Origin of the sequence: Gardnerella sp. DNF01151 (genome assembly GCF_049244235.1) — a bacterium.
GTDB lineage: Bacteria > Actinomycetota > Actinomycetes > Actinomycetales > Bifidobacteriaceae > Bifidobacterium > Bifidobacterium swidsinskii.
Genome location: NZ_CP058389.1, coordinates 288,356 through 346,026 on the forward strand (window position 1 = coordinate 288,356; position 57,671 = coordinate 346,026).

The 57,671-nt window shown below is 44.4% G+C and carries 56 protein-coding genes, 4 tRNA genes and 1 pseudogene (1 of these 61 cut by a window edge); 58 read left to right on the plus strand and 3 right to left on the minus strand.

What is annotated here, in order from left to right; all coding sequences use genetic code 11:
• Window positions 1-304: 304 nt before the first annotated feature.
• From HXT37_RS01250 to HXT37_RS01340, 19 genes are all read left to right on the plus strand, one after another.
• Window positions 305-3,085, plus strand: a complete 2,781-nt coding sequence (locus HXT37_RS01250; RefSeq protein ID WP_116773829.1) for a polyribonucleotide nucleotidyltransferase — start codon at window positions 305-307, stop codon at window positions 3,083-3,085.
• A 246-nt stretch (window positions 3,086-3,331) separates the two neighbouring features.
• Window positions 3,332-4,195 carry an aldo/keto reductase gene (locus HXT37_RS01255; protein ID WP_076002605.1) on the plus strand — a complete coding sequence of 288 codons (864 nt, stop codon included), beginning with the start codon at window positions 3,332-3,334 and terminating at the stop codon, window positions 4,193-4,195.
• A 14-nt stretch (window positions 4,196-4,209) separates the two neighbouring features.
• On the plus strand, window positions 4,210-5,175 hold the full coding sequence (locus HXT37_RS01260) for a polyphenol oxidase family protein (protein ID WP_116431943.1): 966 nt from the start codon (window positions 4,210-4,212) through the stop codon (window positions 5,173-5,175).
• Between the two features lie 176 nt (window positions 5,176-5,351).
• Window positions 5,352-6,776, plus strand: a complete 1,425-nt coding sequence (locus HXT37_RS01265) for a cell division protein (RefSeq protein WP_033888563.1) — start codon at window positions 5,352-5,354, stop codon at window positions 6,774-6,776.
• A gap of 111 nt (window positions 6,777-6,887) precedes the next feature.
• Window positions 6,888-8,222: a C1 family peptidase gene (locus tag HXT37_RS01270; RefSeq protein ID WP_103013784.1), complete on the plus strand. Its 1,335-nt coding sequence runs from the start codon at window positions 6,888-6,890 to the stop codon at window positions 8,220-8,222.
• Window positions 8,223-8,493: 271 nt separating this feature from the next.
• A complete protein-coding gene (locus HXT37_RS01275) occupies window positions 8,494-9,675 on the plus strand; it encodes a 3-deoxy-7-phosphoheptulonate synthase (protein ID WP_064621722.1) in 1,182 nt (393 codons plus the stop codon).
• Window positions 9,676-9,788: 113 nt separating this feature from the next.
• Entirely contained in the window at window positions 9,789-10,295 is a 507-nt protein-coding gene (locus HXT37_RS01280) for a hypothetical protein (RefSeq protein ID WP_102703336.1), read from the plus strand.
• Entirely contained in the window at window positions 10,288-10,998 is a 711-nt protein-coding gene (gene mtnN, locus HXT37_RS01285) for a 5'-methylthioadenosine/S-adenosylhomocysteine nucleosidase (protein ID WP_012913804.1), read from the plus strand. The genes HXT37_RS01280 and mtnN overlap by 8 nt, the downstream gene beginning before the upstream one ends.
• A 206-nt stretch (window positions 10,999-11,204) precedes the next feature.
• The gene (gene pstS / locus HXT37_RS01290) at window positions 11,205-12,431 is read left to right on the plus strand and encodes a phosphate ABC transporter substrate-binding protein PstS (RefSeq protein ID WP_102703337.1); all 1,227 of its coding nucleotides are present in this window, start codon (window positions 11,205-11,207) and stop codon (window positions 12,429-12,431) included.
• 106 nt (window positions 12,432-12,537) lie between these two features.
• Entirely contained in the window at window positions 12,538-13,485 is a 948-nt protein-coding gene (gene pstC / locus HXT37_RS01295) for a phosphate ABC transporter permease subunit PstC (RefSeq protein ID WP_100066732.1), read from the plus strand.
• Window positions 13,486-14,523, plus strand: a complete 1,038-nt coding sequence (gene pstA, locus HXT37_RS01300; protein ID WP_004109758.1) for a phosphate ABC transporter permease PstA — start codon at window positions 13,486-13,488, stop codon at window positions 14,521-14,523.
• 88 nt (window positions 14,524-14,611) lie between these two features.
• Entirely contained in the window at window positions 14,612-15,391 is a 780-nt protein-coding gene (gene pstB / locus HXT37_RS01305; protein WP_004109757.1) for a phosphate ABC transporter ATP-binding protein PstB, read from the plus strand.
• A gap of 253 nt (window positions 15,392-15,644) precedes the next feature.
• Window positions 15,645-17,039, plus strand: coding sequence for an NCS2 family permease (locus HXT37_RS01310; protein ID WP_421779605.1), 1,395 nt, complete (start codon window positions 15,645-15,647; stop codon window positions 17,037-17,039).
• A 390-nt stretch (window positions 17,040-17,429) separates the two neighbouring features.
• Window positions 17,430-17,951, plus strand: a complete 522-nt coding sequence (gene rplJ / locus HXT37_RS01315) for a 50S ribosomal protein L10 (RefSeq protein WP_004109752.1) — start codon at window positions 17,430-17,432, stop codon at window positions 17,949-17,951.
• A gap of 97 nt (window positions 17,952-18,048) precedes the next feature.
• The gene (rplL, locus tag HXT37_RS01320) at window positions 18,049-18,429 is read left to right on the plus strand and encodes a 50S ribosomal protein L7/L12 (protein ID WP_004105575.1); all 381 of its coding nucleotides are present in this window, start codon (window positions 18,049-18,051) and stop codon (window positions 18,427-18,429) included.
• Window positions 18,430-19,298: 869 nt separating this feature from the next.
• Window positions 19,299-19,907, plus strand: coding sequence for a peptidase (locus tag HXT37_RS01325; protein WP_421779607.1), 609 nt, complete (start codon window positions 19,299-19,301; stop codon window positions 19,905-19,907).
• Between the two features lie 553 nt (window positions 19,908-20,460).
• Window positions 20,461-21,810: an FHA domain-containing protein gene (locus HXT37_RS01330; protein WP_421779609.1), complete on the plus strand. Its 1,350-nt coding sequence runs from the start codon at window positions 20,461-20,463 to the stop codon at window positions 21,808-21,810.
• Between the two features lie 17 nt (window positions 21,811-21,827).
• Window positions 21,828-25,586 (plus strand): helicase, encoded by a 3,759-nt coding sequence (locus HXT37_RS01335; protein ID WP_410310958.1) that lies wholly within the window; start codon window positions 21,828-21,830, stop codon window positions 25,584-25,586.
• A complete protein-coding gene (locus HXT37_RS01340; RefSeq protein ID WP_004109746.1) occupies window positions 25,583-25,786 on the plus strand; it encodes a hypothetical protein in 204 nt (67 codons plus the stop codon). Before HXT37_RS01335 ends, HXT37_RS01340 begins: the two co-directional genes overlap by 4 nt.
• Before the next feature lie 131 nt (window positions 25,787-25,917).
• On the opposite strand, the gene HXT37_RS01345 is transcribed toward HXT37_RS01340, so the two are convergent.
• Window positions 25,918-26,697 (minus strand): hypothetical protein, encoded by a 780-nt coding sequence (locus HXT37_RS01345; protein ID WP_033888631.1) that lies wholly within the window; start codon window positions 26,695-26,697, stop codon window positions 25,918-25,920.
• 112 nt (window positions 26,698-26,809) lie between these two features.
• Entirely contained in the window at window positions 26,810-26,986 is a 177-nt protein-coding gene (locus tag HXT37_RS01350; protein WP_004574103.1) for an FmdB family zinc ribbon protein, read from the minus strand.
• A 309-nt stretch (window positions 26,987-27,295) separates the two neighbouring features.
• Between HXT37_RS01350 and HXT37_RS01355 the strand changes: the two genes are divergently transcribed.
• The 10 genes from HXT37_RS01355 (at window position 27,296) to fdxA (ending at window position 34,475) form a co-directional block, all read left to right on the plus strand.
• On the plus strand, window positions 27,296-28,378 hold the full coding sequence (locus HXT37_RS01355; protein WP_415693372.1) for a hypothetical protein: 1,083 nt from the start codon (window positions 27,296-27,298) through the stop codon (window positions 28,376-28,378).
• 172 nt (window positions 28,379-28,550) lie between these two features.
• Window positions 28,551-28,844 carry a co-chaperone GroES gene (gene groES, locus HXT37_RS01360; RefSeq protein ID WP_004114319.1) on the plus strand — a complete coding sequence of 98 codons (294 nt, stop codon included), beginning with the start codon at window positions 28,551-28,553 and terminating at the stop codon, window positions 28,842-28,844.
• 193 nt (window positions 28,845-29,037) lie between these two features.
• Window positions 29,038-30,135: a histidinol-phosphate transaminase gene (gene hisC, locus HXT37_RS01365; protein WP_421779612.1), complete on the plus strand. Its 1,098-nt coding sequence runs from the start codon at window positions 29,038-29,040 to the stop codon at window positions 30,133-30,135.
• 110 nt (window positions 30,136-30,245) lie between these two features.
• Window positions 30,246-30,327, plus strand: a tRNA-Tyr gene (locus tag HXT37_RS01370).
• A 1-nt stretch (window position 30,328) separates the two neighbouring features.
• Window positions 30,329-30,400: transfer RNA gene (locus HXT37_RS01375), tRNA-Thr, on the plus strand.
• 4 nt (window positions 30,401-30,404) lie between these two features.
• Window positions 30,405-30,478: transfer RNA gene (locus HXT37_RS01380), tRNA-Met, on the plus strand.
• Between the two features lie 53 nt (window positions 30,479-30,531).
• Complete coding sequence (gene rpmG, locus HXT37_RS01385) at window positions 30,532-30,702, plus strand: 50S ribosomal protein L33 (RefSeq protein WP_004105548.1); 171 nt, start codon at window positions 30,532-30,534, stop codon at window positions 30,700-30,702.
• Between the two features lie 124 nt (window positions 30,703-30,826).
• Window positions 30,827-32,098 carry an FAD-binding protein gene (locus HXT37_RS01390; protein ID WP_410310959.1) on the plus strand — a complete coding sequence of 424 codons (1,272 nt, stop codon included), beginning with the start codon at window positions 30,827-30,829 and terminating at the stop codon, window positions 32,096-32,098.
• A gap of 290 nt (window positions 32,099-32,388) precedes the next feature.
• On the plus strand, window positions 32,389-34,020 hold the full coding sequence (locus HXT37_RS01395; protein ID WP_064621619.1) for an APC family permease: 1,632 nt from the start codon (window positions 32,389-32,391) through the stop codon (window positions 34,018-34,020).
• A 122-nt stretch (window positions 34,021-34,142) separates the two neighbouring features.
• Window positions 34,143-34,475, plus strand: coding sequence for a ferredoxin (fdxA, locus tag HXT37_RS01400; RefSeq protein WP_004109733.1), 333 nt, complete (start codon window positions 34,143-34,145; stop codon window positions 34,473-34,475).
• 34 nt (window positions 34,476-34,509) lie between these two features.
• On the opposite strand, the gene dinB is transcribed toward fdxA, so the two are convergent.
• Window positions 34,510-35,820 (minus strand): DNA polymerase IV, encoded by a 1,311-nt coding sequence (dinB, locus tag HXT37_RS01405; protein WP_064621618.1) that lies wholly within the window; start codon window positions 35,818-35,820, stop codon window positions 34,510-34,512.
• Between the two features lie 109 nt (window positions 35,821-35,929).
• Between dinB and HXT37_RS01410 the strand changes: the two genes are divergently transcribed.
• The 29 genes and pseudogenes from HXT37_RS01410 to rpsE form a co-directional block, all read left to right on the plus strand.
• Complete coding sequence (locus HXT37_RS01410; protein WP_421779615.1) at window positions 35,930-36,862, plus strand: EamA family transporter; 933 nt, start codon at window positions 35,930-35,932, stop codon at window positions 36,860-36,862.
• A 112-nt stretch (window positions 36,863-36,974) separates the two neighbouring features.
• Window positions 36,975-37,061, plus strand: a tRNA-Ser gene (locus tag HXT37_RS01415).
• 317 nt (window positions 37,062-37,378) lie between these two features.
• Window positions 37,379-40,236 (plus strand): annotated as a pseudogene (locus HXT37_RS01420) (peptidase).
• Between the two features lie 183 nt (window positions 40,237-40,419).
• Entirely contained in the window at window positions 40,420-40,713 is a 294-nt protein-coding gene (locus HXT37_RS01425; protein WP_004109707.1) for a metal-sensitive transcriptional regulator, read from the plus strand.
• A gap of 16 nt (window positions 40,714-40,729) precedes the next feature.
• On the plus strand, window positions 40,730-41,398 hold the full coding sequence (locus HXT37_RS01430) for a YigZ family protein (RefSeq protein WP_116773824.1): 669 nt from the start codon (window positions 40,730-40,732) through the stop codon (window positions 41,396-41,398).
• Window positions 41,399-41,408: 10 nt separating this feature from the next.
• Window positions 41,409-42,035, plus strand: coding sequence for a hypothetical protein (locus HXT37_RS01435; RefSeq protein ID WP_004109701.1), 627 nt, complete (start codon window positions 41,409-41,411; stop codon window positions 42,033-42,035).
• 8 nt (window positions 42,036-42,043) lie between these two features.
• A complete protein-coding gene (gene malQ / locus HXT37_RS01440; RefSeq protein ID WP_116773823.1) occupies window positions 42,044-44,218 on the plus strand; it encodes a 4-alpha-glucanotransferase in 2,175 nt (724 codons plus the stop codon).
• Between the two features lie 260 nt (window positions 44,219-44,478).
• Window positions 44,479-44,928, plus strand: coding sequence for a 50S ribosomal protein L13 (rplM, locus tag HXT37_RS01445; RefSeq protein WP_012913824.1), 450 nt, complete (start codon window positions 44,479-44,481; stop codon window positions 44,926-44,928).
• Between the two features lie 17 nt (window positions 44,929-44,945).
• The gene (gene rpsI, locus HXT37_RS01450; protein WP_116773822.1) at window positions 44,946-45,434 is read left to right on the plus strand and encodes a 30S ribosomal protein S9; all 489 of its coding nucleotides are present in this window, start codon (window positions 44,946-44,948) and stop codon (window positions 45,432-45,434) included.
• Between the two features lie 356 nt (window positions 45,435-45,790).
• Window positions 45,791-48,496: a bifunctional acetaldehyde-CoA/alcohol dehydrogenase gene (adhE, locus tag HXT37_RS01455; RefSeq protein ID WP_116773821.1), complete on the plus strand. Its 2,706-nt coding sequence runs from the start codon at window positions 45,791-45,793 to the stop codon at window positions 48,494-48,496.
• 323 nt (window positions 48,497-48,819) lie between these two features.
• Window positions 48,820-49,128: a 30S ribosomal protein S10 gene (rpsJ, locus tag HXT37_RS01460; RefSeq protein WP_003808013.1), complete on the plus strand. Its 309-nt coding sequence runs from the start codon at window positions 48,820-48,822 to the stop codon at window positions 49,126-49,128.
• A gap of 16 nt (window positions 49,129-49,144) precedes the next feature.
• Entirely contained in the window at window positions 49,145-49,795 is a 651-nt protein-coding gene (gene rplC, locus HXT37_RS01465; RefSeq protein WP_102703345.1) for a 50S ribosomal protein L3, read from the plus strand.
• 5 nt (window positions 49,796-49,800) lie between these two features.
• Window positions 49,801-50,466, plus strand: a complete 666-nt coding sequence (gene rplD / locus HXT37_RS01470) for a 50S ribosomal protein L4 (protein WP_012913826.1) — start codon at window positions 49,801-49,803, stop codon at window positions 50,464-50,466.
• A 5-nt stretch (window positions 50,467-50,471) separates the two neighbouring features.
• The gene (gene rplW, locus HXT37_RS01475) at window positions 50,472-50,768 is read left to right on the plus strand and encodes a 50S ribosomal protein L23 (RefSeq protein WP_004105515.1); all 297 of its coding nucleotides are present in this window, start codon (window positions 50,472-50,474) and stop codon (window positions 50,766-50,768) included.
• 34 nt (window positions 50,769-50,802) lie between these two features.
• On the plus strand, window positions 50,803-51,633 hold the full coding sequence (gene rplB / locus HXT37_RS01480) for a 50S ribosomal protein L2 (RefSeq protein WP_004574091.1): 831 nt from the start codon (window positions 50,803-50,805) through the stop codon (window positions 51,631-51,633).
• A gap of 15 nt (window positions 51,634-51,648) precedes the next feature.
• Window positions 51,649-51,927, plus strand: coding sequence for a 30S ribosomal protein S19 (rpsS, locus tag HXT37_RS01485; protein WP_004114357.1), 279 nt, complete (start codon window positions 51,649-51,651; stop codon window positions 51,925-51,927).
• 16 nt (window positions 51,928-51,943) lie between these two features.
• Window positions 51,944-52,303, plus strand: a complete 360-nt coding sequence (rplV, locus tag HXT37_RS01490; RefSeq protein ID WP_004105510.1) for a 50S ribosomal protein L22 — start codon at window positions 51,944-51,946, stop codon at window positions 52,301-52,303.
• Between the two features lie 2 nt (window positions 52,304-52,305).
• Entirely contained in the window at window positions 52,306-53,124 is an 819-nt protein-coding gene (gene rpsC, locus HXT37_RS01495) for a 30S ribosomal protein S3 (RefSeq protein WP_004574090.1), read from the plus strand.
• 4 nt (window positions 53,125-53,128) lie between these two features.
• Window positions 53,129-53,548 (plus strand): 50S ribosomal protein L16, encoded by a 420-nt coding sequence (rplP, locus tag HXT37_RS01500; protein WP_004109684.1) that lies wholly within the window; start codon window positions 53,129-53,131, stop codon window positions 53,546-53,548.
• On the plus strand, window positions 53,548-53,799 hold the full coding sequence (rpmC, locus tag HXT37_RS01505) for a 50S ribosomal protein L29 (RefSeq protein WP_004105502.1): 252 nt from the start codon (window positions 53,548-53,550) through the stop codon (window positions 53,797-53,799). The genes rplP and rpmC overlap by 1 nt, the downstream gene beginning before the upstream one ends.
• 2 nt (window positions 53,800-53,801) lie before the next feature.
• Entirely contained in the window at window positions 53,802-54,068 is a 267-nt protein-coding gene (gene rpsQ, locus HXT37_RS01510; RefSeq protein WP_004114365.1) for a 30S ribosomal protein S17, read from the plus strand.
• 90 nt (window positions 54,069-54,158) lie between these two features.
• On the plus strand, window positions 54,159-54,527 hold the full coding sequence (gene rplN, locus HXT37_RS01515) for a 50S ribosomal protein L14 (RefSeq protein ID WP_004574089.1): 369 nt from the start codon (window positions 54,159-54,161) through the stop codon (window positions 54,525-54,527).
• 1 nt (window position 54,528) lies between these two features.
• Entirely contained in the window at window positions 54,529-54,864 is a 336-nt protein-coding gene (gene rplX, locus HXT37_RS01520; protein ID WP_012913827.1) for a 50S ribosomal protein L24, read from the plus strand.
• Window positions 54,861-55,433, plus strand: a complete 573-nt coding sequence (gene rplE / locus HXT37_RS01525) for a 50S ribosomal protein L5 (RefSeq protein ID WP_004109679.1) — start codon at window positions 54,861-54,863, stop codon at window positions 55,431-55,433. Before rplX ends, rplE begins: the two co-directional genes overlap by 4 nt.
• Before the next feature lies 1 nt (window position 55,434).
• Window positions 55,435-55,620, plus strand: coding sequence for a type Z 30S ribosomal protein S14 (locus HXT37_RS01530; RefSeq protein ID WP_003808046.1), 186 nt, complete (start codon window positions 55,435-55,437; stop codon window positions 55,618-55,620).
• A gap of 86 nt (window positions 55,621-55,706) precedes the next feature.
• Window positions 55,707-56,105, plus strand: a complete 399-nt coding sequence (gene rpsH, locus HXT37_RS01535; RefSeq protein ID WP_004105495.1) for a 30S ribosomal protein S8 — start codon at window positions 55,707-55,709, stop codon at window positions 56,103-56,105.
• Window positions 56,106-56,121: 16 nt separating this feature from the next.
• Complete coding sequence (gene rplF, locus HXT37_RS01540) at window positions 56,122-56,661, plus strand: 50S ribosomal protein L6 (RefSeq protein ID WP_119504592.1); 540 nt, start codon at window positions 56,122-56,124, stop codon at window positions 56,659-56,661.
• A gap of 1 nt (window position 56,662) precedes the next feature.
• A complete protein-coding gene (rplR, locus tag HXT37_RS01545) occupies window positions 56,663-57,034 on the plus strand; it encodes a 50S ribosomal protein L18 (RefSeq protein ID WP_004109670.1) in 372 nt (123 codons plus the stop codon).
• Window positions 57,031-57,671, plus strand: partial view of a 30S ribosomal protein S5 gene (gene rpsE, locus HXT37_RS01550; protein WP_004574087.1) — the 5' portion only. The gene runs 88 nt beyond the window's last position; only the first 641 of its 729 coding nucleotides appear in the window; it begins with the start codon at window positions 57,031-57,033; its stop codon lies beyond the right edge, outside the window. Before rplR ends, rpsE begins: the two co-directional genes overlap by 4 nt.

Sequence of the window (57,671 nt, forward strand, 5' to 3'; positions counted from 1 at the left end):
GCTGTACGCAGGTACGTGTACGCATAAAAATTGTTCACATATTCACAGATTTGGGGTAAGTGTTGTGAACAATATTTAAAATTTATAACTAAAAAGAATTAACGAATAATTCAAAAAATAATTAAAGATTGATGTATAACTGAATACGGATGATTGAAGTAACCGAAACAAAAAACACTACGAAATATTGACGTAACGCAAGTGTTGCAAAGAGTGCAAATATTCGCATATAAGTAATAATGCGAAGTCGTCAATGTTATTACGCATGTTGGTTGATTAGGTAAGTTAAGAAAAGGAGGAACCCGTGGAGGGTCCCGAAATTAAGGCTGTAGAAGCCGTTATTGATAATGGTTCATTTGGTAAGCGTACGCTACGCTTTGAAACTGGTCGACTTGCTCAGCAAGCAGATGGTGCTGTTGCCGCATATTTGGATGACGATTCCATGATTTTGTCGACGACGACTGCAGGATCTAGTCCGAAGGAAAATTACGACTTCTTCCCATTAACTGTTGATGTGGAAGAAAAAATGTATGCTGCTGGAAAGATTCCAGGTTCGTTCTTCCGCCGTGAAGGTCGTCCTTCTAACGAAGCAACGTTGGCATGCCGTATTATTGATCGCCCGTTGCGTCCGTTGTTCCCACACACTTTACGTAACGAAGTGCAAGTTGTTGAAACAATTTTGGCAATTAATCCAGATGATGCTTACGATGTTATTGCTTTGAATGCGGCGTCTGCATCTACTATGATTTCTGGTTTGCCATTTGAGGGCCCAGTTTCTGGCGTTCGTTTGGCTTTGATTGATGGCCAGTGGGTTGCTTTCCCACGTTGGAGTGAGCGCGAGCGTGCAGTATTTGAGATTGTTGTGGCTGGTCGTGTGATTGAAAACGGCGATGTTGCTATTGCAATGATTGAGGCTGGTGCTGGTAAGAATGCTTGGAATTTGATTTACAATGATGGTCAAACCAAGCCAGATGAGCAAGTCGTAGCCGGAGGTTTGGAAGCTGCAAAGCCATTTATTAAGGTTATTTGCGATGCTCAAAATGAGTTGAAGCGTATTGCAGCTAAGGAAACTAAGGAATTCCAACTCTTCCCAGAATATACTGACGAACTTTATGCTCGTATTGACGAGATTGCTCATGCTGATTTGAATGAAGCTCTTTCTATTGCTGAAAAGCTTCCTCGTCAAGATCGCATCGCTGAAATTAAGGAAGGCGTGCGTGCTGCAATCGCTGAAGAATTCACTGATATGGACGAAGCCGAAAAGGAAAAGGAACTCGGCAATGCGTTTAAAGAATTGCAGCGTCAAATTGTTCGTCGTCGTATTTTGACTGAAGATTATCGTATTGATGGTCGTGGTTTGCGCGATATTCGTACGCTTTCTGCAGAAGTTGATGTTGTGCCTCGCGTACACGGTTCTGCACTTTTCCAGCGTGGTGAAACTCAGATTTTGGGTGTGACTACTTTGAATATGCTTAAGATGGAGCAGCAGGTTGATGCGCTTTCTGGTCCACAGACTAAGCGTTATATGCACAATTACGAAATGCCTCCATACTCCACTGGTGAAACTGGTCGCGTTGGTTCTCCAAAGCGTCGTGAAATTGGTCACGGTGCTTTAGCTGAGAAGGCTTTGGTTCCAGTTTTGCCAGGTCGCGAAGAGTTCCCATACGCTATTCGTCAGGTGTCTGAAGCTATTGGTTCTAACGGTTCTACTTCTATGGGTTCCGTTTGTGCTTCTACGCTTTCTTTGCTTGCTGCTGGCGTGCCTTTGAAGGCTCCAGTTGCTGGTATTGCTATGGGCTTAGTTTCTGGTGATGTTGATGGAAAGCATATCTTCAAGACTTTGACTGATATTCTCGGTGCAGAAGATGCATTTGGTGATATGGACTTCAAGGTTGCTGGTACTTCTGAATTCATCACTGCTTTGCAGCTCGATACGAAGCTTGATGGTATTCCAGCTGATATTTTAGCTGCCGCTTTGCAGCAGGCACATGAAGCTCGTGCAACGATTCTTGAAGTTATTAACGAATGCATTGATTGCCCAGCTGAGATGAGTCCATTCGCTCCACGCATTATTACAACCACAATTCCTGTAGACAAGATTGGTGAGGTAATTGGGCCTAAGGGCAAGATGATTAACCAAATTCAGGAAGAAACTGGTGCTGAAATCGCTATTGAAGATGACGGTACTGTTTACATTTCTTCTGAAGGCGGAGAAGCTGCTGAGAAAGCTAAGGGAATCATCGATTCTATTGCAAATCCTCGTGTGCCAAAAGCTGGTGAAACTTTCACAGGCAAGGTTGTTAAGACCACAAGCTTTGGAGCTTTTGTGAATTTGACTCCTGGAACTGACGGTTTGCTTCACATTTCACAGATTCGCAATTTAGCAAATGGTGAGCGCATTGACACTGTTGAAGATGTGCTGAAGGAAGGCGATAATGTTGAAGTTATCGTACAAAGCGTAGATGAGCGTGGCAAAATTTCTTTGGCTATTCCAGGTTTTGAAGATCAAGAATCTTCTGCTCCAGCAGCGCGTGAAAATCGTTCCCGCAGTTCTCGCGACGATCGCGATTCTCGTGACTCTCGTGGCGATTACCGTCGTTCTCGCCGTGACGATCGCGATAATCATGACCGTGCGGATCGTGCAGATCGCGATGAGCGTCCTCGTCGCCGCATGCGCGATGACCGTGACGATCGAGATCGCATGGATCGAAATGACCGATACATGGATCGCGATAACCGTTATGATGACCGCAACACTCGTCGAGACGACCGTCGTGCAGATCGTGCGGATCGCGATAACCGTTACAGCGATAACGATTTTGATGAACGTCCTCGTCGCCGCGTGCGCGATGATCGTGACGGTCGTTACGAAAATCGTGACGACCGTGAAGATCGTGCAGATCGTGACGACCGTGAAGATCGCTCAAATCGTCGAGATTCAGAAAATCGTCGCGTATCTGATAGAAAGCCGCGTTATGCAGCTGATGACGATCACTATGACGAGTATCGTTCGGCTCGTGAAGAGCGCGCAGAGCGTCCTCGTCGCCGCGTGCGTCGCGATTTTGATCCATTTGAGGAAGATTAATTGCGCAAATAGTATTAAAGCAAAATTATTGCTAGATACTAAATAAAAATAAATATTCGTAGAAATGCCTTCAAGCTGCGTTTGCGTTTGGAGGCATTTCTTTTAGATAGCTATTTAAATGTTTTATGCAATCTGTGCAATAAAATAAAATATAAAAAGTAGTAAAATATTGTGACTGCGTAAAGTAGCGTAATGCAATAATAAATACTTACGAAAAATATAAAACTTACAAAATAGGGGTGAAATATGGTTATGCATCGCGCATTAGGTTCGTTTGATACAACCGCTATTGGTTTTGGCGAAATGCCATTGACAATAGAAAACAATCTTGGTCACGATATGGGAATTGAAACAATTCACGCAGCTCTTGATGCAGGTTGTACGCATATTGACACAGCTTGGGCATATTACTGCTCTGGTGGTGAAGAACAAACTGGCGAAAAGCTTGTTCGTGAGGCTTTAGAAAGCTGGAAAGGCGACAAATCTTCTATTTTGGTTGCTACTAAAGTCGGTCACTTCCGTAACTTTACTGACGGGCGACCAACGTGGGGTAAGGATGGTAAGCCAGAGCATTTGATTGCGCATGCCAAAGAGTCTGCAATGGCTCTAGGCGTTGACACTATTGACTTGCTTTACTTCCACAGGCCAGATCCAGAAGTTCCATACAATGAGTCTATTGAAGCAATGCAAGAGTTGCTTGATGAAGGTGTGGCTCGAGAAATCGGTATTTCTAACGCTTCTGTGGAGCAAATCGATATTGCGCGCAACATTTTAGGAGAAAAGCTAGTAGCAGTACAAAATCAATATTCTCCAGTTCATTTAGAGAATGAAGATACGTTGCAATATTGCGAAAAGCTTGGAATTGCTTTTGTTTGCTGGAGTCCATTAGGTGGATTCCGTCATCCTTATGACGAGCATCTTTTCGATCCATTCCGCAAAGTTGCTGAAGATCATAACGTAAGTTATCAGCAAGTAGTTTTGGCTTGGGAGCTCGCTAAAGGCGATCACATATTTGTCATTCCTGGAGCTCACAGACCAGCTACAATTTTAGATAGTTTGAAAGCTTCTGATTTGCAATTAAGCAATGAAGAATTGGCTTATTTAGGCTGAAAGAAAACAATAAAATGCAAGAAACAAGCGTAACTGGTATGCCATTGCCGCACGAAGATGAGGACGGTACGCCAATTCCTGTAACCATTCCAGTGCCGTTAGGGTCTCGCACTCATGCAGTTTTTACTACTAGATTGGGTGGAATTTCTGAAGGCTTATTTGCTTCACTTAATTTAGGCGGACGCGCAGGAGATAGTGAGGAGGCTGTAGCAAGCAATCGCGCAGCTTTACAAAAAGCTTTGCAAGCTGACTTGTCGCTTGTTGCTCAAGTTCATAGCAGAGAAGTATTTGACGCAGATAGTGTAGTAGATTCATGGAATACTTCTTACGGCTTTGATGCAACAGGTTTTGCGGATTCGCAATTGAGAATTGAAGCAGATGCGCAAGTTTCAACTGCGTGCTCGCTTGCATTAGGAATGTTTGCTGCAGATTGTTTGCCAGTTTTACTTGCGGACGACGAAGCTGGAGTAATCGCTGCAGCGCATTGTGGACGAAAAGGATTGATGGCTGGAGTGCTTGATGCTGTCATCGAAGCAATGTGCGAAAAGGGAGCTGAGCGTTCTCGTATAGAAGCAGTGCTCGGTCCGTGTATTTGTGGAGATTGCTACGAAGTTGGTGAGAGTATTGCGCGCGATTTTGAAAAACGTTATCCGCAAACTGTAACAAAAACGCGTTTCGGTGGAATTGGTATTGATATTGCTGAAGCTGCACGCATTGATTTAGCGCTCGCAGGAGTTGCGAATATTGTTGACGCTTTGCCAAGAGTTACTGCAGCTACGCAATATTTGCAGGAAGATGAGGAATTGCGCGCGATTTGCGAAGTAGATGGGGAAGGCGAGTCTTTGCCGGAACGTTTGCAAAATTTGCAAAACCCAATGTGCACTTTGGAAAATCCGCTATGGTATTCTCATCGACGTGCTAGTTTAGCTGGAAAATCGCATGAAGGTAGACTTCTTGCTTTAGTAATTCGCGACAAATAATCGCATATGCTATATAAACATTACTGTATTTGAGCTAGGTAGTAAGTGCAGTTGTGTGAGCTTAGCAAAAACGTGCGCAACACACGAGTGTTTTTTGCTTGTAAGTGATAGCGTTGATTCTGATGGTGTAGCACAGCGTTTTGTGCAGCTGTGTGGGGGCTTGTGAAAGGAATATTATGGTGGCTGATTTATTTCCAACCGCGTTGCGTGGGTACGATAAAGACAAGGTAAATGAAGCATTTGCAAACTATGAGCGTACTATTTCTCGTCTGCGTGAACAAGTGCGTTCAAGCGATGAATCAATTTTGCAATTACAAGCGCAATTGCAAGAAGAAAAAAATAATGTAAAACGTGCAAAAAGCGGAAATACTTTTGCATCCTTAGGTGCAAATGCGCAACAATTGCTGGCATCTGCAGAGCAGACTAGTTCTCAATTGCTTGAGCGCGCTAAGCAAGATGCTGCATCAATTAAAAAGAATGCACAAGCACAAGCTGGAACTTTGCTGAACAATGCAAAACTGGATGCTGCACATTTAATGCAAGAAGCACAAACTAAAGCAGACACAATGCTTTCCAATGCCACGCAAAAGTCGACACAACTTATGCAAGCTGCACAAGAAGATTCTGCACGTTTGCGCGATACTACTGCTAAAGATGTGCAAGCTCAAAAAGACGCTGCAGAATTAGCTTTACAAAACACTCAAGAAGAACATACGAAGCGCATGGCTTCTGAGCGCGCTCAGCAAGAAAGCAGCATTTCGCAACTTAAGTCGGAAGCTGCGCAAAAAATTGCTGAGCAGCGTGCGGCTGCAAACGAAGAGATTGCACGTGCTAAAGCTGAAACAAACGATCAGATTGAATCTGCTCTTGCAGAAGCAAATAAAAAGCTTGCTGATATGCGCGAACACGCTTCGAAGATGATGGCTGACGCACAGCGCAAAGCTGGCGAAATTACGGATGCTGCTGCTGCTAAAGCTCAAGAAATTGCAGATGATGCTCAAGTTGAACGCACGCGTACGTTAAGCCAAGTTAGTGCAGAAGTTGAGCAGATTCGAGCAGATATTGCTGCTCAACAGGAGGAAGCTACAAAGAAAGTCAATGCCTTGCTTTCTGGTTTGAAAGAGAAAGAAAGAGCAGCTCAGGAAGAAGCAGATGCTTTGGTTGCTCGCGCAAAAACTGTTCATCAAGAAGCTGACGAATATGCAGCGCAAACGCATCAGGCTGCGGATAGTCAGGCTGCTGATATTGTGCGCAAAGCTATGCAGGAAGCAACTGCTCAGGTTGAAGAGCGTAGAGCTGCAGCGCAGCAAGAGCTTGATGGCATGACGACTCGATTAACCCAATTGCAGCATCGTGAGGCAACTATTACGCAGCGCGTTACGGAATTGCGTTCGCTGTTTGCGAATGCTTTCTCTGGATTTGATTTTGGGGATGCTCAACAAAACCAACAAGTTGCGCAAGCTTCTGACGATAATGAGGATTCGTCGGATGCTCAATCTTCTGCAGATGCGAAGCAGGCTCAGCGAGATGTTCAAGCTGCGTTGGCTGAATCTGAAGAAGCTAACGAGTCTCAAGAAGACCAAGACACAGATAATCAATAAAGAAAATATTGTAAAATTTGTAGATTGGCTTAAACATCGTACGCTAGAATGTGCTGGTATTTGAATAAATATTTGAAATAAATATTGATAATTAACAGGAAAGGTAGCATTGTGACTGAAATCACTGCTCTAACTGATGAAAAATTACAAGGTTTGCGTGAGGATTTTGACGCAAATCCTTTAAACCGTTTAGCTATGAATGGTGTGACTGCTGCTGGTATTGATAAAGTCGCGCGTAATTATGATCGTGCGCGCTTATTGCAGCGTCGTTTTTCTACCATTGTTGATAACGGAGATGCAACACATCAGGATCGTTCTGGCCGTTGCTGGCTGTTTAGTTCGTTGAACGTGGCTCGTTTCATTGCGAAGAAATCCCTTGGATTGAAGGAATTTGAGTTTTCTCAAAACTATGCGATGTACTACGACAAGCTTGAGCGAATTAACTACTTCTTGAAGGATGTTGCTGCTTTGGTGCGTGCAGGTGAGCCTTCAGATTCTCGTTTGATTCAGCATTTGTTGCATGACGTTATGGGCGATGGCGGCCAGTGGACCATGGCTATGAATGTTTACAAGAAGTATGGTGCTGTTCCTAAGGATTTGTTCCCAGAAACTGCTTCTTCTAAGAATACTGGTGCTATGAATACGCAGTTGCGTGCGCTTTTGCATACTGCTGTTGCTCATATGTATGCGAATGCCACTGAAATTGATGCGATTATTGCGGATGCTACTGCTGCAGGTCACAGGATTTTGACAATTCACTTGGGTGAGCCACCTAAGAGCTTCGATTGGGAGTGGACTGATAGCGACGGCAAGTTCCATCGCGATGGTGAGATTACGCCAGTTGAGTTTTGGAAGAAGTACGTGAATGCTGGTCTTGAGGATTATGTGTGCTTGGTTGACGATCCTCGAGCTGAACATCCTAAGGGCAAGAAGATTGCTATTGAGCATTTGGGTAATGTTGCTGGCGGAGACGCAACCGAATATTTGAACGTGCCAAACCAGTTTATGAAGGATTGCGTGCGTAAGATTTTGGTTGAGAAGGGCATTCCAGTGTGGTTTGGTGCCGATTGCCATCCTATGATGGATCGCGAGAATGGCGCTTGGGCTACTGATTTGTTCGAGTATGGTCGCGTTTATGGCGTTGATTTTGATTTGGATAAGGAAGCGCGTGTGCGTTTTGCTGATTCTGCGATGAATCACGCTATGGCTTTTGCTGGTGTGGATGTTGCTGATGATGGTACGACTACTCGCCGTTGGCGCGTAGAGAACTCTTGGGGCACTGATATTGCAGATAAGGGTTACTTTACGATGAGTGACGACTGGTTTACCGAGTATGTGTACGAAGTTGCAGTGCCGAAGAATCTGCTTCCGGAAGAATATCGCAAAGCCCTAGAAGAACCAGCAATCGTATTACCGGCGTGGGATCCAATGGGCGCTTTGGCTTAGCTTAAGCGCATTGGGCGCTTAAGCTACTCCAAAGCGCCGCGCTCACTATTGCGAAAAGCACAGTGTGCTTTTCGCGTGAGCTCGGCGGTGCTTGCATCTTTATTCAAGATGCAAGCACCGACCACATCAAATGTGGTTGTGCTTTCAACGCAAGCTCGGCGGTGCACGCATCTTTATTTCAAGATGCGTACACCGACCCCACCAAGTTAGGTTGATTCTCTCCTCGCACCCACCGATCGCACCAAGCACAGTTTTTATAGGATGGTGACAAATGGCTTCTACAGCTGAGCAGCGTACTTCTCGCGCGGTAAAGAAGGAAGTTGAGGAGGGGCGTAACCCTCTTAATTCCGCGAAGTTTCAGCGCTGGGAAGACCAGGTTGGTGTGGATCGCATAATAAACCGCCGCGTGCTTGAGCTGGAGCCTTTGCCAACTCCTGCTCAGGTGCTTGGTGAGTTGCCATTGTCGCCGTATGCGCAGGATATTGTTGCTGAGTCGCGCGATGAGATTCGTAGCTGTTTGAATGGCGAAGATGATCGCTTGTTGGTTATTGTTGGCCCGTGTTCTGTGCATGATCCTAAGGCTGCTCTTGATTATGCGAGTCGTTTAGCTAAGTTGCGTTCGGAGCTTGAAGATGAGCTTCTTATTGTTATGCGCGTGTATTTTGAAAAGCCGCGCACAGCTCTTGGCTGGAAGGGTTTGATTAACGACCCGGATATTGACGGAACGCATGATATTCATAAGGGTTTGTTGCTTGCGCGTAAGACTTTGCTCGGCGTGTTGGATGCTGGTTTGGCTGCTGCTACTGAATTTTTGGAGCCGACCAGCCCTCAGTTTATTGCGGATGCTGTGAGCTGGGGTGCGATTGGTGCGCGTAATACTGAGTCTCAGATTCATCGTCAGCTTGCTAGTGGTCTTTCTATGCCGGTTGGTTTTAAGAATGCTACGGATGGTTCTGTTTCTGCGGCTGTAAATGGCTGCTTAGCTGCGAGCCAGCATCATACGTTCTTTGGTATTGATCATCTTGGTCGCGCTTGTGCTGTGCAGACTCTTGGCAACCCTGATTGTCACGTGGTTTTGCGCGGATCTAGTAAGGGGCCGAATTATGATGCTGCGTCGGTTGCTTCTGCTGTGGCTTCAATTCGTTTGCGTTTGGGTACTGGTTGCATGGCTTCGCATGGTGTTGTTGTGGATTGCTCGCATGGTAATTCTGGCAAGGATGAGCGTCGCCAGATTGAGGTTGTGCGTGAGATTGCGGATCGTTTGGCTGCGGGTGAGCAGGGTATTAAGGGCGTGATGATGGAGAGCTTCTTACAGGGTGGTAATCAGGATCCTGCTCCTCTTAGCGAACTTGAATATGGGAAGTCTATTACGGATCGTTGTATTTCTTGGGAAGATACTGCCAATTTGCTAAGAATTTTAGATAAATCTGTAGCAACTCGCCGTAGAGCTTAGAGCTTAGAGATTGTAGTAAGATAATCTCAATTAATTTCTACTTGGCTTATGTTCCTTACTGTATTTGCCGCCTATTTTTGCATTATATTTTGCGTACAAGGGAGTGTGTTGAAATGTATAACGAAGACTTGAATAAAGCGAATAATGGGAATAATGCGAATAAAGGTTTTATGTGTAAAGCACTACCGGTGGTGCGTTATATATTGTTAGCTTTGATTGCAACTGGTGTTATTTTGTTGGCTTTTGCATGGTATCGTGGCACGCATAGTGCTGGTTATACGCTTGTTACGTTTTCTGCATTGTGGTTTAGCGTTTTTATGCCGTTTGTAACTGGAATTGCTTTGCTTGTTTTTGCTAACGGATGGCGTCGCATTGTTGGCACTTTAGTTTGTGTATTGCTTATAGCCGGATTTTTCGCTTTTCTTGCCCTGCAGAATCAAATTATTGCGTTTTTCAATGTTCCTGTTGTGAATCCTTGGTTTGATTTTACGTGCGGAGCATTGCTGAAAATTGCGACTTTGACTTTTGTTATTATGACTTTAGTATGCGTGTTTTTGGTTAAGAATAACGATAAATGCGTAAGTAGCGAAGTAAAAAAGGATGATTCTGCTAATGCCTAGTACTGAGAAAATTACGAAAGTCGCTGTTGTTGGTGCTTTAGAGGAAGAAGTTGCGCATATTGCCAGTGCGCTTGAAAACGTGACTCACGATCACTCTGCAAGTCTTGATGTATCTTGCGGCACTCTTGACTCGGCGAATGGCAGTAAAATCGAAGTCGCGGCTACTGTTGGCGGAATGGGTCTGGTTAATGCTGCTGCAACTGTGCAATATCTTATTGACGCATATAACCCTCAAGTCGTAATTTTTTCTGGTATTGCAGGAAATCTTAATAAAAATTTGCATACGAACGATGTTGTTCTTGGAAAAACTGTAAAATATCTCGATACCGATATGCGCTTAATCGGTCAATGGAAGCCATTTGCAAGCGAATTTAATTCGGATGATTATCTTCTTAAAGTAGCTAGTAAAGTGCTTACCGATATGAAAATCACGCATATCGCTGGCACTATTGCATCCGGCGGATATTTTGTTGATTCGCCAGAAAAAGTAGCGGAGGTAATTGCAGCTACTCAAGCGGATGCTGTGGAAATGGAAGGCGCAGCAGTCTTGCATGTGGCTGCTCGTAACGACGTTCCTGCACTTGTTGTGCGCGCAATGAGCGATAATGCGGATACAAAATACGAGGATTTTCACACTTTTGATATTTCCGAGTATGCGGACACTGCTGCAAAAATTACGGTAAATATTCTTCGCAATTTGTAGCATTTCGACACGCTGATGTGGTCGCCGACCTTCATTTTGCTTAAGTCGCGTTAAATATAGCACCAAATACCGCCATTTTTGGTACCCACTTTATTTTTGCCGGTGAGGTTTTACCCACCTGTTTACGATGGTTGCGTTAATAAAAAAAGATAGGGATTAATTAAGAAAATGCGCCCAATTCGCAATACGGCTATAGGAACGCGAAAATGTGGTGGGGCGCAAGGCAATTCTTCGCGAAAGGAAAGAAGAATATGCGTAACGATATGAATAAGTCAAATATGAATAAATTTAATACGACTAAAAGCGCACTTAAGTTCCGCAGTATTGCTGCGGCGGCGCTAACTTTCGGCTTGTGTGCAACCTGCGCTGCTTGCGGAGACAATGTTCCTGCTGATAATTCCAATGCGTCAGGTTCGCAAAACACTAAGATCTCCGGCAATTTCCAAGGCTCGGGTGCTTCTTCCCAGCAGGTTGCAATGGAAGCGTGGATTGCAGGATTCCAATCTAAAAATTCGGGTGCAAAAATTGCTTACAATCCTACTGGTTCTGGTGCTGGCGTTACCACTTTTATGACTGGTGCCACGGCTTGGGCTGGTTCAGACAAAGCGTTGAGTAACGACGAAGTTGAAAAGTCTAAGTCGGTTTGTGCTCATGGAACTACGGCTTTCGATGTGCCCGTGTATGTTTCACCAATTGCGATTATTTTCAACCTTAAAGGTGTTTCGGATGCTGGCAAGCATATTAATTTGGACGCTTCGACGATTGCTAAAATTTTCGACGGAAAAATTACGCGCTGGAATGATGACGATATCAAGAAGCAGAATCCTAAGCTAAAGCTTCCAGACACCCCGATTACTGTTGTTCACCGCTCCGATAAGTCCGGTACAACGCAGAATTTCTTAAGCTATGTGAAAGACGCTGCTCCGGACGATTGGAAATATGATCTTTCTGAAAACTGGCCGAATAGTGTCGGTCAAGGTGCAAAGGGCACTTCGGGCGTTGTATCTACTATTCGCATGGCAAATGGTGCGATTGGTTACGCTGATTTTTCACAGGTCGGTAAGCTCGGTACTGTTGCAGTGAAGGTGGGGGATACTTACAATGAGATTTCTCCGGAAGCTGCTTCTAAAACTTTAGCTGATTCTGAAATTGACGCAGACGCTTCTGCAAAATATCCTAATCGCGTTGTTATGAAAATTAATCACAATACGCAATCTAAGGGTGCTTATCCAATTGTGTTAGTTTCTTACGATATTGCTTGCCCGGTTTATAAAGATGCTGGAACTGCTCGATTTGTGAAGTCTTGGCTTAGCTACGTAACTAGCGCGGAAGGGCAGAATGCTGCTTCTTCTGCTGCTGGAACGGCTCCACTTCCACAAAATTTGGTAAGCAAAATTAACGCATCGATTAAGTCTGTTAAAACAGGAAAGTAAAAACTTTACAAACTGATATTATGAACGTATCGGTTATAAAGGAGAATGATTGAGTTCTACGAAAAATGCGAAAGCAGTTGCGAATAGTGCAAACGAAACTGCTCAAATTTCTGAGAGCAATAGCAAAAATTATGTTGGCACTCATCTTGCAGACCGTCTTTTTAAAGGCGTGGCTGCAGGCTGTGGCATGCTAATTTTGCTTGTTCTTACAGCAGTTGCAGTATTTCTGCTGTTTCGTGCTTTGCCGTTATTAAGTGGAAATCACAATCAAGTAAGTCATGTGTTTGCTGATTTTACTGGTGGTAAAGCGCATGATTTTATAAGCTATGTGGCTCCGCTTATTTTTGGCACAGTGCTTATGTCTGCGCTCGCGCTGCTGTTCGCATTTTTTGTGGCAATTGGTATTGCTCTGTTTATTTCGTATTATGCGCCTAAAAAAATTGTTCCGCTTTTGAGTGGAGTAATTGATTTGCTTGCTGCGATTCCGTCCGTAATCTATGGTTTGTGGGGCGGATTGGTTTTGGTTCCAGCTATGTATCCTTTCTGGGATTGGGTTTCTAAACTTTTTGGCTGGATTCCGCTATTTTCTGGTCCGGCGGCTAATCCTTCTCGTTCTGCTGCTACGGTTGCATTAGTTTTGGCTGTGATGATTTTGCCGATTATTACTTCTATGGCTCGCGATATTTTCCAGCAGGCTCCTCGCTTGCAGCAGGAAGGTGCGCTTGCGCTCGGCGCTACGAAGTGGGAGATGATTAAGTTAGCTGTTTTGCCGTTTGCAAAGTCTGGTATTGTGTCGGCTTCTATGCTTGGGCTGGGCCGTGCTTTGGGTGAAACGATGGCAGTTTTGATGATTTTGTCTCCTGGATTTACTTTTGGTATCAATATTTTCAAGGCTTCTCAAAATCAAACTATTGCCGCAAATATTGCAGCACAGTATCCGGAAGCGAACGGACTTGGCGTAAGTGCGCTTATTGCAACCGGCTTAGTTTTGTTCGTTATTTCTTTTGCAGTCAACTTTATTGCTCGCAAAATTACCGGAAAGGCGGGCGCATAAATGGAGCATCAAATTAATAAATCTAACGAAGGTGCTGAAGTCTTCGCAGAAAATTGCGTAGAAAATCGCGCAGAAAATTCTGCAGCTCCGGTTATTGACTTCAACAAATTCCGCCCAACTCGCTCACACATAGCTGCGCGCAAACGTAAAGACATGCTTATGCGCGTGCTGATTTTCTTGTCTTTTGTTGTGGCACTTATTCCGCTTATTTCTTTGCTTTTAACAACCATTATCAATGGTATTAAGCGTTTAAATTTTGATTTTCTCACTCATAACATGACTTACGTTGTGGGCGGAAATGCTACTGGAACTGGCGGTTACGGCGGAATTTTGCACGCGATTATTGGAACTCTTGAAATAACGCTAGGAGCTATGGTTATTTCAATTCCGATTGGTTTAATGTGTGCTGTTTATTTGGTTGAGTATGCTCGCGGAAACAAAATTTCGCGCATAATTAATCTGCTTGTTGACGTTATGAGTGGTATTCCGTCTATTGTTGCTGGATTGTTTGCATTTTCTATGTTTGCTCTTCTTGCTGGTCCTGGCACAATCAATGGTTTTGAAGGATCTGTGGCTCTTTCACTTCTTATGATTCCAACAGTTGTGAAGTCTTCTCAAGAAATGCTAAAAATCGTGCCTAACGATTTGCGCGAGGCGTCTCTTGCTTTGGGAGTTACTCAGCAGCGCACAATTACAAAAATCGTTTTGCGCACTGCTCTTCCGGGAATTGTGTCTGGCTGTATTCTTGCGGTTGCGCGCGTTATTGGCGAAACTGCGCCACTTCTTATGGCTTCAGGCTTTATTGCTTCCACGAATCTCAATTTATTTGATGGGCAAATGACGACTTTGCCGGTGTACGTTTACCAAGAATATTCCAAACTTTCTGCGAATTGTCCAGCTAATGCGCCGGCTTCTTGTGTAACGTCAATTCCGATGGAGCGCTCGTGGGCTGCAGCTTTAACGCTTATTGTGTTGGTGTTGTTGCTAAATATTTTGGGGCGAGTTGTGGCTCGAGTGTTTTCTGTAAAGACGAAATAAAGCGAAGTAAATCTTAAATAAAGTGAGTTAAAGCAAAGCAAAATAAAACAAAGCAAAGCGAATTAAATTTTTAGAAAGTGAGCATAAAATGGGTCAGCGAATTGATGTGAAGCACTTAAATATTTACTATGGTGATTTTCTTGCTGTAGAAGATGTAAATATTAATATTGAGCCAAATAAAGTGACGGCTTTTATCGGACCTTCCGGATGCGGAAAATCAACAGTTTTGCGCACTTTAGACCGCATGCACGAAATCACTCCTGGCGCGCGAGTAGAAGGTCAAGTGCTTCTTGAAGGCCGCGATTTATACGGTAAAGACGTGGATCCTGTGGCTGTCCGCCGCGATGTTGGCATGGTTTTCCAGCGTCCAAATCCTTTCCCAACAATGTCTATTCGAGAAAACGTGCTCGCTGGAGTTCGTTTGAATAATCGCAAAATTGCTAAGAGTGATGCTGACGATTTAGTTGAGTGGGCTTTACGAGGCGCGAACTTGTGGAATGAAGTTAAGGATCGCTTAGATAAGCCGGGTATTGGTCTTTCTGGCGGTCAGCAGCAGCGACTTTGCATTGCTAGGGCTGTGGCTGTGCATCCGCAAGTTTTACTTATGGATGAGCCTTGCTCAGCTCTTGACCCTATTTCTACATTGGCTGTAGAAGATTTGATTAATGAGCTTAAGCGTGACTACACGATTGTGATTGTGACTCACAACATGCAGCAGGCTGCGCGTGTTGCGGATTACACGGCATTCTTTAATTTGAAAGCTGTAGGTCAGCCGGGGCATTTGGAATACTTTGCAGACACAACTACTATGTTCAACAATCCGCGCAATGCTGAAGCTGAGCGTTATATTTCCGGTCGTTTTGGCTGAGTTGTTATATACTTCTTTGATTTCGGTGTATTTCCTTGGTCAGCACGTGCGCGTAAGGTCAGAGCTGTTCGGTTGTTCAAAGGTTTCGCAATTTTCATAATTTTATGTGAGATTTTGTGATGCCTTCGTTCATTCGACGAGTCGCAGTAACCTCTGCGTGAATGCCCAAATGTAATTGCGTACGCGATTGCTCAAGTGCTTTCGCCGCGCTTTTCTGGTCTTTTGCGCTTGTAAACCAAGGAACAGAGAGTATATGGAAAAGTTCTTCCATCTCAAAGAAAACGGCACGAATGTATCAACGGAGATCACTGCAGGTCTCACTACATTCTTCGCAATGTCGTATATTATCGTCGTAAATCCAATGATTTTAAGCCAAACTGGCATGCCTAAAGGTGGCGTTTTCCTCGCTACAATCATCGCAGCAATCATTGGTACCCTTGTTATGGGCTTGTTTGCTAACGTACCTTACGCACAGGCTGCTGGCATGGGTCTTAACGCATTCTTTACTTACACAGTTTGCTTCGGCCTGCATTTTACTTGGCAAGAGGCCATGTGCATGGTGTTCTTGTGCGGTTTAATTAACATTATTATTACCGTTACCAAGATTCGTAAAATGATTATTCGTGCCATCCCGACTTCACTTCAACAAGCAATCGGCGGTGGCATTGGTTTATTTGTGGCCTATGTGGGCATGATGAGTGTTGGCTTGATTACTTTTACTTCCAAGGATCCTGCCGCCGCTGCAAAGAGTAAACCAACTGCTGCTATTCCAGGTCTTGCTGTTATGAATAACCCTGTGCTTTGGTTATTCCTTATTGGACTTCTTTTTGCTATTGTTCTTACAGTTCTTAAAGTTCGCGCAAGCTTGCTTATTACAATTATTGCAACTTCTTTAATTGGTATTCCTTTGGGATTGACTTCTTTGAACAATGCAGTGTCTATTACTGACGCTTTTGCTCAGCTTCCAACTACTTTCGGTGCTATTTTTAGCGATAAGGGTTTTGCATCTTTGTTTGCTGATCCTGCTCGTTTGCCGCTTGTGTTGGTAACTATTTTCGCATTCTCAATGTCGGATACTTTTGACACTCTCGGCACCTTTATTGGTACTGGCCGTCGTACAGGTATCTTCTCTGAGGCTGACGAAAAGGCTCTTGAAAACGGCTCCGGATTTAGCTCCAAGATGGATCGTGCATTGTTTGCTGATTCTATTGCTACTTCTGTTGGCGCAATTTGCGGTACTTCTAACACCACTACTTATGTAGAATCTGCTGCTGGTATTGGTGCCGGTGGTCGCACTGGTTTGACTTCCGTAGTTGTATCTATTTGCTTCGCGCTTTCTATTGTTCTTGCGCCTTTTGCTTCTGCAGTTCCTGCTGCAGCAACTGCAGGCGTGCTTGTTGTTGTTGGTTGCATGATGGCAAGCTCCTTGAAGGAAATTGCTTGGGACGATATTTCCGAAGCAATTCCTGCATTCTTTGCTGCCGTATTTATGGCGTTCTCTTACTCCATTTCTTACGGCATCGCTGCAGGCTTCATCATGTACTGCTTAGTTATGACTTGCAAGAAGCGTGCTAAGGAAGTTCATCCAATGCTTTGGATTGTTTCCTTGCTGTTCTTGCTTGATTTCGTTGCTAATGCAGTGCTGTAAAATGTGCATTTAATGTAAGGCGCATTTTGCAAGTAGTGAACTTGTGAAACATAAAATATAAAAGTAAAAATTAAAAAATTCGAGGGTATGTAAATTACATGCCCTCTTTTTTATTTCTATAGTATTTCGCTTGACATTGTCCTAACGGCGTATTAGACTTACCCAACGTAAACCACAGACCGTTGGCGGAATTAAAAATTCCTGAAATTGATGTGTCAGGCCAGCACAGGTTGAGCGATGATTTATAGCGAATTTCGTTATGAGTCGAAAATTTAAGCACATTTTAGTGTTTCTTATGTTGCTCTGCCAGTGCGCAGGGCTTTTTTTATTGCCCTGTTTATTACGCTTGATGCATTTCTTTCACCTACGGCCAATTTAGGAAGGAACGCCATGAAGAGGCCCGAAAAGGAAGCGGTAGTTGCCGAGCTTACGAAACTTTTCCGTAATGCAGACGCTATCTACCTCACCGAGTACCGCGGGCTTACCGTTCCGCAGATTTCTACTCTGCGCGAAAAGCTAGGCCGCGATACTTCCTACTCTGTGGCTAAGAACACGCTTGCTCGTATTGCTGCTAAGGAAGCGGGCATTGAAGGTCTCGACGAGCTTCTCGCCGGTCCAACTGCAGTCACCTTCGTTAAGGGTGATTTCATTGAGGCTGCTAAGACCTTGCGTGATTTTGCCAAAGAGAATAAAGCCCTCGTCATTAAGGGCGGTTTCGCAGATGGAACCGTTTACGATGCCGAAGGTGCAAAGCAGCTCGCCGACTTGAAGTCGCGCCCACAGTTGCTTTCCGAAATGGCCGGCGCGCTCAAGGGCACCATGTCCAAGGCCGCTTACCTGTTCAACGCATTGCCAACCAAGGCAGTTCGTACAATCGACGCTTTGCGTGAGAAGCAGGAAAAGGCCGCTTGATTCCCTTGCAGCTTGCTGCATGAGACCAACTAAATATAAAAATGTTATGGTCGTAAGGCATAAGGTATGCCCGGCCAAGTAAGAAAGGAAGCCAATTATGGCTAAGCTCACTAACGAAGAGCTTCTTGAAGCTTTCGGTGAAATGACCCTCGTTGAGCTCTCTGAGTTCGTCAAGGCATTCGAAGATAAGTTTGATGTCGAAGCTGCTGCTCCTGTAGCCGCTGTTGCCGCTGCTCCAGCTGCTGCTGGTGCTGCTGAGGAAGAGAAGGACGAGTTTGACGTCGTTCTCACCGCTGCTGGCGATAAGAAGATTGCAGTCATCAAGGCTGTGCGTGCTTTGACCAGCCTCGGCTTGGCTGAAGCTAAGGCTCTCGTGGATGGCGCTCCAAAGGCTGTTCTCGAGAAGGCTAAGAAGGAAGACGCTGAGAAGGCTAAGGCTGCCCTCGAAGAGGCTGGCGCTTCCGTTGAACTTAAGTAGTTCTAACTTTTTGTTGCTTTGCGCGTAACGCAGTTTTATGCGTGCGTGCATAGTGAAAATTAGGCGGTAGGATTATTCCTGCCGCCTTTTTTGTTGCACCTTTGCTGCTAGAGAAAAATATGTACAAATTGTAGTTTTTGTACATTCAATGTACAAAAAATCATACATTCAATGTACAAAAACTACGTTTTCCGGTCAAAAAATTATGCAGTGGGCGGATAATTTATGGGCAATACCGTTAAGCGCACTATGGGATCGTGAAGCGTTTGAGTAACGATTTCGAAGCTTCATTTTGTTAAGTTGACGATTTTAGCTTAACTTTTCAAAACCCAATTTGAGTATGTTGGATAGCCTAGTATGTAGGCGCACTGGCGCGATAATCCGACCAAAATTTTACGGTGTTGTAAAGGAACTGCCGTTTTTGTCGGTTTTGCGATCTTTTCTCTACGCGCGTGTAAAGTTTCTGCCGCGTGCGACACGCGAGAAGCAGGTTGTTGGCGTGTCGCACAAGAGTGGCTATATTGCAACGGTTTTGCGGCTGGTTGGGGGAGTATTCAAGAGTTTCCTGAGAGTTTTCTGGGAAAAATCTTTAAAAACCTTGAAATTGACATTTTTACGAAAAATAATGCGTAATACTGTATTTTTTACTTTTAAAAATAGTTTGACTGAAATATTTTCATAAAAATATGAATGTTTTTTATTAATGAGTTGTGTGTCTGCTCTTGACTTTTTCGAATGGGGGGGGGGGTATGTTAATAGCAAACGTCGGTCAATCCTAGTTTGACAGGCGTGTGTGGCTCCGGTTGGGGTTACACAGCAAATTTTTCTTCGTGTACCTAGCATGAAGGAGAAGAAGAAAGGAAAATATTATGTTGAATAAGAAGGCTATCGCCGCATTCGCTGCTGGCGCAACTTTGCTTTCCGGTCTCGCTTTCGCGGCTCCAGCTTTCGCTGAGGGTACCGGTGATCAGACTACTCCAAAGGCTGATCAGACTACTCCAAAGGCTGATCAGGGTAAGAAGGATGATCAGGGTAAGAAGGATGATCAGGGTAAGAAGGATGATCAGGGTAAGAAGGATGATCAGGGTAAGAAGGATGATAATTGGCTCTATAAGACTGAAGACGCTGGAGAGCTTGATGCTCGTTTGGCTAAGGAGAAGGCTGATAAGGAAGCTAAGGCTAAGGCTGAGGATGAGAAAGATAAGTATGAGCATACTCCATATGGCAATATGGACACGGATTACAAGAAGTGTGTGAAGCTTTACGGTGAAGATTCTCTCGAGTGCAAAGCTGTCGCTGACTACCTCAAGCGTCATGATCAGAAGGTTGATGACAAGGCTAACGACAAGAAGTCTGATAAGAAGTCTGATAAGAAGGCTGCTCCATTGGCTAAGACCGGTGCTGCTGTAGCTTTGGCTGCTGTTGCTGCTTCTGTGCTTGCTGGCATGGGTGCTGCTCTTCGCAAGATCCGTCACTAAGCTGAAATCTGATTCAGCGATGAATCATTTGGGCTTTAGCTTATTGGTTGATTGTTGAGTCGGTTTTTCTGTGAATTACTTAGTCTAGTGTGCTGAAAGGTGCGCTAGACTAAGTGCTTTTGTAAAAAATTTTGTGCTCTGCACGCTGTGTAGATCTTTTAGTTTTATACAGCAATTAATTGGTTTGCGTTTGCTTGTTGATATGGTTTGCCAAATTTCCTTTTTTACTATTGATTCAGGCTTCGTTAACCGATTAATGCTGAGCACTTTGCGTTGTTGCTTTCCGCTAGGGACGGTTGGTAATATCGCAAGTTTCGAGGCTCGGAAGTTTCTTCCGAGCCTTTTGTTATTTCCATTTGCATAAAGATTTTAAAAATTATTGCAAATAAAATTCTTTGCAAAAGTTCTAGTAAAATTCCTTATAAATTTTCTTGTAAAATCTTCAAATATGAATATGTGATATTTTTATGCTTAAAATCAACAAATACTAGCGCAATATACACAAAGCATGACACAATAGTAAGTAGTGTGTTTTTTGAAGGGAGCAGATCACGTGAGTGAGCGACAAACCGTGCAGCGCTGGATGATTACAGTTGGTGGTGTCGAGCAGGCACGTGTGGGTGCAGGTCAGTCTGTAGAGATTGGTCGAAAGCCTATACGCCCGTTGCGTGAAGATGGTTTCGCGCGCGTCGACATAGTGGATAATAAACGTTCTATGTCAAAGAGGCATGCGCTGCTAATTGTAGACATGCGAGGCGTGGCAACAATACGAGATTTGCATTCAACTAACGGTACATATTTAGTCAGCGCAAATGGTGATTTGCTGCGTCTAGAGCCTGATGTTGATTTTCAGCTTCCAGATAACTTAATGCGCATGCAATTCGGTGATGTTCCTGTTGATTTTGTGCGTGTAGAAGAAGAATCTGCTGAAGTTGAAAAAGATAACGCAGTGCGTAATCTGTTCTCTTATGCTACAGATGAATCGCATGATGAGCCTGCAGCTTCAGATTTATCAGTAGATCAAATTCTTGATTTGCGCGCTGGTGAGCCAACAGGTGTTTTCCATGCTCAATCAGTTTCGCATCCTGGATTGTCTTGGAAACAAGGCATGCAGAATCATACTCAGCTCAATGATGATTCGCAAACAGATGTTGCTCCAATCAATCATGATGTAACTTTGCCTGTTATGCGAGAACAGCAGGAGGCTCCTGTAGAGCCGCGTAATTTATTTGCAGATGCGCAAGCGATTCAGCAAGAAAGTTCAACTAAAGAAGAACCTTCGCAACAAGATTCTGTGATTTCTTCGGTTTCTGCAGTTGATCAAGCTGATTCAGTTGCTCAGGTTTCTCCGGTTGCTCAAGCTTCTCCGGTTACGCCAGTTAATCCGGAAACAAATGTATTGCAAAACGAAAGTTCTCAAGAATTTCTAGTATCTCCATTAAATTCAACTGAAACTTTTGCTGAAAATATTGCCAATACTTCAGCTTTTAATAGTGCAAATACAGGTTCTAATAATCTCGATATTAACAGTTTTGGCTCTACGAATCTCGGTACTACAAATCTCGACTCTAATAATCTCGATATTAACAATTCTGATGCGGAGTACACACCTGCATTTGAGCCAGGCTCCGTATTTGAAAAAGTATCAAAAGGCGAATTTGACTCTCAAGAAAATGTAGTGGAAGCCGGCGGATTTACGTCAAAAGAAGCTGAAGAAAGTAGTGATTTTTCAAAGCAATTTGAGATGGCGCAATATTCGCAGTTGCTTCCGTTTTTGGCTGCAAACACTGGGTTATATGATGACTTATACGCGTGGCTCGCAGCTCAAGGTAATTCTGAAGTAGATGCTGCACTAGCTAGAAACAGCGGTTATAGTGCATATCGCAAAGCTATTGAACAGTAAGCAAGTAGGGTGGGAATATGAGTGATACAAACAACGTGGAGCAGGATTCGGCAGAGCAAGTTTTTACTGATACAGTAGTTGAAAATACTACGTCAGAAGATGATTCTTTAGAAAAATCTGGCTCTAACAATACCAACAGCGCTCGTACTAACGCTTTACAACATATAGTTGGGTGGAAGCAGCAATATCAGGCTCAGCTATCTCCTTCTCCACTAGAAGATATAACGCAACTTGCTGCACAATTAGAGTTGACGCATGCTCATCCTTCCGGAATTGCGCAACTTTTTGCAAGCGGAAAAGTAACATTAAAATCTTTATTCCGAGACGCTGGAATGTTGCGAGCTGCTGGGCGAAGGCTAGATCGAGTTTTTGAAGATAGAGACGCAAAAGCACATGAAAGTGGCGTTTCCGAACTTTCTTTAATAGTTGGTGTTGCATCGTGGAATGGCAACCATGTGCCTGTTCTTACGTATCCTGTGAAAGTTGTTCGTGACACTAATCAAGATGAGACCTCCGCCACTATTTATTTCTCTGGAAGTGTTGGGCTGAACAATTCGCTTGTGTCGCGTTTAAGTGAGCGTGGTGTTCAACTTAGGGAAGATGTTTTATTCGACGGATCTCAATATGAAAGTGGAACGCCAGAAACTTCTGTAGTGTTTGATGCTATTTGTAAGCAAGCTCGCTCAGCTTTTACAGATTTTGATATTGAGCGCGATATTATACTTGGCTGCTTTACAGATGCTGGTTCGCGTTTTGTAGCAGAAAGTGAACAAATTATTAATGCTTTGCAATCTGGCAATGTTGGAAATGCGATGATTGACGCTATGGCTGGCGATGATCGAGCTATTCATAAGCTTCAGTCTGCAAATAAGCTAGAATATAGTCCTTTCGACGCAGATCCTCATAGCGAATGCGAAGTTGGTGAAGTAGATAACGTTGTGCGTTATGCAGCGGAGCTTGTTGCTTCTGGAAATTCTCTGTTCGTGGATATTGATTCGGGCTCAGATTCAGCTGCGATTGCTGCTGCGATTGCTTCTCGTTCTGTGATTGCAGGACATTCTGTGTTGTATGTGCCTAATGTTGTTGAGCAGCAGAGGCGTTTCCGTTACACGTTGAATACGCATGAAATTTCCTCATTAGCATTAGACGTTGCGGATGGTCATATTGCTAAGCATGTCGATGCGCAGTTGATTGCAGCAGTTGGTGCTAGACATAGTATTGCGACTTCACGATTTGAGCAGGTTGCAGATGAGTTGGTTGGAGTGCGTTCTCGCCTTACTCGTTATTTAGGCGATCTGCATGGTATCAACGAAACTTGGGGAGTATCTGCATATCAAACAATCCAGAATCTTGCAGCAATTGCAATGTTTCCAACCCATCCGTCTACGCATGTGCGTTTAGATGTTTCTGCAGCGCACGCCATGACCGGTCATATTGAAGAGTGGTCGAAAAAATTCCACCAAGCCGATGAGCTTGGAGAGTTTAGGATAAATCCTGAAGATACTCCTTGGTTTGGCGCGTCGATATTTGACGAAAATGAAGCTATATCTGTATATCAGCGTGTTGTAGACGTGCTTCTTAAGCTTCTTCCAGCAACTCGAGAACAAGTTAAAAGCACTGTGCAAAGCTGTGGTTTCCCTGTGCCAACAACAGCTCGTGAGTGGAGTCGTCAAGTTACAGTTCTCAAAAATTTGCGACGTGTACTTGACGTATTCCAGCCTGAAATTTTTGAGCGCGATTTAGATGCAATGATTGAAGCGAGTAAGCCGAAAGTTCAGCGTAAAGCCGAAGGCACAATTATGGGCTTCTGGGAACGTAGACATCATGTTCGAGAAGCGCGCAGCTTGCTAAGAGTTGGAGCTAAAGTCGATGATTTGCATGAGGCATTAAAGATTGTTGCGCAGCAAGCAGCTCAGTGGCGTACTTTCGTGCCTCACGGCGGATGGCCTGTTTTGCCGCCAAAATTGGATGATATTGTAAATACTCAAGAATTATTAGCAAGGCATTTAGTTGCTCTTGATGCAGTGTTAGCAACAACTCTTAAGGGCGCAGATCTTGAAAATATTGAATTTGCGCAGCTTGAAGCTCGTTTGCAAGATTTGCATGACGACAGAGCATCTCTAGATACTCTCCCTGGTCGTTGCAATTTGGAGCGTGAGTTCAGCAAAGCGGGCTTATCTGATTTAGTTAGCGATTTGCGTCGTCGCAACGTTACAGGTAATGCAATTGACGGTGAGTTGCAATTGGCTTGGTGGACTACTGTTTTTGAAGATATCGTTAATTCTTCTGCAATTATTTCTCACCAAGATGGCTCCGCAATGCAAGATGTCTCTGATCGATTCGTGCAAGTTGATACAGAACATGTGCGTTCAATCGGTCCAATGGTTCAGCAAGAAGCTATGAGGCATTTGTGCGATTTATTGTTCTCGCACACGCAAGAAGCTAATCAGTTACATACTATGCTTGCAGGAAACCGTTCTGGAATTACTTTTAATAAATTATTGCGCAATTATGCGGAACTTGTGTTGGCTGCGAAACCAATACTTGTAGCTATGCCATCTACTCTTACTATGATGACTCCGTTGAGACCTATTGCAGATACTGTAATAATTGATTCAGCATCTCATATATCAAATATTGAGTTGCTATCTATTTTGTCTCGTGCTCGTCAAGTAGTAGTTTTAGCGCATAAGCAAACAGTAAGTTCTGAAAGTTTGCGTTCGCTTATTTCATTACTACCATCTGTAACAGTAGTTTCTAGAGCAACAAGGCGCTCGCTTCGTTTAGCGCGATTCTTGGAAGAACATGGTTACGGAAAGTTGCGTCATGACGTTCCTGTTGAACGTTTGCAAGGTAAAGTTCGTTTGCATCAAATTGAAGCAACTGGAGTTCCAGTAATGTCTTCTGGGCTTATTGAAAGCAGCCAGCGTGAAATTGATGAAGTAGTTGAGCTTATTCGTCAGCGTGCGAATACGTTTACGGTTGTTCCTTCAAGCTATGTGCTTGTCGTAGTTACGTTGACAAACGTGTTCCGCAGTCGTTTAGGAGCAGAGTTGAAGTCTTTGTCTATTAAAGACGAGAACATGGCTAGATTCTTGCGACATGTGAGACTTTTGGGTGTTAATGAAGCTTCTGGAGCAATAGCAACAGATGTAATTATGTCGCTTTGCTATGCAAAAACATCTCATGGCAGACTTCTTCAGCAGTTTGGATTGCTTGAAGAAGAAGGTGGAAGCAGTATGCTTCTTGACGCTTTGGCTCTAGCTCGTCGTCATCTAGATATTGTTAGTGCATTTACATCTAAAGATATGGAAGATGAGCGTTTGCACCAAGATGGTCCAAAGCTTTTGAAGAACCTTTTGCAATGGGCTGAGAAGTTAAGTGATAAGCCGCTTCGTCCAGAAGATGCCAACGATGTTGAAGCGCAAATTGCTGCAGAAGCTGCACAAAGAAATGTGCTATTTACTGATTTAGCTGAGCGTATTCGCTCGCGTGGATTAAAAGTTGCAGTCAACTATGGCTTCGATAATGGCGTTAGAATTCCTCTAGTAGTTGGACTTGCGGACAAGTCATTTGCTGTTGCTGTGCTTACGGATGATGCGCAATTTATGAGCGTGCAATCAACTCGTGAACGTCATCGCATGATTATTCAGGATTTGGAATCCTTGGGCTGGTCAGTTATGACAGTGTGGAGCGTTGGAGCTTTTGTCAATCCTGAAAAAGAGGTTGACCGTGTTGTTTCTCGTCTCGGGGAATTGTATGGTGACAACGAATGAGTAAATACGATCCCAATAGAAGATCTCCCCGCAGGTCAGTTAGGGTTGTTCGTGAAGGCTCGGAGCTTTTTGATGCAGATGGCGTTAAACTCGAGCCTTCTGACGAGCTTACTTTGCAACAGCGTAATCAAGACGACGATAATCGTATTTTAAGCGAATTGCCGCCTCACTGGGCGGTGTTTTCCGAGCGTATTAGTTGAGCTTGAAATACGCGAGAAGTAGCAGAATGATTTATTCTTGTTGCTGCTTGTTGCTGACTGGTCATTATCGCTAATTGCTAATAATTACCGCTGATTTCTACTAATCGTGTACGTATTCCATGACGGCAATCTCATTGTGACAATTTCATGGCAACAATTGCCAAAGAGGGGTTTGCAGACTGAGCTTGTAATAATCGCAACGCATCTGCAGCAGGCATAGCAAGAGTGGTAGTATTTTGCTGATTTTGTGAAACTTGGGTGCTTTGAGTTATTTGCATTACCGTAACATTATGAACTACGCTAACATAGCGTTCGTCAATTTCTGCAATATTGTTTTCTTCAATATCCTGGTTTTTGTTTTTATCGTTATTTTCTATAGTGCTGCTTTTAGATTTTTCGTTGTTGTGACTTTCTGCATTTTTAGAGTTAGAAATTTCTTCATCTTGTACCGGCTTGCTAAAAGCTAGATCAATTTTTTCGCCAGGAAGCAGTGTGTGATCTGCACTAGCTAAATGAATGGTAATAGAAGTAAATCCTTCTGGAATGCGCGGAATTTTACTCAATAGTGTTTGCAAAATTGGCATGCCTTTACGTATTTCGCATGTTGCAATAATAGAAGCATTCGCGCTTATATTATTAGATAGCGCTTGATTAAATACTTTATGTTTAGGCACTCGAACGTATGCAATATCGTTTACGCTAACGCGTGAACCTTGCTGAATATTGTGTTTAGCTACTGCTATAACTTGAGTTTCTTGTGAGTCAATAATAGTTGACACAACGAGTAAAGCCATCATTCCAGCACATAGCACAATAATGATTTTCCGCACGAAAGCGCGTTGCCTCCGCTGCAATAACGCACTATTTTTTGCGTTATTTTGAGATTTAAATAAAGAAAAATTTATGCTCATACCTGCATTTTGAAATATAAAAAATGCAAGAGCAAGAAAAATTGCGCGCTGTGGATAAAACCTATTAGCGCGCAATATTTAAACAATAATTAATATTTATAATTTTACAAAATCATTTATCGGTTCGATAAAAGCCTTTGCCTTTAAAGTTGATTGGAGGAGCAGAGTACACTTTGTGCACTGCATCTTTTCCGCACTGAGGGCAAATGGTAATAGGGTCATCTGAAAATGATTGATGTTCTGAAAAATCGTATCCGCATTGCTTGCAACGATAATGATAAGTAGGCAAAAGTCCCTCCGAAGTTACACGAGCACATAAGTAGCAGCTTACTGTTCCTTCACATATCCTAGTACATACTATGACAGTTATTATAGGTGTTAAATTTGCTTAGTGAATGATTGCGGCACAGCATATTGTGTGATGTCGCGCGCAATAATCCCACATTTTGGCGACACGCCGAAATGTTTATGTTGCTACACATCCTATGACTTCTTTATATTAATACTTATGGGTTATGAATCGGTGAGTGCGGTACTCGTATTAGTCATCCTCGTAGCCTTATGGTTCGGGTGGTTGCCTAAACGCACGGTTAACGGCATGAAGTCTATGCTTGAACATCGCGAGGATAGGTTTTCACCAACACTTCATCTTGTAGGTGAGTGGAGTACTGCGCGCATTTGCGACGGTACTAGTATGTTGGCAAAAGGGGCTTGTATGCAACCGACACAACAAAAACGAACATTAACTCCTGAATATATTGCGCGCATTCGCGCTGCTAGGCGTGCTGCAATACGCCGTCGTTGTGTGTTGGTAGTTGCGCTTGCTGCCTTGACTTTTGTCGTATTCTTAGCAGGATGCTCTGGTATATTTTCTCCAGTTTTTGCTCTTATTCCTGGAGCTATGTTGGCAGTAGTGCTTTATTTTGGAGCTCGTGCTTCTAAGCATGCTCGTGCTTGGGAGGCGCGTATTGCAACAATGCGCGCTGCTTCGAAATGCAAAGCTGAGGATGAGCTGTGCGAACGCCATAATAGTGCTGTTATACGCCAGTTGAAAGATTATTCTTCTGCATCTGATTCTGATTTTAATGGAGAAATCAACAGTAGTGATGCGATTTCTCAAAACGACAGTGCTGAATATTCTGTATCTCAGACTGTAGTGCCTGTTCGAAATGATGCGTCTCGTGACAATACTGAAACTTCGGTTATGGAGCAGAGCGAAATTCGTGTTGCGTTACATCGTGCGGAGCAAGAGCGCAATGCAGCGTTGCGTGAGCGTTTGTATAAAGAAGAATCTGAATCTAAAGAGTCTAATATCGTTGAGGCGGAAAATAAAGACGCATACGATTCTTCTAACGCTTTTGTGGCTTTGGAGCAAAACTATCAGTCTAATCAAGATTTAATTTCGTTCTCGCTTGATTCACAAACTAAGTCTGATTCAGGTAATGCTAATTTAGCATCTCGTACTCCAGAAAGTTTGGAAATTAAGTCAACTAAGCAAGTAGTTAAAGCTGTACCAGTTGCTAATGTTGATAATGCCGATGACGCTGCTAATTTTGCTGCTACAAACTCTTCTCAGTTCCACGAAAAAGAAAAAGTAAGCGAAGTGGATGCTCCAGAGAGTTCTGAAGACTCACTCGGCGTGGCAAATTTGCATGATGTTCTTGCTCGTCGAAATGCATGATTTAAGAGTTTTCTAAAAATTTTCTTAAAAGATTAGCACTCGAGTTGTTAGAGTGCTAAATTCGCGGTATTATGAGGCATAGAACGTAAGTGCGGTTGCGGACGTGATCGTCAGCCTCGTCGGATTGTTTCTTGCGTACGAAATAGTATCTCTTATGAAAGGGGTGGCAACAGTGTCGATTAAGCTCACACCGTTGGAGGATAAGATTATTGTTAAGCAAGCTCAAGCGGAAACTCAGACTGCTTCTGGCTTGTATATTCCAGATAATGCCAAGGAAAAGCCACAGCAGGGTGAAGTTCTTGCCGTAGGTCCTGGTCGTCGCGACGATAAGGGCGAGCGTATTCCTATGGATGTTAAGGTTGGAGACAAGGTTCTTTATTCCAAGTACGGCGGAACTGAAGTGCATTATGAAGGTGAGGACTACTTAATCGTGTCTTCTCGCGATGTGCTTGCAATTCTTGGCTAGTATTTAGCCGGTTGAAACAATAAAACTTACGCTGGAAATGACGGAAACGTTGTTCCCAGCGTTTTTTATTGCGGTACGTAAGAATGTCTGTGGAATATTTAGATAGGCGGCAGAAACTTTACGCGGTTGTAAGGTTTTGGTCGGATTTTTGCTATTACACAGTTAAGGCATGTGTGGAGTATGATGGAGAAGTATGACATACAAACACCGCAATATTGTAGATACAATTCCTAGCTACAAGCAGGGTAAGCCAGCTCCTAAATTAGACGGCATTCGTGCGTATAAGATTTCTAGTAACGAAAATCCTTATGAGCCTTTGCAAAGCGTAAAAGAAGCGATCTCAAATCGCGCTCTTAATGTAATAAACCGTTATCCTAATATGCGTGGCACAGAAGTTGTTGAAGAACTTGCTAAGCGTTTTGGTGTGACTGCAGACGAAGTCGTGCTTGGTTGCGGCTCTACTGAAGTTATTACGCAGCTTGTTGACTTGGTTGCAGGTTCGGGAGATGAGGTCATATACCCTTGGAGAAGCTTTGAAGCTTATCCGATTATTGTGACTGGAGCTGGTGCTACAAGCGTTCAGATTCCTAACCGTGCTGATGGTTCCCATGATGTTGACGCTATGATTGCAGCTATTAGCGATCGCACGCGTTTGGTTATTTTGAATAATCCTAATAATCCAACTTCTGCTTCACTTAGCGAGGAGGAAGCTCGCAAGGTATTAGATGCTGTGCCAAGCGACGTTCTTGTACTTATTGACGAAGCTTATGTGCAGTTTAACACAGCAAAAGGCACTGCAAATGGCATAAAACTGTACCATGAGTATCCAAATGTAGTTGTTGCTCAAACGTTCTCCAAGGCTTATGGATTGGCAGGTTTGCGCATTGGTTATGGTATTGCTCCGGCTGAAGTCGTAGACGGTATGCGTAAAGTTGCTGTGCCATTTGGAGTGTCTCAAATAGCGCAGGTCGCAGCTTTGGCTTCTCTGGAAGATGACGCAAGCAAGGAGATGAGTACTCGTGTTGCATCTCTTGTTGCTGAGCGTGAGCGCATTCTTGAAGCTTTGCGCGAGCAAGGTTGGAATATTGAAGATGCGTATGCAAACTTCTTCTGGATGCCATTTGGGGCAGATACCGAGCGTGCAACAGAACATTTTATTGCTGCAGGATTGTCTGTTCGCGCTTTTGCTGGTGAAGGTATTCGCATTAGTATCGGCGAGCGCGAGGCTAATGACAGGGTTTTGACAGTTTGCGAAAATTTAAAAAAAGAAGGTTTTTCGCTAAATAACTAGCTTTTTGCATAAAAGTTTTGCTTTCGGCGTGTCTTAATCTTGCATTAGTCGCGATTTCGTGGCAAAATAACAAAGTTGCCGTTTGAAGTTCACTTCTTACGGAGACTGCTGGCGGGTTTCCCAAGTGGTCAAAGGGAGCTGACTGTAAATCAGCCGCTTCGTGCTTCAGTGGTTCGAATCCACTACCCGCCACGCCTCGATAGCTCAGTGGTAGAGCACTTCCTTGGTAAGGAAGAGGTCGTGAGTCCGATTCTCACTCGAGGCTCTCTGGCGGGGTAGCTCAGCTGGCTAGAGCGTACGACTCATAATCGTAAGGTCAAGAGTTCGAGTCTCTTCCTCGCTACAACGACCAGTAGGAGACTGGCTGGCCAATAATGAATTGTAGAGGTGAACGAAATGGCAAGCAAGAGCGCCGACATCCGTCCGGGCATTACGATGGCATGCACGGAGTGCAAAGAGCGTAATTACATCACGACGAAGAATCGTCGCAATACGCCTGATCGTCTTGAGTTGAACAAGTTCTGCCCACGCTGCGGCAAGCATACGCTTCATCGCGAGACTCGCTGAATCTTCAGCTTACTGCGCTCACGATTTTGGCTTGTTTAAGCTTATTGCTAGTTGCGCAGATTTTATGCTTATTACCCCGCTTAATGCGGGGTTTTTGTTATTTATTGCTGTTAATATTTAAACCATGAGTATGCAAGCATCTTTAGTAAATAATCCATCCTTTGCAGATATAACAACTGTTGGCGTAGGTGGCAAAATTGCGCGTTTTATAGAGCCAAAAAGTCGCGTTGCTGTTATTGAAGCGGTAGAAGATGCTGATGAGCTTGGTCTGCCTTTATGCGTTATCGGTGGCGGCTCTAATATGCTTGTTAGCGATGAGGATTTCAACGGCGTTGTTGTGCGAGATGCTAGACGTGATATTCATGTGCTTGATGAAGCAGCACCTTCAGAAGATGGCATTGATTTGCAAAGTGGTGCTCATTTAGTGCATATCAATGCTGAAGCTGGTTGTAATTGGGATGATTTTGTTTCCCATACAATTTCTCTTGGCTTAGAGGGTGTGGAAGGTCTTTCTGGCATACCTGGCACTGTTGGGGCTTCTGTTGTGCAAAATATTGGCGCTTATGGTCAAGAAGTATCTCAAAGTGTTACTTCCGTAGAAGTCTGGGACCGCAAAACAAAATCAACTATGGAGTTGCAGAAGGATGCTTTAAATTTTGGGTATCGCACTTCATTGCTTAAAAAAAGCATGTACTCTTCAGTAGGAGTTCCTGCGGACTCGTATTTTCCTACTCCTCGTTACGTTGTGCTGTCTGTTACTTTTTGTTTGAAACATAATTCAACCGGCATTGTCTCTCATTCGCAATTAGCTAATGCTTTGCACGTAGAATTGGGTGAGCGCATGCAAACAGCAGCAATACGTCGTGAAGTTTTGCGCGTTCGTGCCTCTAAAGGCATGCTTGAGGATGCTTCTCGTTACGATAAGCTGTGGATGCGTGGTACAAAGTGTGCTGAAGGTGTTGAATTTGCTTTGCGATTGCAAAGTGAAGACTATGTTACTGGCGAATTTTTAGAGGGCGATAATATTTACAGTGATCGTCATAGTTGCGGTAGTTTCTTTATGAATCCAATACTTAGTACTAGTGAAGCCGATACTTTGCCAGAAGATGCTCCTAAATTTGATGCAATTATGCAAGATGGATCGCATGGTATAAAAACTTCTGCAGCTTGGCTTATTGACCATGCTGGATTCCATAAGGGTTTTAGGCTTATAGAAAATGGGAAACCTTCGCCTGCGGGGCTTTCTTCATTGCATACTTTGGCACTTACCAATCGTAATAATGCTTCTTGTGACGATATTGCAAATTTGGCAAAAACTATTATCCGTGGTGTGCAAAGTAAGTTTGGTGTAACGCTTATTCCTGAACCTGTTGTAATAAATATTTCTATAAACTGAAAATTTTACGAATATGATGCGTTTTATGCAGTAATATATAAGTTTATTATTTAAATTTTCACAAATAATAAAGGAACACACGGTAAAACTACCGTGTAAGCAATGTTTTGTGTAATATTTACCTACATTATCTATATAAATTTTTTATTTAATTACATTTACAGGAATAAATAAAGAAAATTAAGTAGAAATTTTATATAGGTGAAGTCGCAACTGTTTCGCAAATTTGTCGATGCGCTTCTGATTGCGGCATACCTTTATACCTATACCTCAACGAAAGTGCGTTTATTATGCAAATATGGAGAAAAAAGTCTGTTGAACAGACTATCGCTGAGACTATGGATGGTGAACGCCATCTTAAACGTACATTAAATGCTTGGGATTTGGCAGTTATGGGTGTTGCTGTCGCTGTTGGTGCCGGTATTTTCTCTGTTGGCGCTCAGGCTGCAGCATTTCATGCTGGTCCTGCTGTAATTATTAGCTTTATTATTGCAGGCATTGTATGCGGTTCTGCTGCAATGTGTTACGCAGAATTTGCTTCTATGATTCCAGTTGCTGGATCTGCTTATACGTTTACATATACTACAGTTGGTGAGCTTATTGCTTGGATTATTGGCTGGGATATGATCCTAGAAATGCTGATGGCTGGCTCAGTAATTTCAAAGTATTGGGGCGTTTATCTTAACGATTTAATGAAGCTTTTCGGTTTGAATATGACCACAAGTTTTAACTTAGGTGGTTTCACTATTGATGTTGCTCCGATTATAATCGTTGCATTCTTTACAACTATGCTTGTCCTTGGAACTAAGCTTTCTGCACGCTTCGACGGCGCTTTAACAATCTTGAAGATTGGTATCGTTCTATTCGTGGTTGTTGTGGGCTTCTTCTACATTAAAGCTTCCAACTTTACGCCATTTGTGCCACCTGCAACCGACGCTGCAAGTGTAAAGGGAATAGAAGTCTCTGGGGTTATGGCACAGCCTTTGTGGCAGTGGGTAACAGGCATGCAGCCAGCTGTTTATGGCGTTCCAGGTATTCTTTCCGGCGCGGCTCTCGTGTTCTTCGCATTCATCGGTTTTGATGTTGTTGCAACAACAGCAGAAGAAACTAAGGATCCGCACAAGAACATTCCACGAGGTATTGGTCTTGGATTGTTTATTGTTACTGTTCTTTACATCCTCGTCGCAGTTGTAACAACTGGTATGGTTTCCTACAAGGATTTGGCAAAGCAAGCCGCTCCTTCGCTTTCTACAAGTTTCGAACTTGTGGGTGCTACTTGGGCTGCAAAGATTATTTCCCTCGGTATTGTTATTGGTTTAACAACCGTTGTGATGGTGCTTTTGCTCGGTCTTACGCGCATTATCTTCGCTGTGAGCCGCGATGGCTTGCTTCCACGTAGCTTCTCTAAGGTAAGCAAGCGTGGTATTCCTGCAAGACTTCAGATTGTTGCTGGTATTGTTGTGGCAGTCGTTGCTTCCACTCTCGATATTGGCATTCTTTCCGACATGGTGAACATTGGTACGCTTTCTGCATTCCTGCTTGTTTCTGCTGGTGTGCCGATTATGCGTATGCGCAGACCAGATTTGCACCGTTCATTTAGCGTTCCTGGCAATCCATGGCTTCCGCTGTTTGCAGCGCTTTCTACATTCTGGCTCATGCTTAACTTGTCTGTATTGACTTGGATTCGTTTTGCAGTGTGGCTGGCAATAGGCTTTGCGGTATACTTCGGCTACTCTTACCGCAATTCTTTGCTTGGCAGGCAGTTGCGTAAAGCTAAGCAGCTCGGTGTTCCGGTTGAAACTTTGTTTGCTCAAGATGCTGCTGCTGCAGAGAAGGTAGCTGAAGGAGAAACAGAGGAGCAGGCTCGTGCAGAAGCTCAAGCTGAGGCGACTGCTGCGGCCTCGCAAGATAGTCAAAATTAATAAATTATTTATTTAGCAAGAAGTCGGCATACGGTTATATCGCATGCCGACTTTTTGTGTCATAGACTTTTCAAAAATGTTCTATAATAGAAAAGTTGCATAAAAGCAGAAAGGAGGGCGTTATGCCATATGTAATCGCAGAGCCTTGCGTTGATGTAAAAGATAAAGCGTGTGTAGATGAATGCCCTGTAGACTGCATTTATGAAGGCGATCGAACGCTTTATATTAACCCAAACGAGTGTGTGGATTGTGGAGCTTGTGAACCGGCTTGCCCAGTAGAAGCTATTTTTTATGAAGATGATTTGCCAGAAGACTGGGAGTGGTATCGCGATGCTGCGGTTGATTATTTCGACAAGCTCGGAGATTTGGGAGGAGCTACAGATGCTGGAGCTTCCGGATGGGATGAAGCTCGCGTTGCAGCCTTGCCTCCGCGTTCAGATAAAGCAAGTAATTAATTATTTGCAAAGTATTATTTAATGTGGCGCGAGTTTACAATCCAATGTGGGCAGCGTTGTTGCCGTATTTTTTGCGAACGGCATCTAAAGCGTGTTCTGCGTGACGCAATCTAGTATTTTTATTCATTGTGGACATGATGTTTTGTGTAGGATTTTTAGATTCGCGAGTATTTTCCTCCAGAATATCGTTTAGAGAAGGCTGAAGTGAAACTTTGTTTGCTGGCACAAGATTATTCGCTGTAACACCAGCTAAACGAACTGGGCTTAAAAGCTTTGTGTTATTGCCTCCAAGAATGTAATTATGCACAGTTGGATTAGCTTTAGAAAGCAAAACAACGACATGCTCGTAAAACTCGTGTGTTGAATCAGTTGCGTTTTGCAAAGTAGAAGATCTAGTAACATAATGCAAGTCGCCAAAGCGTAGTTTTAACGTTATAGTGCGTGCCATAAGTTTTCTGTTTCGCAACTGTTGAGTTACTTCGCTGCAGCATTGCTGTAGTAATTGTTTAACAGCATTCTCGTTCGTGGTATCTGTATCAAGAGTTCGCTCAGTTCCAATGGATTTTTCAGGGGCATGTGCAGTCACAGTGCGCTCGTCTATGCCCCTAACTGATTGATATATCATTCTTGCTAAGATTTGCGAACCCGTTATGCGAGTAAGCGTTGCTTCGTCAACATTTTTAAGCGACGCAACAGTAGATAAGCCCCAATCCTCAAGCTTATGTATTAAAGATGAGCCAATTCCTGGTATTGCGCGCAATGGCATTATTGACACAAAATCTTCATTACATTTTTGCGGAATAAGAAGCATTCCGTTAGGTTTTGCGTTAGTTGAAGCCATCTTTGCAATAAGTTTATTGCTGGCAATGCCAACCGAGCATGTAATATGATACTTTTCAAATACTTCTTTTCGTACCCAAGTTCCAATATTTACAGGCGATTTCCACTGTAATAAAGCCGATTTAACATTCATATAGCATTCGTCAACAGAAACTTTTTCAACTTGATTAGTAATATGCAAAAAAATATTTTCAAAAATACTTTTGGAAACGCTTGAATAGTAAGGAATGTCAACTGGCAAGAAAACTCCTTGTGGACAAAGATTTCTAGCTTTAACAACGGGCATAGCGGAATTAACGCCGTAAGCGCGCGCTTCGTAGCTTGCTGCAGAAACAACAGCGCGATTGCCTGTGCCGATAATAAGCGGCTTTCCTTTAAGCTCCGGGTGTCTTGCAACTTCTAAAGAAGCATAAAATGCATCCATGTCGACATGAAGTATGTTACAACCTGAGGTGTCGTGCCCCCAATCACGTTTCGCTGCTTGTACTCTCGGTGCTGTACTCATAAGTTTATAATAGAACAAACGTTCGATTTTATGGAAAAAATTTGTGGATTAAACTAATGTTTTTGTAAAAAAGCGTATGTCGGATCAATATTCATGTAGGGTTGTTGCTATGAAGCAATTTGTCGTCAATCTTTTACATCGCATGCCTGTGCTGCTTATTATCGTCATTGAGGCTTCAATGGTGTATACAGCAACTTCTGTTGCAAAAGTAGCTTTTAGCCAATTGGATCCTCTGTATGCAGTGTGGTATCGCGTAGGATTTATGACATTGTTGCTTTTGGCTTGGAGAAGACCATTTTCTCGCAGCAAACGTAGTTTTTTGCCAAAAACGCTACGAGAATGGGGAATTGTTGCAGCCGTTGGCGTGTCGTTAGTTGCTATGAACACTATGTTCTATGTTGCTATTAGTTGCATGGCTGTTGGTGTTGCAGTGACTATAGAATTCATAGGTCCTTTGCTTGTGGCTGTTATTGCAGGTCATGAATGGCGAGAGCGTGTGGGAATTGTGATTGCTGTTTGTGGCATTATGCTGTTGGCTAGCGCTTCTATACATAGTTCAGTAAGCCCGCATTTTCTAATTGGGTTATTCGCCATTCTTGTTGGCGGTTCAATGTGGGGCCTATATATTGTTTCAGGTCGCATGTTGGCAAAAAGTTCACACGCTATTGATCGTGTAAGTGTTGCAGCTCTTATTGGTTGGCTGCTGCAGTCTGTTGTTCTTGCTGTTCCTGCAGTGCAGCATGTTATTTCGCCTAAACCAGAAGCTACTTGGGCTGCTCGCCCTGGTGGTTCTTTTGCTTTACTTGCGTTAATGTTGGTTATTGCAATATGTGCTTCTTTCTTCCCAACTTTGCTTGATCAGGTTTTATTGAAACGTGTTACTTCTGCAAAATACTCTGTTATACAAGCGTTGTATCCTGCAATCGCAGTTATTATTGGAATGGGATTTGGTGAAATTCCAACATTGACTGATATTGCAGGAATAATTCTTGTTATGTTTGCTGTAGTTGTAACGTTTTCTGGAGATTACAATCCTGTGTAGCACTGGATATTGTTATATTAAATGTTATCTTAAAGTGTGTCGTCAAGCTTGTTTACAGTCCTTAAGAGGTGCTATAGTGTCAATCTGTTGCTGTTATGTACAGTAAACAAGTGGAGTCATGCCTGAGTGGCCGATAGGGGCACCCTGCTAAGGTGTTAGTCGCGTAAGCGGCTCGAGAGTTCGAATCTCTCTGACTCCGCGAATCACTCCGGATTGCTTTTTGCAGTCCGGAGTTTTTGTTTTTTAAAAATCTCCACATGAAAAAATTGGGTAAGCGGCGGGTAAGCGGCGGGTAAACGACAAAAATTTAGGCAAGAGATTTAAGCAAAATTGTGGATTTGTGCATAACTTTTATCCAAATACTACCTTTTAACCACAATACTAAAAAAATATTTACGCAAATCTTTTCTAAAGTCATAGTTGATGCCATGAGCGCTTACTCTAGTGCTCAATGCAAATAGAAAATTATTCTCATAATTCGCTATTGCATTAAGGGTTGGGTTAAAGGAGATTTTTATGGAAACATATTTTGGGAAGCATACTAGTTTTAGTTGTGCGAATAAATTGCGAAACCTCATGAAACAAAAAAATATTCGCAAAATGTTGGCATTGTTTACTTCCGCAGTACTAGTTCCTTCGGTGCTTTGTTCGCAAATTGCTATGGGATCTGTCGATAAATTAACGGGTTATTATTACAAAAAGTCGAATACTGTTGAATGGCTAAGCGAAAAGATTGCAAGGCTAAGGCTCGGTCCTGTTACGGATAAGTGGGAAGGTAGAAAGAATTCTATTTTTTGCATGGAATCTTCCGTGTTTATAGATTACAAAGGCAATATTAAGCAGATGAATGGTGAAGATTATCGTATTGCTGCAAATATTATTAAAACGCACAACAACAATGACGATGATTTAACTCAGGCTGCTTTGGCGTTTATGATTCATAATCATTTTGATATTAATCAAGATAGATGGAAGGAGGCTGTTGAAAACGGATTTGTAGACGTTGAAACAGAAACTTTAAGGAATAAGGCAGATAAGTTGTGGCAGCAGGGTGTTAAAGAAACTCCGGTTAAGACTGTGCTAAAAAATGATTACACTAAGGGCAAGCGCGTTGGCGTAATGCATATTAGTCTGCAAAATTCTAATGGAGATTCTTTAGGAGGAGTACCTATTAAAGTAAAATCCTCAAATAATCTTATTAAATTTGCTAACGGATCTGCATCTTTTGAAGGAAAATCTAAAAAGAAGGTTTAGATATTACTTGGAACGCACTTGATGCTGGAAACGCTCGAATTGAAGTTTCTTTTAACGCTCCAAAAGCTGAACGTTTATTCTCTCCAAATGGTCAAGATGTGATTAGATCTTTTGAAAATACATGGTATTCACAAGAGTTTCCGTTTAGTGTAGAAAAAACTTTCCAGCCGTTACTTAAGTCGAAAATATCAAAGCATGAGCTGCGTGCAGGAGAGCAGGTAGATAGTACTGTAACTAGCAGTGTTGCAGGAAATGATTCTTGGCCAGAAAATGTTCGTCTTCGCGCGCAAGGCTACTATTTTGTAGGTTCAGCTGAAGATATTTTGCATATTCAACAGCGAAATAGTGGTGAATCTGCTGAAGAGTATTTGAATCGCATGCGTTCTATGCCTAATTTGCGCCAAGTTGCTGCGGCTAAAGCTAATTTCTCTAATTCTGGCGAAACTATAACTGCAGTAGCAAAACGCGCTAATGGCGATATTACAGCATCTGATCTTGATAAAGCAGAAGCTTATAAAGTAAATGATTTAGAAGCAGGATCGTTTGGCACATGGGTTTGGATTATTTCTCGCGATTCTCAGAATAAATCTGACCGAGAGTTTCTGAAAGATGATGTTGTGCAGCTATTTGGTTCTACAGACACTACGGCTGTTCATCAAGCAACTGTGAGCTCAGATATTGTTGCTAAGCAGCAAACTGTTGGGCTTAATACGGAAATTGTTAATGAGATTACTGTAAGAGGTCTTCCTGAAACTTACGGATCTTTTAAGGGAAATAACAGTTACGGCTTTAATGAAGATAAAAAAGCGCATATTCGCGTTTGGTGGGCTGGTGCAGGTAGCGAAAATCCTACTAAAAAAGACAACGAAAATTATATGCCGGGATCTAAAGGCGAGCCGTCTTATCAAGAGCCAAAAGAAGATAGTCATCATCGTTTGATTGCTAAGTGGGATGTTCCTGCAGTTAATGGCGTGTACAAGATTGGCAACGGAAATATTACGCTTAGACCTATTGCTGGAACTGATAGGTCTACTACTGAGCCGAAAGTTTTGGAAAATAACGTGCATATTCGCGCTAATAAAAATAGTGAGTCAGGATGGTATGTGTTTGTTTATGATTTTCCTGGTTCTTCACGCGCTTTAGCTCATAAATCCGCGTATGACGGATTGTGGAGTCGTGCCTTAGTTGAACCGGATGTTTTAACTACCCCTGTATCTGTTACAACTAGAGTAAGCGATGAAAAAGTTAAGGCTGGTGAAAAGTTTCACGATAATGCTCGTATTACTGGCACGTTGCCAAAAGGAAGTTACGTAGTGTTTAGTGCATACGAGTATGAAGATGGTAAGGGGAATAAGAGTGATTCTAGTGGAGCTAAATGTAGCGATGCTAAGAATGGTGATGCTAAGAATGGCGACGTTAAGAAGGGCAGTGATTCTGAAGCTAAGGAGATTAAGGAAGCTAAGGAAACTAAAGAGACTAAGGAAACTGTAATATCTGCTGAAATTGAGAAAAAAATGCCTCAATCTCGCGTAAATATTACAAATAAACAAGCTGAAGAAAGTAAAAAGTCTTCTATTTCTGTAAGTTCTGCAGATATTACATTAGATCATGAAGGAACTGTTTATTGGAAAGCTGAAGTTTACGATGCTCAGGGTAATCCTTTAGCAACTCACGCATTGGGTGTAGAAGGAGAGACTGTGCAAGTTTCCGGCGGCGAGGATCGTTCTAAGAATGATGAAAATGAGGAGAATAATAAAGAAAACAAAGAAAATGTAGAAGAAAATCATAGTAAAACTGGCAGTGATGAAACGGCTAGCAGTGATGATTCAACTGATTCGAAAAATGATGTGAATGATAATGCTTCCAATCAACACGACAGCACAAATAGCAACGAAAATGCTAATAAGAATTATGTTAATCGAAGTAATACAATTCCAACATCGCTTGCTGTTACTGGTGCTTCTTCAGTAACTGTGATACTTCTGGCTGTTATTACGTTAACCTTTGCTTCAGGTTTATCGTTAGGTCGTTTTTCATCTATAGTTCCTAAGCATGGGAGAATGTCTGGTGGAGCGCGACATGGCGGGATTCCTCCAATGAGGCGTCGGTTAGTGAAATAGCGCATTTTTAATGTAGAATATTTGGCGCGTTAGTCTATTGAGATTTTTTTGAAGTAGATTAACGCGTCATTTTGCAATAAATAATACGATGATGCATAATATAGATACAACGATTTATTGTATTAATTTATATATGATGTTATAACCTTTATGTGGTTGTGTAATTGATAAATCGGAGTAACGATGAAAAATTATGATATTGATAAAGAAAAACTGATAGTACGCATGCATCGAGTACAAGGTCAGCTTGCAGCAGTCAATACTATGATTGAAAACGATGCGAAGTGTCAAGATGTTCTTATGCAGCTTTCCGCTGCAACTGCTGCTTTACATTCTTTAGCAGTGATAGTGGCAAGGGAACATGTCAATAAAGAAATACATGAATCTGTAAAAATTGGTACCGAAGAAGGTGCCGATGCAGCAATGGAAGATATTTCTGGTATCATTGACAGGTTATTGCGTTACGAAAAAGCGTAGTATTGGGTAGTATCTAGTGACTAATTCGCATAATATTCTGCACACTGTTCGTCAATTGCAATCGCAGCCTTTCGAGGCTTCTTTCGTAGAGAAAAAATCAGAGTTTATTGGATGTATTTGTCATATTGATAATCTTGACGATGCTGTGGAATTTATGCAATCAGTGCGTTTTAAGAATCCTAAAGCTCGTCATGTTGCTTATGCTGCAATTTGTGGCTCGTCGAAAGCTCAATTGCATGAGCGCATGAGTGACGATGGTGAGCCAACTGGAACAGCAGGAAAACCAATATTAGATGTACTCAGATCGTCAAATTTAACAGATTGTGTAGTAACAGTAACGCGATATTTTGGTGGTATTTTGCTTGGAGCTGGTGGTCTAACCAGAGCTTATGCGCGTGCAGCAAGTATGGCAGTAGAATCTGCGCAAATAGTTGATATTATTACGTGCACTCGTTTTACTTGCAAGTTGCAATATCAACAATTGCGAATGTTGCAGCATATTGTAAGCCAAATGGAAGGCATAATTGACAACGAAATTTATGGTGCTGAAATTTCTCTTAATATTGCTATTCCAACTTTAAAATCACAAGAATTTCTTGATATGGTTCAGAATACTTTTTCTGGAAGCGTTGTGCCGAAAGCAGATGGTACTCTAAGTAATAAGCTGATAGATACTAAGCGTTAAAGGTGATTTCATGGAAAAGACTAATGAAAAAACAAACACTATTGATGATTCATCTTATGAACCTTTAACTGCTGTATATGAGCATTTACGACATAGCGAAGATTCAGCTGAGCTTCATGAATTTGCTAGGAGAGAATTACCGGATCGATCAGACCAAGCGGCATTTTCTAGAGCCACCTCCTTGCTTGAAGCAGTTGCAGGTAATATCAATACTCCAGAAGAAGACCGTATTTATTTAGCTACAGAAATGCCTTTCCCAAACATATTAGTGAAACTTTCTGAAGATTCTGCTGATAAAGTACGTTTGGCTGTTGCTGAAAATAAAAATGCTAAAAATTGGTTAGTTGGAAGACTTACTAAAGATTCATGTAACGCAGTTCGAAATGCTGCATTATGCAATCCAAAAGCTTCTTGGAAAATGCGTTTAGAGGGTGCGCAATCGGATGGCATAAGTGCTGAAACATTGAAATATCTCGCCTCTCTTGGTGTTAGTGCAGAAGAAAACGCTCCAATTGTATTAGCTTCCATGGTACGAAGAGCTGTTGCGCTAAATCCTGGTGTTCCACAAAATGTGCTGCAAGAACTATGCAACGATAAATCTGAAGATGTATCATCAGCGGCGCGCAGTCGTTGCTAACGCGAATAATGGAGCGTATGGATAATACAACAGATGAAGAAGTAGCAATGAAGCCATTACACCGTCTTGCTGAATTAATGGGCGTTGGCGTGAGTTTTATTGGTTCGGATAATCAAAAACACGAGATTCAAGATAACGTATTAGTTTCTGTCTTAAGCGCATTAGGCGTAGACGCTTCCACAAATGAGACAATAGAAAGATCTACAAACGACGTTTTAGCGTATCGACACGGTCGTATTGTTGCTCCAACAGTTTTGCACACTGTTGGCAAATGTGATGAAGTTACAGTTAATACGGGAATATTAGAATACCCAGTTGCAACATTGACATTGGAAAATGGTGAACAATATAAAGGCGATTTAACTATTGTTCCTAACGAAAATGATGTTGCATACCCTGTAAATGGAAAATTTGTTGCAACATCTCTTATAAAAATTCCTGAAGATGTGCCAATGGGTTATCACACATTGCGTGTGACAGTTGGTGAGAGACAAGAAGAAGCAACACTTATTAGTGCTCCAGAAAGCATTGATACGCTGAATTCCTTAGAGCCCAATGGAGAACAGCTTTGGGGATGGATGGCACAACTTTACTCAATCCGTTCTTCAAAGTCTTGGGGTGTTGGTGATTTTGCTGATTTGGCGACTCTTCTTACTGAAGCTAAGCAAAAAACTGGCGCTGACTTTGTGTTAATAAACCCAATGCATGCAGGTGAGCCTATAACTCCGCTTACTCCATCCCCATACCTGCCGGTTGCTCGAGGAATGGTAAACGTAACGTATATTCGCCCAGAAAGTATTCCTGAGTACGAAACGTTAAACGATAAAACTCGCAAAGAAATTGAAAAGCTTCATGGACAGGTTGAGCCGCTTAACAATGACGCGCAAATAATAGACCGTGATTCCATGTGGCGTGTAAAAATGCGTGCATTGTGGCTGATTTTCAAGGCTGGTATGTCTGAAGATCGCGCTCGCATTTTTAATGAGTTTAAGCATGAGATGGGTGACAGGCTTGAATCTTATGCCACTTGGTGCTTGTGCTACGACAAGTGGGGTGCTCCAAAGGGTGACGATTGCTGGGAGAAAACTCTTACTAAGGATTCTGATCAAGTTCGCGAATTAGCTAATCGTTTCCCAGATACTCTTGAGTTTTATCGTTGGCTTGAGTGGGTTGCTTTTACGCAATTGCATGATGCTCAAGTTGCTGCACGTAAAGCTGGTATGAAAATCGGCATCATGTCTGATATGGCTGTTGGCGTGCATCCTGCAGGATCTGAAGTTTGGTGGAATCCGGAGAGATTTGCCAACGGAGCTACTGTTGGCGCTCCACCTGATTACTTCAATCAGCAAGGTCAAGATTGGTCTCAGCCACCTTTGCACCCATTTGAGCTTGAGCGGACTGGTTTTAAAACATACCGAGATATGGTTCATGGAATGTTTGCTTCAGCAGGTGCTGTTCGCATTGACCATATTCTTGGACTTTTCCGCTTATGGTGGATTCCAGAAGGTTCAGCTCCAAGTGGCGGTGCTTATGTTTACTACGATGCTGATATTATGCTTGGCATTTTGGCAATTGAAGCCGCTCGTGCTCACGGTGTAGTTGTTGGCGAAGATTTGGGTGTTTTGCCCGCAAATGCTTTGGAAGTGTTGCGCAAGAAGGCTGTGCTTGGTTGCACGGTTGAATGGTTCGAAGAGCGTGACGGCGAATTCCGTACTCCAGACAAGTGGCGCGAAATGACGCTTGCATCTGTAAATACGCATGATTTGCCTCCTGCTGCCGGCTATTTGCGCTATGAGCAAGTTAATATTCGTGAGCGCTTGCACTTGCTTACTGGTTCTGTTGAAGAATTCCGCGCTGGAGCTGAGGCAGAGCATCACGCTATGATGCGAATGTTGGTCAAAGGTGGTTATTTGGATGCTCAGTTGCTTGAGGATGAGGATGCTCATACTCAGGAGATTGTTGAAGCATTGTACCGCGCTTTGAAGGCTGCTCCTTCCAAATTGTTGGCTGCTTCTTTGGTCGATGCAGTTGGAGAGTGTCGTGTGCAAAATCAGCCTGGAACGAATGACGAGTATCCGAATTGGCGTATTCCATTAGCTGATGGTGAAGGCAATCCTGTGTCCTTGGATAATATGTTTGATTTGCCTCGAGTGCAGTCGCTTTCTGCGATTATGAATGCATAACATTTTGTGATTTATTTTGTTTGACAATTTGTTTAGCAATTTGTTTTGTATTCGTCTCAGCCTTATATAAAATATACATTTGCAAGTAGTCGCCACTTGGCGATATACTTGCAGATTGTTGTGTTTCCCTAAGGGGTCCTTCAAAGCGCTTTTCCCACTCGCCATCGAGGACTTTCAGGGAGCCCACGGATTATGAGTAAAATATTTTCTATAAACCAAGAAGATATACGCTCGAAACACAATAGAGAAAAGGTACGATTGTGAAGACTTTCACACCGAAACCAGCAGATTTAACTCATGACTGGTACATCATCGATGCCACTGACGTGGTACTTGGTCGTTTGGCCTCTCAGGTAGCAATCTTGCTGCGTGGTAAGAATAAGCCAACGTTTGCTCCTCATGCTGATTCTGGCAATCACGTTATTATTATTAACGCTGAAAAGATTGCTTTGACTGGCAACAAGTTGAGCAAGGAACTGTATTCCCACTCTGGTCGTCCGGGCGGCCTTCGTCGTGATAGCTATGCAGAGCTTTTGGAAAGGAATCCAAAGCGTATTATCATGGCTGCCGTTAAGGGTATGCTTCCAAAGAATCGTCTTGCTAAGGTGCAGCTTGACCGTCTTCGTGTGTTCACCGGAGCTGAGCATCCGCACACTTCGCAGAAGCCACAGGTCTTCGAGATCGCTCAGGTCTCTCAGCAGGCTAAGTGAGATCAAGGAGAATAGATATGGCAGAAAATAACAACTCCGCGGTTCTTGAGAACGAAGAAGAACTGACTAGCTACACCACTGAAACCAATGCTGGTGCAGGTACTGGTACTTCCACCATCGAGCCAGGCTACGGCACTGGTCGTCGTAAGGAAGCTGTTGCCCGCGTGCGCTTGGTTCCTGGCTCCGGCAAGTGGACTATCAATGGTCGCACTTTGGAGGAGTACTTCCCATCTCGTTTGTTGCAGCGCGAAGTGAATTCACCAATCGTGTTGCTCAAGCTTGAAGGCAAGTTTGATGTTGTAGTCCTCGTTGACGGTGGTGGTACCACTGGTCAAGCTGGTGCTATTCGTTTGGGTGTTGCTCGTGCATTGAATGCTATCGATCGCGATGCAAACCGTGTTGCTTTGAAGAAGGCTGGCTTCTTGACTCGTGACGCTCGCGTTGTGGAACGCAAGAAGGCTGGTTTGCACAAGGCACGTCGTGCACCTCAGTTCTCGAAGCGTTAAGTTTCGCGAATTTATATTTACAAATGGCTCCTGGTTTTGCTGGGAGCCATTTTTGTATTTTTTATTATTTATTAAATTTGTTGAGTAAATGTTATAAATAGTGTGTAATTATCTGTCAAAATTGACATTCTAGAAAAATTTATCTATTAATCGAACATAAATCATTACAAAAAAGAACAAATAACGAACAATAGAGGATAAAGCTCGCTCATAAATAGCGCAACTCGCTTCAAAGATGCGAAAGTACAGCAAAGAGACTAAATTGTGACTTGTATCACATATTTAGCGGTGAATACTAAATTAGTTTGTTCATAAGTCTATTGATACCGCTGGTGGAACTATCGAGGAGGATACTCATGGTTGAGGCACAACACCAAGCCGAAACTGGCAAAACTGCTAGTGCTGATGACATTGCGTTAGCTGCTCAAAATGAAGTTGATAAACTTGTTGAAAAAGCAACTGTCGCTTTGAATGAGTTTGAGAAGCTTAATCAGCAGCAAATTGATCATATTGTTGCTAAAGCTTCAGTGGCAGCGTTGAATAAACATTTGGTTCTTGCAAAGATGGCTGTTGATGAAACAGGTCGTGGTTTAGTAGAAGATAAAGCTACAAAAAATATCTTTGCATGCGAACATATTACGCATTATCTAGCAGGTCAAAAAACAGTTGGTATTATTCGCGAGGACGATGTTCTCGGAATTGACGAAATAGCTGAACCGGTTGGTATTGTTGCAGGCGTCACTCCAGTTACAAACCCAACTTCTACAGCTATTTTTAAGTCGCTTATTGCACTTAAGACTCGTTGCCCAATTATTTTTGGATTCCATCCTTTCGCGCAAAAGTGCTCTTCTGAAGCAGCTCGAATTGTTCGCGATGCTGCTGTGGCTGCAGGCGCGCCAAAAGATTGCATTCAGTGGATTGAGCATCCTTCAATTGAAGCTACTGGTGCATTGATGAAACATCCAAAGATCGCAACTATTCTTGCAACAGGCGGTCCTGGAATGGTTAAGGCGGCGTATTCTTCAGGAAAACCTGCTCTTGGTGTTGGTGCTGGAAATGCTCCTGCATATGTCGATAGTGATGTTGATATTGTGCGTGCTGCAAACGATTTGATTCTTTCAAAGCATTTTGATTACGGAATGATTTGTGCAACAGAGCAAGCAATTATTGCGCATAAGGATGTATATGAGCCATTGCTTCGCGAATTGAAGCGCAGGAAAGCATATTTTGTTAACGCTGACGAAAAAGCTAAACTTGAACAATATATGTTTGGATGCACTGCATATTCTGGAAATACGCCAAAACTTAATTCTGTTGTTCCTGGTAAGTCTCCGCAATATATTGCGCACGAAGCTGGATTTGAAATTCCAGAAGATGCTGTGATTTTGGTTGCAGAGTGCAAAGAAGTTGGCGAAATGGAGCCGCTTACTATGGAAAAGCTCGCTCCTGTACACGCAATGCTTCGCGCAGAAAATAAGGAACAAGGCTTCAAGATGTGTGAACAGATGCTTGTGCATGGAGCTGGTCACACTGCTGTAATTCACACAAATAATCAAGATCTTGTGCGCGAATATGGTGTTCGTATGCATGCTTGCAGAATTGTTTGGAATTCTCCTGGATCTCTTGGTGGCGTTGGAGACATTTACAACGCGATTGCTCCTTCGCTTACTCTTGGATGCGGATCTTATGGTGGAAATTCCGTTTCTGGCAACGTACAAGCTATAAATCTTCTTAATATTAAGCGTATTGCACGAAGGAATAATAATATGCAATGGTTCAAGATTCCGGCTAAAACTTATTTTGAGCCGAATGCTATTCGTTATTTGAGGGATATGTATGGCGTTGAGCGCGCAGTTATTGTGTGCGATAAAGTTATGGAGCAGCTTGGCGTAGTCGATAAGATTGTTGATCAGCTTCGTGCTCGAGATAATCGCGTTAGCTTCCGTATTATTGATTATGTTGAGCCTGAGCCAAGCGTTGAAACAGTTGAGCGTGGCGCAGCAATGATGCGTGACGAATTCCAGCCAGACACAATTATTGCTGTTGGTGGCGGTTCTCCAATGGATGCTTCTAAGATTATGTGGCTTATGTACGAGCATCCGGAGATTTCTTTCGCTGATTTGCGAGAAAAGTTCTTCGATATTCGTAAGCGCGCATTTAAGATTCCGCCTCTTGGTAGCAAAGCTAAGCTTATTTGCATACCAACTTCTTCCGGAACTGGTTCTGAAGTTACGCCTTACGCTGTTATTACAGATCACAAGACTGGATACAAGTATCCTATTACGGATTACGCTTTGACTCCAACGGTCGCAATAGTCGATCCTGTTTTGGCTCGTACTCAGCCGCGTCGATTGGCGTGCGATTCTGGTTTTGATGCTTTAACTCATGCTATGGAAGCTTATGTTTCTGTTTACGCAAATGATTTTACGGATGCTATGGCTTTGCACGCTTCGAAACTTATTTGGGAAAATCTCAACGATTCTGTGAATTGTGAAGATTCTCAGCGCAAGATTGAAGCAAAAGAAAAAATGCATAATGCAGCTACTATGGCTGGAATGGCGTTTGGTTCTGCATTCTTAGGAATGTGCCACGCTATGGCTCATACTATTGGTGCTTTGTGCCACGTTGTACACGGTCATACGAACGCAATTTTGCTGCCTTACGTTATTCGCTATAACGGTCAAATTCCGCAAGAGCCAACTAGCTGGCCAAAGTACAACCGCTATATTGCTCTTGAGAGGTATCAGGAGATCGCTAAGAATCTTGGTGTAGATCCTGGTAAAACTCCTGAAGAAGGCGTTGAAAATCTTGCTCGTGCTGTTGAAGAGTATCGAAATGAAAAGCTTGGCATGGACGCTTCGTTCAAGGCTTGTGGCGTAGACGAAGAGTACTACTGGTCGATACTTGACAATATTGGCATGCGTGCTTATGAAGATCAGTGTGCGCCTGCAAATCCTCGCATTCCGCAAATTGAAGATATGAAGGATATTGCTATTGCTGCATATTATGGTGTTTCTCAAGAAGAAGGCCATCGCATGCGCTTGGAGCGTGAAGCGGCGTAATTATTTGCATATCTAGTTAAATAATGGCAGAAGCTCAACTAATTGTAGTTTCTGCCATTTTTTGTTGGAAAATAGCCGACACGCCCGGTTTTTAATAATCGAAGGTTGATGGTTTAATTACTTAGTTGCCTGTTTTAAGGCTCGCATATTGTAATTAAAAAAAGCGAGCGCGGAAGCAAAAACTTTGAATCGAAATCTTTTTGTATGAATAGGTTTTTGATGCCGCGCACTGATGTGGAATTACCCTAGGGGTTTATTCTCGCCGGTGCCCTTGAATTCAGGTTGGTAAACAGTAAACGAATCGCTAGAAAGGGCGGACGGCAATGGCGGGACAGAAAATCCGCATCAGGCTTAAGTCCTATGACCATGAGGTCATCGACCAATCGGCGAAGAAAATCGTCGAGACGGTGACGAACGCGGGCGCCACAGTAGTGGGTCCGGTTCCTCTGCCGACCGAGAAGAACGTGTTTGTTGTTATCCGTTCTCCTCATAAATACAAGGATTCTCGCGAGCATTTCGAGATGCGCACTCATAAGCGCCTCATTGACATCGTAGATCCAACGCCAAAGGCTGTGGATTCTTTGATGCACATTGACCTGCCTGCGGATGTAAACATCGAGATCAAGCTGTAGGAAGGGGGAGAAAGTAATGTCGCAGAATAAGAATCGCACTGCATTGCTCGGCCGCAAGCTGGGTATGTCGCAGGTTTGGGATGAAAACGGCTTCTTCGTCCCCGTAACTCTGGTTGAAGTTGCTACTAACGTAGTTACCGCTGTAAAGACTGTAGAGTCTGACGGTTATTGCGCAGTACAGCTCGGTTACGGCCAGATTGATCCTACCAAGGTGACTAAGCCATTGGCTGGTCATTTTGCAAAGGCTGGTGTAACTCCTCGTCGTCACCTCGCTGAGGTGCGCACCGAGAACGCGGCAGATTATCAGCCAGGTCAGGAATTGACTGCTGAATTGTTCGCTGAGGGTTCTGAAGTAGATGTCACTGGCACTACCAGGGGTAAGGGTTTTGCTGGCACTATCAAGCGTTGGGGCTTCAAGTCCTATCGTCGTACTCACGGCTCGCACAAGAACGAACGTCGCCCAGGTTCTGTGGGCGCTTGCGCAACTCCAAGCCGCATTTTGAAGGGCAAGCGTATGGCTGGTCGCATGGGTCATGTGACTTCCACCGCGCTTAACCTCACCATCGTTTCTTCGGATGTCGAGAACGGCATTCTCGCTATTAAGGGCGCTGTTCCAGGTCCTAAGGGCGCAATCGTTCTCGTCCGTTCGGCAGTGAAGGGAGCCTGATAATTATGGCAAACGTAACTCTGAACGTCACTGATACTAAGGGCAATGCAAACGGAACCGTTGAAGCTCCTGCTGAAATTTTCGGCATCTCCAACGAAGACGTTTTAGCTCACGGTCCACTGGTTCATCAGGTCGTAATCGCTCAGCTTGCTGCTGCTCGTCAGGGCACCCATGCTGTGAAGAATCGTGCTAATGTTTCCGGCGGCGGTAAGAAGCCATGGAAGCAGAAGGGCACCGGTCGTGCTCGCCAGGGTTCCATTCGTGCTCCTCAGTGGGTGCATGGTGGCGTTGTTCACGGTCCAGTTCCTCGTAAGTACGATCAGCGCACCCCGAAGAAGATGAAGGCAGCTGCTCTTCGCTACGTTCTTTCGGATCGTGCAAATGCTGGACGTATTGCTGTAGTTGACTTTGGTATTAAGGATGTTCCATCCACCAAGACAGCTGTTGCAGCACTTACTCCTGTGACCAATAACCAATTCACTACTGTTGTTCTTTCTCGTGAGAACATCAATGAGTGGATGTCTGTACGCAACATTCCAACTGTTCACGTGATCTTCGCTGATCAGCTCAACACTTACGATGTTGTTACAGCTCAGTACGTCGTCTTCTCCAAGGAAGGCTTCGAAGCCTTCGTTGCTGCTAAGACCGAGCCTGTCGTTAAGGAGGCCTGATTTAAATGGTCGCAGTCCATAACCCAGCACATGACGTAATTCTTAAGCCAGTTGTTTCTGAAAAAAGTTACGCAGCTTCTGATCGTGGTCAGTACACTTTCGTAGTGGCTCCAGATGCTAACAAGGTTCAGATCAAGCAGGCTATCGAAGAAATCTTCAAGGTCAAGGTGACAAACGTTAACACTTTGAACCGCGCTGGCAAGTTGAAGCGCTCTCGCACCGGTTTCGGCCGTCGTGTGAACCAGAAGCGTGCTATTGTCACCGTGGCTGAAGGTCAAACGATTGACATCTTTGGTAACTGAAGGCTAGCCGAGAAAAGTAAAGGAATACTATATTATGGCTATCCGCGTTTATAAGCCGACGACTGCAGGCCGTCGCAACGCTTCGGTTTCGGATTTTGCCGAGATCACGCGTTCTACGCCTGAAAAGTCGCTGGTACGCAAACTCAGCAAGACTGGTGGTCGTAACTCTTACGGCCGCATGACTTCTCGCCATCGCGGCGGTGGTCACAAGCGTCAGTATCGTCTCATCGACTTCAAGCGTTGGGACAAGGATGGCGTGCCAGCAAAGGTCGCTCATATTGAGTATGACCCTAACCGTTCCGCTCGCATCGCTTTGTTGCATTACGCAGACGGTGAGAAGCGTTACATTATCGCTCCTGAAGGCGTTGCCCAGGGTGATGTTATTGAGACCGGCGCTCAGGCTGATATTAAGCCAGGCAACAACCTGCCTCTGAAGAATATCCCAACTGGTACCGTGGTTCACGCAATTGAGCTTCGTCCACTTGGTGGTGCGAAGATTGCTCGTTCCGCTGGTGCTGCTGTTCAGCTCGTCGCTAAGGATGGTGCTTATGCGCAGTTGCGTATGCCATCTGGCGAAATTCGTAACGTGGACGCTCGTTGCCGCGCTACTGTTGGCGAAGTAGGTAACTCCGATCACGCCAATATCGAGCTTGGTAAGGCAGGTCGTGCACGTTGGCTTGGTCGTAGACCAATCACCCGAGGCGAATCCATGAACCCTGTGGACCATCCACATGGTGGTCGCACCCGTGGTGGTAAGCCACCAGTTTCTCCATGGGGCAAGGGCGAGGTTCGTACACGTCGTCCAAAGAAGGCTTCGAACAAGATGATTGTTCGTCGTCGCCCGAATGGTAAGAACCGCAAGTAAGGGAGTGTCGAATAGATGACTCGTAGCATCAAGAAGGGCCCTTTCGTCGACGCCCACTTGCAGAAGAAAGTCGACGAGCAAAACGACAAGGGTACGCACAATGTCATTAAGACTTGGTCGCGTCGTTCGATGATCACTCCTGATTTCATTGGACACACCTTTGCCGTACATGATGGCCGCAAGCATGTGCCGGTATTCGTTACCGAAGCCATGGTTGGTCATAAGCTCGGTGAGTTCGCCCCGACCAAGACCTTTAAGGGTCATGTGAAGGACGACAAAAAGGCACGCCGCTAAAGGAGAGTTAGGACACATGGAAGCTAAAGCAATCGCTCGTCACGTTCGCGTGACGCCGCGCAAGGCTCGCCGCATGGTCGACCTCATCCGAGGCAAGCGTGCAAGCGAAGCTATTACCATTTTGAAGTTTGCTCCTCAGGACGCATCATTGCCGGTGCGTAAGGTTCTTGAAAGCGCGATTGCTAACGCTCGCGTTAAGGCTGAAAAAGCCGGTGAACCATTCCGTGAGCAGGACTTGGTCATCAAGGAAACCTATGTGGACGAGGGTGTAACGCTTAAGCGTTTCCGTGCTCGTGCACAGGGTCGCGCTGCGCGCATTAACAAGCGCACAAGCCATATCACTGTTATCGTCTCGCTTAAGGAAGGAGCCCGCTAAAGATGGGTCAGAAGATCAATCCTTTCGGCTATCGCCTGGGCATCACCGAGAATCATCGCTCTAAGTGGTTCTCTGACTCCAACAAAGCTGGCGAGCGTTATCGTGACTTCGTCCTTGAGGATGACAAGATTCGCAAGGAAATGAGCCATGACCTCGAGCGTGCTGGCGTATCTCGTATCGTTATCGAGCGCACTCGTGATCGCGTTCGTGTAGATATTCACACTGCTCGTCCGGGTATTATCATCGGTCGTCGTGGCGCTGAAGCTGAGCGCGTTCGCGCAAAGCTCGAGAAGCTCACAGGCAAGCAAGTACAGCTCAACATCTTCGAAGTGAAGAACGCTGCACTTGACGCTCAGTTGGTTGCTCAGGGAATTGCGGAGCAGTTGACAAACCGTGTTACATTCCGTCGTGCTATGCGTAAGGCACAGCAAGATGCAATGCGTGCAGGTGCCAAGGGTATCCGTATCAAGCTCTCCGGTCGCCTTGGTGGCGCCGAAATGAGCCGCTCTGAGTTCTATCGCGAGGGTCGCGTTCCACTGCAGACTCTTCGTGCCTTGATTGATTACGGCTTCTTTGAAGCTAAGACCACATACGGTCGTATCGGCGTAAAGGTCTGGATCTACAAGGGTGATATGACCGAGCGTGAGTTCGAAGAGCAGCAGGCTCAGCAGGGTAAGCGTGAAGGTCGTCGTGGTGGCGATCGTCGTCCACGTCGTGGCGCACGTCCTGCTAACCAGCAGAAGGCTGCTGAAGCACAGGCTGAAAAGCCAGCTGAAGCTGCAGCTGCTGAAGCTCCTGCCGCAACGGAAACGAAGGAGTGAGCAGATGCTTATCCCAAAGAGGACTAAATATCGTAAGCAGCACCGTCCTACCCGTAGCGGCATGTCTAAGGGTGGCACCGAGATCGCTTTCGGCGATTTTGGTATTCAGGCGCTGGCTCCGGCTTACATCACTAACCGACAGATCGAGGCAGCTCGTATCGCAATGACTCGCTACATTAAGCGTGGCGGTCGTGTGTGGATTACGATCTTCCCAGATCGTCCATTAACCAAGCACCCGCTTGGTGCGCGAATGGGTTCCGGTAAGGGTGCTCCAGAATTCTGGATTGCCAACATCCACCCAGGACGCGTAATGTTCGAGATCGGTGGTGTTTCTGAGGACATCGCTCGCGAGGCTTTGCGCCGTGCTATCGATAAGCTCCCAATGAAATGCCGTGTTATTGCGCGTGAAGGCGGTGACATCTGATGCCAGTCGGAACTGCAGACTACACCATCAAGAATTTGAACGAGAAGACAAATGCTGAGATCGAAGGCTTCTTGAAGAAGTCTAAGGAAGAGCTATTTAACTTGCGCTTCCAGGCAGCAACTGGTCAACTCGAAAACAGCGCTCGCCTCAAGGCGGTCAAGCACGACATTGCCAGGATGTATACTATCCTGCGTGAGCGTGAACTCGGCATCAGCCAAGAGCCTGGCGCCACTGAGGTCAAGGAGAAGTAAGCATGGCTGAGAACCAAGAGCGCAACTTCCGCAAGGTTCGTCGCGGCTACGTCGTGTCCGAGGCCATGGACAAGACAATCGCCGTTGAGCTGGAGCAGCGTTCGACACACCCGCTTTACGGTAAAGTCGTTCGCTCCACCCGCAAGGTCAAAGCCCATGATGAACACAATGAGGCACATATTGGCGACCTCGTGAGTATTATGGAAACTCGGCCACTGAGCAAGACCAAGCGTTGGCGTCTCGACTCGATTATCGAGCGCGCCAAGTAAACAAGTTCGGCAAGGCTCCGCGCTTCACCTGTGTCTGCTAATGTGTAGACACAGGTGAGTGGGGAGAACCAGCTCGGCTAAGGAGAATCAATGATTCAGCAGGAAACGCGGCTTCATGTCGCCGACAACACGGGTGCTAAGGAGTTACTTGCCATCCGCGTGCTCGGTGGATCGAAGCGACGCTATGCCGGCATCGGCGACATCATCGTCGCCTCCGTCAAGGACGCGATCCCTGGCGGGTCGGTCAAGAAAGGCGACGTAGTTAAGGCTGTCGTCGTCCGTACTGTCAAGGAACATCGCCGTGTCGATGGTTCCTATATTAAGTTCGATGAGAACGCCGCCGTAATTCTCGGCTCCGGTCGTGAACCAAAAGGCACTCGTATCTTCGGACCAGTCGGTCGTGAATTGCGTGATCAGCGCTTCATGAAGATTGTGTCCCTTGCTCCGGAGGTGATCTGATATGGTAGCCAAGATTAAGTCCGGCGACCAGGTGAAGGTCATTCGCGGCAAGGATCGCGGTAAGGAAGGCAAAGTAGTTCGTGTACTAGCCGATGACCGTTTGATTGTAGAAGGCGTTCAGATCGTTAAGAAGCACGTTCGCGCCACCCAGCAGGGTCAGCAGGCGGGCATTGTTTCGGTTGAGGCTCCAATCCATCGCTCTAATGTGATGGTTATTGATCCAGAGACCAAGCAGCCTACACGCGTTGGCGTGATTGTTAAGCAAGAGGCTCGTGACGGCAAGGTTAAGACCGTGCGCGTGCGTGTCGCCAAGAAGTCCGGAAAGGAGCTGGCATGACCGATACTACAGTTGAGTTGCCGGCAACTCCGCGCTTAAAGCAACAATACAAGGATGAAATCGTACCAGCCTTGGAGAAAGAATTCGGCCACACTAATCCTATGCAGGTGGCTCGCGTGCAGAAGGTTGTCGTCTCTATGGGTGTCGGCGCTGCAGCTCGTGATTCTAAGCTCATTGAAGGTGCGATTAAGGATCTCACTTTGATTGCCGGCCAGAAGCCAAAGGTAACTAAGGCAAAGAAGTCTGTCGCTCAGTTCCATTTGCGCGAAGGTCAGGCTATCGGTGCTTACGTAACTCTTCGTGGCGATCGTATGTGGGAATTCTTGGATCGTTTGCTCACTCTGGCTTTGCCTCGTATCCGCGATTTCCGTGGTATCAATGGCAACCAGTTTGACGGTCAGGGTAATTACAACTTTGGTCTTACGGAACAGTCTATGTTCCATGAGATTGATCCTGACTCGATTGATCATCAGCGTGGTATGGACATCACCGTGGTGACTACCACCAAGGACGATGTGGAGGCCAAGTCTTTGCTTAAGCACCTCGGTTTCCCATTCAAGGAGAACTGAAATGGCAAAAACCGCTCTGAAAAACAAGGCGGCCGCCAAGCCGAAGTTCAAGGTACGCGCTTATACGCGTTGCCAGGTTTGTGGTCGTCCTCACTCCGTGTATCGCAAGTTCGGTCTGTGCCGCATCTGCCTTCGTGAGAAGGCTCATCGCGGTGAGTTGCCGGGTGTTACGAAGTCCAGTTGGTAAATATCGACGCTGAAGGTCCACTGCTTGAAGACAAAGTTCTCATATAGAGGCGGTGGAAACCACGGCGAGAAAGGGCGTTAGCCCACATGACAATGACAGATCCAATCGCAGACATGTTGACACGTCTGCGTAATGCGAGCGCGGCAAAGCACGATACCGTGGAAATGCCGTACTCCAAATTCAAGGCGAATATCGCCGAGATTCTGAAGCACGAAGGCTATATTAAGGACTTCGCTGCTAAGGAAGCTAAGGTTGGACAGACGTTGGAAATTACGTTGAAGTATGGCTCCAATGGCCAGCGTTCTATCCAAGGCATCAAGCGCATTTCTAAGCCAGGCTTGCGTCGTTACGCAAAGTCTGATGCTTTGCCAATGCCTCTTGGTGGCCTCGGTATTGCTATTATCTCGACCAGCTCGGGATTGTTGACTCAGAAGGAATGCCTCGATCGAGGCATTGGCGGCGAAATCGTCGCCTACGTATGGTGAGAAAGGAGAGCTGAAGATGGCATCGCATATTGGTAAGCTCCCCGTCGACATTCCTACAGGCGTGGAAGTAAAGATTGAAGGTCAGTCCTTCAGCGTCAAAGGCGCTAAGGGTTCTGATTCTTATGAAATTCCAGAGGGAATCACCGCAGCAGTCGCTGACAATCAGATTGTTCTGACTCCAGTTGACGATTTGCGTCCAACTCGTGCAAAGCATGGTTTGGCTCGTGCAATTGTTGCTTCTATGGTGAAGGGTGTACATGAAGGCTACACCAAGACTTTGGATATTGTCGGTACCGGTTATCGTGCAGTGATGAAGGGCAAGGGCATTGAGTTCTCGCTCGGTTATTCTCACACTATTACCGTTCAACCACCGGCAGGTATTGAGTTCGAGTTGCCAAATCCTAACCAGGTAATCGTAAAGGGCACCGATAAGCAGACTGTTGGTCAGGTTGCTGCTAACATTCGTAAGCTTCGTGCTCCAGAACCTTACAAGGGTAAGGGTATTAAGTACACCGATGAACGTATCCTGCGCAAGGCTGGAAAGGCTGGTAAGTGATATGAGCGTTAAGATTTTCGGTAAGGGTACCAAAGTCGCACGTTTGCGTCGTCACGCCCGTCTTCGTAAGCACATTGCCGGCACATCTGAACGTCCTCGTTTAGTTGTTTCCCGTTCTAACCGTCATATGGTTGCTCAGATTGTGGATGATACCAAGGGAATTACTTTGGTAAGTGCTTCCACTTTGACTGCTGACTTCGCTGGTTTCACTGGCACGAAGACTGAAGCTGCAACCAAGGTTGGCGAATTAGTAGCGGCTAAGGCGAAGGAAGCGGGTATCACCGCTGTAGTCTTCGACCGTGGCGGTAACAAATATCATGGTCGCGTCGCAGCAGTGGCTGAAGGCGCCCGTCAGGGAGGTCTGGCACTGTGAGCGACAACGAAAAGGAAACCCAAGTGGCTGAAGAAACTCAGAACACTCAGGCATCCGCTGAGGAGCGTAACGATGATCGTCGTTCTCGCCGTAACAAGGGCGAGGGTAAACGCGGCGAACGTCGTAATCGTCGTGAAGAAAACCGTGGCGAAGAGCTTCTGGATCGCGTAGTTACTATTAACCGTGTTTCCAAGACCCACAAGGGTGGTCGTACCTTTAGCTTTGCAGCACTTGTTGTTGTTGGCGACGGTAAGGGCACTGTTGGTGTTGGTTACGGCAAGTCTCGCGAAGTTCCAGCTGCTATTGCTAAGGGTCAGCTTGACGCTAAGAAGCATATGTTCACTGTTCCACGCATTCGTGGCACCGTCACTCATCCAGTGCTCGGTCACGATGCTGCTGGTACTGTGTTGCTCCGTCCAGCTGCTCCAGGTACTGGTGTAATTGCTGGTGGTGCTGTACGCGCTGTTATGGAATGCGCCGGCATTACGGACATCCTCACCAAGTCCATGGGCTCTGCAACTGCTGTAAACGTAGTGCGTGCTACTGTGGACGCTTTGAAGAAGCTCGAAGAGCCAGAAGAGATTTCTGCTCGTCGTGGTCTTTCTCTTGAGGAAGTCGCTCCTGATGCTTTGCTCCG

Bases quoted from the DNA above. Each gene is read 5' to 3' on its own strand.
- HXT37_RS01255 (WP_076002605.1), top strand. From the start codon at position 3,332: ATGGTTATGCATCGCGCATTAGGTTCGTTTGATACAACCGCTATTGGT.
- HXT37_RS01260 (WP_116431943.1), top strand. From the start codon at position 4,210: ATGCAAGAAACAAGCGTAACTGGTATGCCATTGCCGCACGAAGATGAG.
- HXT37_RS01265 (WP_033888563.1), top strand. From the start codon at position 5,352: ATGGTGGCTGATTTATTTCCAACCGCGTTGCGTGGGTACGATAAAGAC.
- HXT37_RS01275 (WP_064621722.1), top strand. From the start codon at position 8,494: ATGGCTTCTACAGCTGAGCAGCGTACTTCTCGCGCGGTAAAGAAGGAA.
- HXT37_RS01280 (WP_102703336.1), top strand. From the start codon at position 9,789: ATGTATAACGAAGACTTGAATAAAGCGAATAATGGGAATAATGCGAAT.
- mtnN (WP_012913804.1), top strand. From the start codon at position 10,288: ATGCCTAGTACTGAGAAAATTACGAAAGTCGCTGTTGTTGGTGCTTTA.
- pstS (WP_102703337.1), top strand. From the start codon at position 11,205: ATGTGGTGGGGCGCAAGGCAATTCTTCGCGAAAGGAAAGAAGAATATG.
- pstA (WP_004109758.1), top strand. From the start codon at position 13,486: ATGGAGCATCAAATTAATAAATCTAACGAAGGTGCTGAAGTCTTCGCA.
- pstB (WP_004109757.1), top strand. From the start codon at position 14,612: ATGGGTCAGCGAATTGATGTGAAGCACTTAAATATTTACTATGGTGAT.
- HXT37_RS01310 (WP_421779605.1), top strand. From the start codon at position 15,645: ATGGAAAAGTTCTTCCATCTCAAAGAAAACGGCACGAATGTATCAACG.
- rplJ (WP_004109752.1), top strand. From the start codon at position 17,430: ATGAAGAGGCCCGAAAAGGAAGCGGTAGTTGCCGAGCTTACGAAACTT.
- rplL (WP_004105575.1), top strand. From the start codon at position 18,049: ATGGCTAAGCTCACTAACGAAGAGCTTCTTGAAGCTTTCGGTGAAATG.
- HXT37_RS01325 (WP_421779607.1), top strand. From the start codon at position 19,299: ATGTTGAATAAGAAGGCTATCGCCGCATTCGCTGCTGGCGCAACTTTG.
- HXT37_RS01335 (WP_410310958.1), top strand. From the start codon at position 21,828: ATGAGTGATACAAACAACGTGGAGCAGGATTCGGCAGAGCAAGTTTTT.
- HXT37_RS01340 (WP_004109746.1), top strand. From the start codon at position 25,583: ATGAGTAAATACGATCCCAATAGAAGATCTCCCCGCAGGTCAGTTAGG.
- HXT37_RS01345 (WP_033888631.1), bottom strand. From the start codon at position 26,697: ATGAGCATAAATTTTTCTTTATTTAAATCTCAAAATAACGCAAAAAAT.
- HXT37_RS01355 (WP_415693372.1), top strand. From the start codon at position 27,296: ATGAAGTCTATGCTTGAACATCGCGAGGATAGGTTTTCACCAACACTT.
- hisC (WP_421779612.1), top strand. From the start codon at position 29,038: ATGACATACAAACACCGCAATATTGTAGATACAATTCCTAGCTACAAG.
- rpmG (WP_004105548.1), top strand. From the start codon at position 30,532: ATGGCAAGCAAGAGCGCCGACATCCGTCCGGGCATTACGATGGCATGC.
- HXT37_RS01390 (WP_410310959.1), top strand. From the start codon at position 30,827: ATGAGTATGCAAGCATCTTTAGTAAATAATCCATCCTTTGCAGATATA.
- HXT37_RS01395 (WP_064621619.1), top strand. From the start codon at position 32,389: ATGCAAATATGGAGAAAAAAGTCTGTTGAACAGACTATCGCTGAGACT.
- fdxA (WP_004109733.1), top strand. From the start codon at position 34,143: ATGCCATATGTAATCGCAGAGCCTTGCGTTGATGTAAAAGATAAAGCG.
- dinB (WP_064621618.1), bottom strand. From the start codon at position 35,820: ATGAGTACAGCACCGAGAGTACAAGCAGCGAAACGTGATTGGGGGCAC.
- HXT37_RS01410 (WP_421779615.1), top strand. From the start codon at position 35,930: ATGAAGCAATTTGTCGTCAATCTTTTACATCGCATGCCTGTGCTGCTT.
- HXT37_RS01425 (WP_004109707.1), top strand. From the start codon at position 40,420: ATGAAAAATTATGATATTGATAAAGAAAAACTGATAGTACGCATGCAT.
- HXT37_RS01435 (WP_004109701.1), top strand. From the start codon at position 41,409: ATGGAAAAGACTAATGAAAAAACAAACACTATTGATGATTCATCTTAT.
- malQ (WP_116773823.1), top strand. From the start codon at position 42,044: ATGGAGCGTATGGATAATACAACAGATGAAGAAGTAGCAATGAAGCCA.
- rpsI (WP_116773822.1), top strand. From the start codon at position 44,946: ATGGCAGAAAATAACAACTCCGCGGTTCTTGAGAACGAAGAAGAACTG.
- adhE (WP_116773821.1), top strand. From the start codon at position 45,791: ATGGTTGAGGCACAACACCAAGCCGAAACTGGCAAAACTGCTAGTGCT.
- rpsJ (WP_003808013.1), top strand. From the start codon at position 48,820: ATGGCGGGACAGAAAATCCGCATCAGGCTTAAGTCCTATGACCATGAG.
- rplC (WP_102703345.1), top strand. From the start codon at position 49,145: ATGTCGCAGAATAAGAATCGCACTGCATTGCTCGGCCGCAAGCTGGGT.
- rplD (WP_012913826.1), top strand. From the start codon at position 49,801: ATGGCAAACGTAACTCTGAACGTCACTGATACTAAGGGCAATGCAAAC.
- rplW (WP_004105515.1), top strand. From the start codon at position 50,472: ATGGTCGCAGTCCATAACCCAGCACATGACGTAATTCTTAAGCCAGTT.
- rplB (WP_004574091.1), top strand. From the start codon at position 50,803: ATGGCTATCCGCGTTTATAAGCCGACGACTGCAGGCCGTCGCAACGCT.
- rpsS (WP_004114357.1), top strand. From the start codon at position 51,649: ATGACTCGTAGCATCAAGAAGGGCCCTTTCGTCGACGCCCACTTGCAG.
- rplV (WP_004105510.1), top strand. From the start codon at position 51,944: ATGGAAGCTAAAGCAATCGCTCGTCACGTTCGCGTGACGCCGCGCAAG.
- rpsC (WP_004574090.1), top strand. From the start codon at position 52,306: ATGGGTCAGAAGATCAATCCTTTCGGCTATCGCCTGGGCATCACCGAG.
- rplP (WP_004109684.1), top strand. From the start codon at position 53,129: ATGCTTATCCCAAAGAGGACTAAATATCGTAAGCAGCACCGTCCTACC.
- rpmC (WP_004105502.1), top strand. From the start codon at position 53,548: ATGCCAGTCGGAACTGCAGACTACACCATCAAGAATTTGAACGAGAAG.
- rpsQ (WP_004114365.1), top strand. From the start codon at position 53,802: ATGGCTGAGAACCAAGAGCGCAACTTCCGCAAGGTTCGTCGCGGCTAC.
- rplN (WP_004574089.1), top strand. From the start codon at position 54,159: ATGATTCAGCAGGAAACGCGGCTTCATGTCGCCGACAACACGGGTGCT.
- rplX (WP_012913827.1), top strand. From the start codon at position 54,529: ATGGTAGCCAAGATTAAGTCCGGCGACCAGGTGAAGGTCATTCGCGGC.
- rplE (WP_004109679.1), top strand. From the start codon at position 54,861: ATGACCGATACTACAGTTGAGTTGCCGGCAACTCCGCGCTTAAAGCAA.
- HXT37_RS01530 (WP_003808046.1), top strand. From the start codon at position 55,435: ATGGCAAAAACCGCTCTGAAAAACAAGGCGGCCGCCAAGCCGAAGTTC.
- rpsH (WP_004105495.1), top strand. From the start codon at position 55,707: ATGACAATGACAGATCCAATCGCAGACATGTTGACACGTCTGCGTAAT.
- rplF (WP_119504592.1), top strand. From the start codon at position 56,122: ATGGCATCGCATATTGGTAAGCTCCCCGTCGACATTCCTACAGGCGTG.
- rplR (WP_004109670.1), top strand. From the start codon at position 56,663: ATGAGCGTTAAGATTTTCGGTAAGGGTACCAAAGTCGCACGTTTGCGT.